Here is a 56906-nt window from a genome sequence, read left to right as displayed (position 1 = left end):
GCTTATCATCTTTACACAAATAAACTTTAGCTTCACCTTTTTGCAAAGCTTTATCTACTTTTTCCACCTGCATCTTTTGCGGCTCTGGCTTCTTTGGTAAACCACTTTGAGCACAACCTACTAGGCAAAGTGCGGTTAAAATTAGAAACGTTTTTTTAAACATAAAATCCTACTTGCAAAAGAAAAATGGGCGATTGCTCGCCCTAAAAATTATTTTTTATATTCATAAGAACCGTCAGACTGACGAACAAATCGCGTACCATTAGATAAACGCATTTCATTTACTCGCCCTTGGCTATTTACGGATACTGCAACTTTATCACCTGGTTTAAAGCTACTTAAAACATTTCCAGCGCCCGCTGCTTTACTCATTGCATTAACATCCGAAATATTAAGTTGATTGTCACGGAATACTTGCATAAGAGAAACGCCTTTAGGCACAGTTAATGTTTTCGCCGATGCAGTTGGTGCTGCTTTCGTTGCAGGTTTTGCATCAACAATTTGAACTTTAGTTTCTTTTTTAACTTGAATCGGTTTTGCTTCAACAATAGGTGCTTTTCCTACTGTTTTAGCGACGCTTTGTTCAGTTGCTTTTGCTGGTACATGTGTTTTTTCAGCAACTTTCACTTCTTTTTTCTCGATATCTTTATGTGTAACTTGTTGTTCTACTACTTTTTTCACTGGTTGAACTGGAGCTACAACAGTTGGCGCTTTTGGCTGTTCCGCTTGAGCTTGTTGAGCTTGAGTTTGTGATTGCTCAGGTTGAGCTGCTTGCATAGGTTTAGCTGAAGCTGAATCCATTGTATTGGAGGTTTGAGCTGGAGCTTGAGCCATGTTTTGTGGAGCAGCCATGTTTTCTGCAGGTTGATTTTGAGCAGTCGCACTATTAGCCGATTCATCTGCTTTTGGCGCATTTTCAGGTTGGTTAGCTTGCTCTGCAGCCATCTGATTTTGTGCAGGAGGATTATCTAAAATCGTGGTTTCAACTGGTTGATTTTGATCTAAAGATTGGAACTGCACTGGGATTTCATTGCTGTTAGATTGAGTGAAAGACTCAACGGTGTCAGAACTTGGTTTTAATGCAAAGAAAATAATTAATAAAATGACCAACGCCAAAATAGCCATAAATAAACGGCGATGTTTTGCCGGTAATACTTGCAACACTTTCCATTTTTCCGGTTGGCTTAAAGTTCGTTTTTCCGCTTGCTCAACAGTTTCTGTAGCAATCGTTTCAGTTTTAATTTCTTCTTCAACAGCAGATATTGTCTCTTCTGAAGATACAGTCTGAATAACAGGCTCTTGTTCCGTTCTCAATGTTTCGCTAGAAATAAAAGGCGCGCTTTCTTGAGCTGGAGTATGCCCAAAAGTGGGTTCTTTACGCTCATGAAAATTTGTTTCTACATGATCTTTTTTAGCAAATAAACCTTTTGCTTTATCAAAAATTGACTCGCTAGGTTGCACCACTTTCTTTGGCGTAATTGGTTCAACTTGATTAAGACCTAAATCTAATTCATCTTGAGATGATTGTTCATTTTGATTTTTATTCATAGAATCCACTGGATTACTCCTGATACTTGTTGTTATTCATGTTAATTAGCCGCGGGAGTGCGGCGAAAAAACTACGCGATATTTTATCGGATCTTATTCCGCGTATAAAGTCTTATTTGGTTCGCCAGCAATTTCTCGTGCGAGTTTGGGAACAAGATAGCCAGATGTAAGAGATTGCAAGGTTTTATAAATTTGCATAGCCTCAATATCGCTAATCAGAAAATGACTCGCTCCTTGCACTTTATCTAGCAAATGCAAGTAATAAGGCAAAATTCCTGTTTGAAAAAGTTTATCGCTCAATATTTTTAGAATTTGCGCGTCATCATTCACGCCTTTTAGCAAAACGGATTGATTCAAAAGCGTGACATTCACGGCTTTTAATTTTTGCATCGCATTAGCAAAAATTTGATCAATTTCATTTGGGTGATTAATGTGTGTCACCATAACTGTTTGCAATCGACTTTCTGCTAATAAGGTACAAAATTCATTAGTAATCCGTTGCGGAATCACAACGGGCAAACGAGTGTGAATACGCAAACGCTGTAAGTGCGGTATATTTTCCAAATGTTTTATTAACCACGCTAACTCATGATCTTTCGCCATTAAAGGATCGCCACCTGAAAAAATCACTTCTTCAATTTCAGGATGCACCGCAATGTAATCTAATGCCAGTTGCCAGCTTTTTTTATTTCCTGGGTTTTCATCGTAAGGAAAATGTCGGCGGAAGCAATAACGACAATTCACCGCACAACCGCCCTTCGCCATAAAGAGCAAGCGGTTTTGATATTTATGAAGAATATTCGGCACCGCATTGGCATTTTTTTCTTCTAATGGATCAGTACTAAATCCTTCGGCTTGCACAAACTCTAGATCAGAACACATAACTTGCAAGAAAAGAGGATCTTGCGGATTACCTTTTTCTATTTTATCAATGAAAGGTTGTGGTACGCGAAGCGAAAAAAGTTTCCGCGCAGCAATGGATTGCTCAAAATCATCTTCTGGTAAATTTAAGGCTTTTAGCAATAATTTAGGATCTGAAATCGCATTTTTTAGAATTGTGAGCCAATTTTGTTCTTCTCTAATGACGGGTTCTTGGGTTAAAATACGCACTTTTCAAACCATCTCTAATTTTTAGGATATTAAAAATATGGCTACATATACTACCAGTGATTTCAAACCAGGTCTAAAATTTATGCAAGACGGTGAACCTTGCGTAATCGTTGAAAATGAATTCGTAAAACCAGGTAAAGGTCAAGCTTTCACCCGTACTCGTATTCGTAAATTAATTTCAGGCAAAGTATTAGACGTAAACTTCAAATCTGGTACTTCAGTTGAAGCTGCTGATGTTATGGATCTTAACTTAACTTATTCATACAAAGACGATGCATTCTGGTACTTCATGCACCCAGAAACATTTGAACAATACTCTGCTGATGCAAAAGCAGTAGGCGATGCTGAAAAATGGTTATTAGACCAAGCAGATTGTATCGTGACTTTATGGAATGGCGCGCCAATTACTGTTACTCCACCAAACTTTGTTGAATTAGAAATCGTCGACACAGATCCAGGTCTTAAAGGCGATACAGCAGGTACTGGCGGTAAACCAGCAACATTAAGCACTGGTGCAGTAGTAAAAGTACCTCTTTTCGTTCAAATCGGTGAAGTAATCAAAGTCGATACTCGTTCTGGCGAATACGTATCTCGCGTAAAATAATATTTTACTGTTAAACGAAGGTAAGTTATTTTCGCTGCTATTCAAAGCAAAGAATCTAAATAAAAAATAGCCCCAGACAATTATAGTCTGGGGCTTACTTTTAGTTGATTATCAAGAAATCACGGTAATTCATCAATTTCCTTATCTACTTTAGGCGGGATCATATGTTCACGGCGTAATCCAACATCGTATGCGATTGCAATTGCAATAAAGATTGAAGAATATGTACCAAATCCAATACCCACAAGTAACGCTAAAGAGAAATTATGAATTGATGGCCCGCCAAAAAAGAACAATGCAACAACAACAATTAATGTTGTAGCTGAGGTCATGATGGTTCTTGATAAAGTTTGCGTTAAAGAAACATCAATAATATCAATCGTATCTAGACGTCTTATTTTTCTGAAGTTTTCACGCACACGGTCAAAGACCACGATACTATCGTTAATAGAATAACCCACAACAGACAAAATCGCTGCAACAAATGTTAAATCAATTTCGATTTGTAACGCTGAAAACACACCAAGAGTAATAATTACGTCATGCGCAAGGGATGCGATACCGCCGAAACCTAAACGCCATTCAAAGCGAGAACCTACATAAACTAGCATCATCGCTAATGTTGCTAATGTCGCATAGACCGCGCCTTGAGCCAATTCTTCCCCTACGTTTGGTCCAACGAATTCGACACTACGAATCTTAATGCCAGAATCTATTTCTTGGAGCATTCCTTTTACGCGATCGCCAATTCCTGAATCATTGTCCGTAGCTGGTAAACGAATCATGACATCTTGAACAGAACCCGTTGTCTGGACAATTGGGCTTTCAATACCATTTTCATGGAGCTTACCACGGATTTTTTCTAAGTCTGCAGATTGTGAAAAATGGGTATCAAAAACAACCCCACCAGTAAAATCCAATCCCCAGTTAAAGCCTTTTGATACAATAAAAAATAGTGAAACAGCCATTAAAAGTGCGGAAAAAATATAGCCCAATTTGCGCAGTTTCATAAATTCAGTCAATGGGAACGGGAGTTTAATCCCATTGATTTCACGGATAAAATGTCCGTCTTTATCTTTTGCAAAAATTTTCATCGTTCCCTACCTAAATTGATAATTTCTTAAGTTGTTTGCCGCCATAAAGCGCATTAACTAATGCACGTGTTCCTGTAATTGCGGTAAACATTGAAATTGCCACACCAAGTGAAAGTGTAATTGCAAATCCTTGGATTGGGCCTGTCCCTACAGCATACAAGATAATTGCGGTTAAAATTGTCGTTAAATTAGCATCAAAAATAGAGGTAAAAGCCCCGTTGTAACCTTCGTTGATTGCTTGTTGAATTGGACGACTATTACGAATTTCTTCTTTAATACGTTCAAAAATCAATACGTTTGCATCCACCGACATACCTAATGTTAATACGATACCGGCAATCCCTGGCATAGAAAGTGTCGCACCAGGTAAAATAGACATCAAACCGACTAACAACACAATATTAATGACCAAAGCAAAACTTGCGATAATACCGAACATTTTGTAGTAGAACAGCATAAAGACAATCACAGCGATGAGTCCCCAAAAGCTCGCATTAATCCCTTGCTCCACATTTTGTGCCCCTAAAGATGGGCCAATTGTACGCTCTTCAACAATTTGAATTGGTGCAATTAATGCCCCAGATTTCAATAAGGTAGAAAGATTGCGCGCTTCCGCGATACTATCAACACCAGTAATTTGGAAGTTAGAACTGAAACGACCTTGGATCGTCGCCACATTAATCACTTCCTCATGTTTTTCTAAAATAGTTTTACCATTTTCGTCTTTTTTACCGTTATCTTTATACTCAACATAAAGCGTTGCCATTGGTTTCTTGTAATATTTTTTGGTGGTTTGAGACATAATCTCACCACCTTCACCATCCAAGGTTACACTCACTTGTGGGGTGCTTGAATGCTGATCTAAACCAGAACTTGAATTAATGATATGCTCACCACCTAATACCGCGCGTTTAAATAATGCAACAGGATGACCTTGGCGATCATATTTAACTTCCGAATCAGCTGGCAACATATTACGAGAAATTGCATCGGCCGTAACATTTTGATTTACAATACGAAACTCAAGCGTTGCAGTTGCCCCTAAAATTTCTTTTGCGCGAGCAGTATCTTGAACACCTGGTAATTCAATTACAATACGTTCAGCGCCTTGACGTTGAATAACTGCCTCAGATACCCCTAATTCAGCAACACGTTTACGTAAAATCGTTAAGTTTTGCTCAATTGCTAAGTCACGTGCTTCATTTAATGCTGAAGTTGAAAGACCTAAATTGATACTATCGTTATCCAACTCTGTAATATCTAAGGTTGGATGCAACTGATGAATAATACGTTCCGCTTTAGAGCGTTGGCTTGCATCGGCCAATGTGACAGAAGTGCCAAAATGCTCAGTATTTTTAATTGCCGTATATTGAATTTTTTCTTTACGAAGTTCGTTACGTAAACTGTCTTGTAATTGCTCTTGGCGTTTTACAAGTGCAGCATTCATATCGACTTCCATCAAAAAACGAACCCCACCACGTAAGTCTAATCCCCATTTCATTGGGTTAGCACCAAACATGCTTAACCAAGCTGGAGTGGCCGGAGCAAGGTTTAATGCAGTGGTGTAATTATTGCCAAGACGTTCAGCAATTTTATCTTTAGCGAGGAGTTGATCATCGGTATTAGTGAAACGAGCTAGAATTGAGCCGTTCTCAAGCACGATAGATTTGGTTGGAAGATTGTTGGTTTTAAGCACATCTTGAACTTGTCCAAGCACGCTCGTATTCGTTTCTTGACCGCGCGTACCAGAAATTTGAACCGCAGGATCTTCACCATAAATATTTGGAAGAGAATATAAAATCCCGATGGCCACAATAAAAATAACCATCAAATTCTTCCATAATGGATAACGGTTTAACATAGTTTTCCTTTTCTAACGCACAGAGCCACAATTCGTGGCTCTGGAAAATAATTTAACATTACTCTTAAAGTGATTTTAATGAACCTTTAGGAAGAACGCTCACAATGTAGTTACGATTAATCGTAATTTCTGTCGTGTCGTTTAACGCAATCACGATGCTATCGCTACCTTCAGTTACTTTAGTAATTTTGCCGATTAAACCACCAGCAGTTAAAACTTCAGTACCCTTTGCAAGCTCAGACATCAATTTTTTATGTTCTTTATTGCGTTTAGCTTGCGGGCGATAAATCATAAAGTAAAAAATTAAACCAAAAATCACGAAAATAAATAACGTGGACATCGGGTTTTGTGCTTCCATTGTATGTTTTCCTTGTTAATTTAAGTTAAAAATTGCGCTTAAAATACCATAAATTGGCTCATTGGGAAAGGTGAACCACACCAATATCCTACGTTATGGCGATTAATTTTATTTTTTCAAGATAACGATAAATTCTTTTTCCGAAGCGTAATATTGCTCGACCAAAGCAACAGAATTTTCTTCTGCAAAAATAGAAAAATTTTCCACCGCACTTTCAAGGTTTAAGATCAGCATTAGCTCATCATGTTTATCCAAATTTTTTAAGGCTTTTTTGGCACTTAAAAGAGGAATTGGACATCGAAGTGCGGTTAAATTAAGCTGATATTTCATTCTTTAACTTGACGACGATCACTCATGTTCTTGCCCATTTCAGCCAAAATATCCGCACTTAAGCATTCACGTCCCATTTCAAATAGCGGTTCTTCTAACGTAATATGACGATCATAACCTTGAATAAAGCGTTCAATTAAATGTTCATCAATATTTTGACGTTGTTCAGAAATAAGCTCTTCTAACTGCGCAGATAGTGCATTCCAATTTTCATGCAAATATTCGTGCTGTTTTTCTAATTCATCAATGGAAGTTTGTGCTTGTGGAGCCACTTTGACTAATTGAGGGAAAAAATCTAATTCTTCATCCTCATGATGTAACGGTGCGGCACGATTGAAATAAGTTAAAATTTGCTCAACATCATTTAATACAGCCTGAGTATAGCCGTGTTTTTCTAGATAATCAGGTAAAATGCTTAACTGGCGACAAAAACGTTTTACCTTACTATGACAGGCATAAAGCATTTCAATAGGTTCATTCCAGGTGGCGAATTGTTGAGGTTCAAGAATTTGCATAAGGTTTCCTTTGTTAAAAAGTGCGGTCAAAAAACATTTCATTTTTCTACCGCACTTTCATCAATTATGATTTATCTGCTAATTGTAATGGTGGAACAGGTTTGCCCATGCGAGCATAGAATTCCACCACAAAATCATCAAAACGATCATCTTCAATCGCTTGACGAATTTCCGCCATTAAACGTTGATAATAGCGTAAATTGTGAATAGTATTTAAGCGTGCACCTAAAATTTCACCGCATTTATCTAAATGATATAAATACGCTTTGGTGTAGTTTTTACAGGTATAGCAATCACATTCAGGATCTAATGGGCTCGTATCATCGCGATATTTTGCATTACGGATTTTAACAATACCATCAGTCACGAATAAATGCCCATTACGTGCGTTACGAGTTGGCATTACGCAGTCAAACATATCAATACCACGACGTACTCCTTCTACTAAGTCCTCCGGTTTACCTACACCCATTAAATAACGAGGTTTGTCAGCCGGGATTTGTGGGCAGATGTATTCTAAAATGCGGTGCATGTCTTCTTTTGGTTCGCCTACTGCTAAACCGCCCACCGCATAACCGTCAAAGCCAATATTCACTAAGCCTTCTAGTGATACTTTGCGTAATTCTTCAAACACGCCGCCTTGAATAATACCAAATAGCGCATTTTTATTGCCTAATTCATCAAAGCGATCACGGCTGCGTTTTGCCCAACGAAGAGACATTTCCATGGATTTTTTCGCATAATCGAAAGTCGCTGGATAAGGCGTACATTCATCGAAAATCATCACGATGTCAGAACCTAAATCATATTGAATTTCCATAGATTTTTCAGGTGAAAGGAAAATGCGCTCACCGTTAATTGGGTTTTGGAATTTCACGCCTTCTTCGGTGATTTTACGTAATTTACCTAAACTAAATACTTGGAAGCCACCACTGTCAGTTAAAATCGGACGATGCCATTGCATAAAATCGTGCAAATCACCATGTTTACGCATGACTTCTTGTCCTGGTCGAAGCCATAAATGGAAGGTGTTACCCAGTAAAATTTCTGCACCTGTCGCACGCACTTCTTCTGGCGTCATGCCTTTTACTGTACCATAAGTACCCACTGGCATAAATGCAGGGGTTTCTACACTGAACGTGCCTTGTGGACGTTCAAATACCAAGCGACCACGACGAGCATTGCCGCTTGTTTTATCTAATTCATACTTCATTTTTGCTCCAACGAATAAACAGTTCGAAGATTTTTTTAAACAAAAAAGCCTGTTAAAAAATACAGGCTTCGTGATATCATATTTCCAATGCTCTTTGAGTAGAGGCGGATCTACTAAGATAGTCCGCCAGTTGCCGCTGTCGGGCTATTTCGTAGATCCTGAGTTTGTTAATCATACTAAGGATAAAAATATGACTAAATTTATGATTAAGTTGGTCATCATTATTCTACTTTGCCTGTTATTGAAAAGTAGCACTGGCTATTAGTAGTTGATGCCGACAAGGGATGGTTACCGCCATCTCTTGTTCTTTATTGTAGGTGCTGACTAATTACAAGTCAAACAACTTATTCCAATCCTCTCACATTAGAATTTTTATTAATAAACATCGCATCTCCATAACTAAAGAAACGATATTTTTCTTGCACTGCATGCTTATATGCATTCATGGTATTTTTATAACCAGCAAAAGCTGAAACTAACATTATCAATGTGCTTTCAGGTAAGTGGAAATTAGTAATTAAACAATCTATCACTCGGAATTTTTTGCCAGGATAAATAAAAATAGAGGTATCAGAAAAATAAGGCTCAATTAAATCTGGATTGCCAAATTCTTCCGCAGAAAGCGCCGCACTTTCAATAGAACGAACAGAAGTGGTTCCTACTGCAATAACACGTTTACCCGCTTGCTTTGTTGCGATAATCGCATTGCAAACTTCTTGAGAAACTTCTACGTATTCTGCATGCATCACATGCTCTTCAATATTCTCGACACGAACAGGCTGGAATGTTCCTGCGCCTACATGCAATGTGACAAATTCAAAATTCACACCTTTCTTTTTAAGTTTTTCAAGCAAGGGGTCATCAAAATGTAAGCCTGCTGTCGGTGCAGCTACAGCACCCGGTACTTTACTATAAACAGTTTGATAACATTCTTGATCGGCTTCTTCATCTGGACGGTCGATATAAGGCGGCAATGGAATATGTCCAATGGCTTGCAACACATCTAAAAGAGCGGTTGATTTATCACTTAATTCCACTTCAAATAATGCACCATGACGCGCTGTCATTACCGCTTTAATTCCATGATTTTCGCCTAATTTATCTTCACCTAAAAATAATTCAGCCCCTTCTTTGGGTGATTTTGATGAACGAATATGCGCTAAGAAACGATGCTCATCTAACATGCGTTCAACTAAAACTTCAATTTTTCCACCGCTGGCTTTACGCCCAAACATTCTTGCAGGAATGACGCGAGTATTATTGAAAATCAATAAATCGCCTTCATCAATTAAATCCAATACATCTGAAAAAGTGCGGTCAATTACCTCGCCATTTTCCCCATTCAAATGTAATAAACGGCAAGATGCTCTATCCTCCTTTGGATAGCGAGCAATAAGTTCATCAGGTAAATCGAAATTAAAATCTGAAACACGCATAATCAATGTAGATAAAATAAAATGATGGTTAAGTCTAGTTTGAATTCAATATGAACTCAAGAAAAAATCAAATTAAGAGAATTTTATCCCCCTCATTGTATAGCTGTTAATTTAAGATTTTTTTCTTTCGAGAGAGAATAGCTAAATATCTTATGATCGCCTTACATTAGCCATCAATGACTATTCAAAATGTTAATAAACTATACCGACACGATCTTTTTGCTATCAAAAAAGATATCCTATAGAATGCCCAAATCAAGATAAGGTGAAAGACAATGACAAAGAAAAAAATAAAACCCGGATCAAATAATATTGCGCTGAATAAACGAGCACGACACGATTATTTTATTGAAGATGAGATTGAAGCAGGCCTTGAACTACAAGGCTGGGAAGTAAAATCAATGCGTGCAGGCAAGGCAAATATTAGTGATAGCTATGTAATTTTCAAAAATGGAGAAGCTTTTTTATTTGGTGCCAGCATCCAGCCTCTAAATGTTGCCTCAACTCACATTGTTTGCGATCCTACACGAACACGTAAATTATTACTCAATAAGCGAGAACTTGCCTCACTATTTGGTAAAGCTAATCGTGACGGATTCACTATTGTGGCGCTATCTCTTTATTGGAAAAGTGCTTGGGCAAAAGTTAAAATTGGATTAGCAAAAGGGAAAAAACAACACGACAAACGCGATGACATTAAAGAGCGTGAGTGGAAAGTTACAAAAGATCGCATTATGAAAAATGCGCATCGTGGATGATATAAAAAAGCATAAAGCCCGAAATGATTCGGGCTTTATTGCATTGTTTATTTTACTTTAGGCAAGGTTAATTCAGGTTCTTTCGGCTTTTCTACCGCTTCAAAAGATTTACCTTTATTCGCATCAATAATTTGTTGAGTTTGATTTTCTAATGTAGTTAGCCCCATTTTATTGTAGGCTTCTTTCATTAAGAATAAACCTTCATAGGTTGCTTGCGCATCAGGATATTGTTTTAACATACCAACAACACGATTTGACACAGCTACCCAAGCGTCTCGTTTAGCATAAAACTTTGCAATATCTAGCTCATGGCGAGCAAGGGCCGCTTTAATATAAGCCATACGAGCAAGCGCATCTTGTGTATAAGGACTATTTGGGAAATGTGTAACTAAACCTTGGAAATAATTAAATGCATTACGCATAGAAACCGTTTCACGTGTTGCGCGATCGATTCCAAAAAAATCTTGAATAAAATTATCGCTCATAGCCGAATATGCAAGACCTGTCATATAAATCACATAAGGTTGGTTTTGGCTTTGAGGGAACATACGAATAAAATCATTTCCCAACGTCTCAATATCCGTATAGTTTTGTGACTTATAATTTGCGTAAATCAAATCAATCATTGCTTGTTCTTGATAGATGCTGCCGGGGAAGCGCTCATTTGCAGCTTTTAAGTAGCGAATAGCTTCTGAATATCCACCTTCTTGCAACGCATTTGAACCTTTCGTATAAAGTTCACTCACCGATGCTTGTTCAACATCTTTTGAGCCTGAACACCCAACTACCAATGCTGCCATTGCCAATAAAGCTAAAGATTTCATTTTACGCATTGTTTTTTCCTTAATTTTTACGAAAACCGATAAATAAGATACAATTGCTAGCTATTGTATAGAACATTAATCAATAAGCCAACTTTTAAAAAAAACTTTGAGAGCCTTTTATGCCATTAATAACCCTTTCAGCTGAAATACAGTCAGAACAAATAGGACAACGCTTAGACCAAACGCTTGCAGAATTGTTCCCTGAGTACTCTCGCTCCAGATTAAAAACTTGGATTGAAGCCGATCTCGTTAAACTTAACAATCAAATTGTCAATATTCCTCGAGAAAAAGTGCTGGGGGGAGAACACGTAGCAATTACCGTTGATATAGAAGATGAAACACGTTTTGAACCTGAAAATATCCCCTTGAATATTGTTTATGAAGATGATGATATTATAGTTATAAATAAACCCAAAGATCTTGTTGTTCATCCAGGTGCGGGGAATTCGAATGGAACTGTGCTCAATGCGCTACTCTATCATTATCCACCAATCGCAGAAGTGCCTCGTGCAGGGATTGTCCACCGCCTAGATAAAGACACAACAGGATTAATGGTCGTAGCTAAAACGATCCCCGCACAAACCAAACTTGTACGAGATCTACAAAAACGAAAAATCACACGCGAATATGAGGCGGTCGCATCAGGCATAATGACTAAAGGCGGTACTGTAGATCAACCAATGGCTCGTCATGCAACCAAACGTACATTAATGGCTGTTCACCCAATGGGAAAACCTGCTATTACCCATTATCGTATTATGGAAAATTTCCGCAATTACACTCGCTTACGCTTGCGGCTAGAAACAGGTCGAACCCACCAAATTCGTGTACACATGGCACATATAGCTCACCCATTATTAGGTGATCAAACTTATGGTGGGCGCCCTCGCCCACCTAAAAATTCTAGTGAAGCATTTATGTCTGTTTTACGTGATTTCAAACGTCAGGCTCTACATGCCGTAATGTTACGCCTCGCACATCCAATTACAGGGGAAATAATGGAATGGTATGCGCCTTTACCAGATGATTTTGTGAAACTGCTCAACGCATTAAAAACAGATTATCTAGAACACCAAAATGAATTGGACTATTAATTAATGCGGATCATACAACCTAACTGGCCTGTTACCAACAATATTCACGCCTTTACTACGACACGTGAAGGCGGTGTTAGTACTACACCTTTTAATAATTTTAATCTTGGCGATCATGTCGGCGATGATAAGAGTGCGGTCAAAATTAACCGTGCTTTACTCGTAGAAAAATTTAACTTACCTCAAGAGCCTTTATTTCTCACTCAAACTCATAGTACACGCGTTATTCAACTCCCTTATTTAGACGATAATTTAGAAGCTGATGCCGTTTATACCAATGAACCCCATCAAGTCTGCACTATCATGACAGCAGATTGCTTGCCCGTATTATTTACAACAAAACTCGGAAATGAAGTAGCTGCAACTCATGCAGGATGGCGAGGCTTATGCGATGGCATATTAGAAGAAACAGTAAAATATTTTCAAGCCAAACCTGAAGAGATCATGGCATGGTTTGGACCAGCTATCGGTCCAACAGCATTCCAAGTAGAGAACGATGTTGTAGAACAATTTATCGCCATAGATCAAAAAGCGAAACTGGCATTTCAACCAGATAGGAGAGAAAAAGAAAAATTCCTTGGTAATCTTTACCAAATCGCTACACAACGGTTAAACAACCTAGGTATTACTCAAATTTACGGTGGAGAACATTGTACCTTTAACGAAAAAGAATATTTCTTTTCTTATCGCCGAGATCATCAAACAGGACGAATGGCAAGTGTTATTTGGTTTGAATAAAAAAAGAAAAGCATCTATTCATGCTTTTCTTCTTTTAAAATTCCAAGCTTAGTTATTAATTCAACCAGAATAAATATCCCATTGTTGAAATTACAAGAATACATACTAGATTTAGAACAAAACCAGCTTTTACCATTTCACTTTGTTTCACTTGACCAGAACCGAATACAATAGCATTTGGTGGCGTTGCAACTGGTAGCATGAAGGCACAAGATGCACCAAGACCAATAATTAATGCTAAACCAATTTCTGGCATACCCAATGATTGAGCGATAGAAATAAAGATCGGAACGAGCAGTGCCGCACTTGCTGTGTTAGAGGTAAATTCAGTTAAGAAAATAATAAATGCTGCAACTAACAAGCCAATAAGATAGAAATGTTGTCCTTCAATCATAAAGACAATGCTATCAGCTAAAATTTTACTTGCTCCGGAATCCTTCAACACTGCACTTAATGTTAATCCACCACCGAAAAGCATTAATACACCCCAGTCGGTACTTTCTTGAATTTGTTTCCAGCTTGCAATGCCCGTAGAACAAATCACAATAGCGGCTAATAAAGCGACAACACTATCAAAGCTCGCAATATTTTTCTGCAAACCAAGTAAGCCTGAAATTAGAGGATTAATTTGCCCACTAAATACCCAAGTTAAAGCAATCACAACAAAAATAACAAGTGTTAATACACGCACTGAATTCATTTCAATGCTTTCAAAAGATTGCTCAAAATTAATATGAAGTTTTGGCTTAAAAATAATGTAAAGCGTACCAATCATCAGTGGTAGCAAAATGATCATTATTGGTAAACCGTACCATAACCAATCTGCAAAAGTTAAATGCAAGTTACTTGCTACAATCGCATTCGGTGGGCTACCCACAAGGGTTCCCATACCACCAATTGATGCACTATAAGCAATCCCTAACAACACAAACACATAAGTATTATGTTCTTTCTCACGATCAAGTTGGCTTAAAATTCCCATTGCGAGAGGTAACATCATGGCTGCAGTTGCCGTGTTACTCATCCACATAGAAAGGAAGGATGTAATCAAAAAGAGATAGATAATGGCAATAAATAAATTACCGCGCGCTAACGCCATAATTTTATTAGCAATCATTTTATCAAGTTTTTGAATGTGCAAGGCTGTAGCTAAAGAAAAGCCACCAAAAAATAAAAAAATTGTAGGATCAGCAAAAGCCACTAAAGCTTGCTTAGTACTCACTAAATCTAGTGCAATCGCCAATAATGGCACCAATAATGCGGTAACCGTAACATGCAATGCCTCAGTTAACCAAAGCACTGCGACAAAAGCCAATAAGGCTAAACCAGCACTAGCCTTTGACTCATAAGGCAACACTTTTAATAACACAAAAAACAGCACTATATCTAAAATAAAAATAATGCCATTTTTGTGATTTTTGAAAGATTTTATCTCACTCATAAAGGTTCTCCATGAAGGTTACTACTCAAAAGTAGTTATAATGTTAAAGGAATGTTATTAACATGCAACAAGTAATATTCAAAAATGTGATCAAGTGCAATAAATTTTGATAAAAAAAGTGCGGTTATTTTTCACCGCACTTTTGCTCTTTCGTATTATTCGTCCGAATCATCTAAATCTAAGGGCTCTTGCGAGAGTATAATTCCTGTCAGATCTGCGTAAATATAATCTTCTGGGAAAAAGGTTACGCCACCAAAATTCACAGGGATATCGCTTTCGCCAGCACTACTTTCATCTGCACTGACTGGAATTGGCGCAAGGGCATGAATACCAATATCGAGGTTTTCTAATTGCTGAATTTGGCGTACTGCACCATATACAATAATTCCTTCCCATCCATTATCAACGGCAAGTTGAGCCAATTCTGCATCAATCAAACCACGGCGTACCGCACCACCGCCATCAACGACAAGCACTCGACCTTCGCCGTTTTCTTCTAATACTTCAGCAATTAATCCATTACTTTCAAAGCATTTTACCGTAGTGACTTTACCGTAAAAATTACTTACGCCACCAAAGCTTGAAAAAATTGGCTCCACTACATCCACTTGTTCTGCATAAAGATCGCAAAGTTCTGAAGTATCAATAAACATAACTTTCCCCTATCGATTGTCGAAATTTTGTTTGCTTTAGTATATGCCGATTTAGCCGATAAGCAAGCCTAAACTAAACAAGATATTGATTAATAACGAAATCATAGACATTTGAGCCAACATTGGACGCAATTCACTTGGCTGCTGACTGCGATAAACAAAGATCGCATGTTTAGCTAACAACGGCATCGCCAATACAAATAAATAATTAGTCCAAGAAATGGCTGTTGCCACCGCAAATGCTAAATAACATAGGGCCGCCACACTTAATAAAATACAGTGGTAAACTCGCCCCTTATATGCACCTAAACGAACGGCTAGGGTATTTTTGCCAGCTTTCGCATCCTGTTCAATATCGCGTAAATTATTAATATTTAATACCGCACTTGCCAATAACCCAGAACCAATAGCAGGTAAAATTATGTGACTATCAATACTGTGAGTTTGCAAATAATAAGTGCCGCCAACACCAAGCAAACCAAAAAATACTAATACAGAAATATCGCCCAATCCCATATAGCCATAAGGTTTCGCCCCAACCGTATAAGTAATGGCAGCAACAATAGCTAAAATGCCAAGCCCAGCGAAAGCGAATAAATCCGAGAGGTTTTCATAAGCGATACCAATCAAGAAACTTCCTGAAAGAAAACTGGCCACCACCATTAGAATTAATCCCCATTTCAGTTCTTTTGCTGAAATGGCGCCTTTTTGAATGCCACGTAATGGCCCAATACGTTCTTCAGTATCTGAACCTTTTTGATGATCCCCATAATCATTAGCAAAATTAGAAAGCACCTGCAATAAAATTGTCGTGAGTAAACAAAGCGCCATTACAAGCCCATTAAAATCTTGTGGATTCGCCCAATAACCTAATGCCGAACCAGTGAAAATCGATGCCAACGCTAAGGGCAAAGTTTTTGGTCGAGCCGTTTCCCACCACATTTTCAATTTTTCATTTGTCATTTTTTTTGACCGCACTTTTGATTACAATAGGCCTCGTATTCTACACTAAGACACCCAATTTATGAATGATTTAACCTTATCGCCTATCGCTATTATTCACACGCCTTATAAAGAAAAATTCTCCGTACCACGCCAACCTAATTTAGTTGAAGACGGAGTAGGCATTGTAGAGATCTTACCTCCGTATAATTCGCCTGAAGCCGTACGAGGATTGGAACAATTCAATCACCTTTGGTTAATTTTTCAGTTCGACCAAATCCAACAAGGAAAATGGCAACCCACCGTACGTCCACCGCGGTTAGGCGGTAATCAACGAGTTGGCGTGTTTGCTTCACGCGCAACGCACCGCCCGAATCCCCTTGGTTTATCCAAAGTCGAATTACGTCAAGTAGAATGTATCAACGGTAACGTTTTTCTCCATTTAGGTGCGGTGGATTTAGTGGATGGCACGCCGATTTTCGATATCAAACCCTATATTGCCTATGCGGATAGTGAGCCAAATGCGCAATCAAGCTTTGCCCAAGAAAAACCACCAGCAAAATTGACTGTTGAATTTACCGAGCAAGCCCAAAGTGCGGTAAAAAAACGAGAAGAAAAACGACCGCACTTAAGTCGTTTCATTCGCCAAGTGCTAGAGCAAGATCCTCGCCCTGCCTATCAACAAGGTAAACCGAGTGATCGTATTTATGGTATGAGTTTGTACGAATTTAATGTCAAATGGAGACTCAAAGTCGGAACAACAGATTGCGTAGAAGTGATTAACATTGAATTTTGTGGATAGATTTCAACCATCGAATATGATGATATTTTATCCATATTCTCTTAAAAAGAAGATCAAAACCAATCTAGCAGTCTCTCGTTTAAAAACTTGTACCTGTCAGATTAGTTTTCATCTTCTATACATAAGTGCGGTCAAATTTCTAGTTATTTTAATATAAACATCGGCGTATCACTGATTGGATCACGATGAATAATGACATCTAAATCAAACACATCCTTCAGCAACTCTTCGGTCATGACTTCATCAGGTGTGCCTTGTGCCATTACTGCACCTTTTTTCATGACGATTAAGTGATCGCAATAGCGGCAGGCTTGGTTGAGGTCATGTAACACCGTAATCACGGTTTTTCCGTTTTGTTGCATTTGTCGCATCATGCCCATGAGTTCAGCTTGGCGGTTTAAATCCAGATAAGTGGTAGGCTCATCGAGTAGCACTAATTCAGCATCTTGCGCAAGAGTCATGGCTAAGAAGACGCGTTGTTGCTGACCACCAGATAAATCAGAAACCAACTGTTCGGCAAGTTCAGCAGTTTGTGTTTGATCCATCGCCCAAGTGACCAATTCTTCATCTTTTTGGCTGAGTTTGCCCCAGAGATTTAAGTAAGGCGAACGCCCGTAGGCGATCAATTCCCGCACTTTAATCCCTTCTGGTACCAGGTGTTGCTGCGGGAGAAAAGCCAATTCTTGGGCATATTCTTTAGGGCTTTTTTGCCAAATATCCTGACCTTTATGGGTGATTGAACCTTGCTTCGGTTTGAGCAAGCGAGCCACCGCTTTTAATGTGGTGGACTTACAGCAACCATTTGGGCCGATTAATGCAATCACTTTATTTTTCGGGAATTTTAGCGACAGATTTTTAACCACGAGTTTATCTTGATAACCTAAAGATAAATTATTGATTTCAATGCTCATTATTTAGTTCTCATCAATAAGTAGAAGAAATATGGCGCACCGATAATTGCAGTCAGAATACCCGCTGGGAGTTCAGTTGGTGGGTCCATTACCCGCGCCAAAATATCCGAAAGTTGTAATAAGAGGGCGCCAATAATCAAGGCTGCCGGTAATAGGGTGCGATGCCGGCCACCGACTAAACGGCGAGCAAGATGCGGAGCAACTAAGCCTAAAAAGGCAATCGGACCACAAATTGCCACGGCTGTAGTAGAAAGGGCTACCGCTAGCACTAAAACGCTAATTTGCACTTTATTTACGGTCACCCCCAAGGTGGAAGCTTTGTTTTCACCTAAACCAAGGGTATCGAGATCGCGACAGAAAATAAATGGCAAGGGTAGCAACACTACTAACCATGGTAATACCACATTTAAATAAGACCAGCTGCGCCCCCACAGGCTTCCTGTGAGCCATAACATTGCCGTATTGATCTCGACTGGATTGGTAAGTATCAGATAATGACTAATGGCTGCCCACAATGCGGAAAGTGCTACCCCAATGATTGCCATTTTGATAGGGCGGAAGTTAAAACCGCACACGATCCATAAAATGACAAAAGAGAGCACACCACCTAAAAAGGCAAAAATCGGCATCCAGTAAAATGCTAAGTTTGGCAAGAACATCAATACCGAAACAGCAATTAACCCCGCTGCATTGTTAATCCCTAAAATATCGGGAGAGGCAAGTGGATTACGCACCACGCTTTGTACGAGCACACCAGAAATCGCTAAGGCGCCGCCTAATAAAATCGCTAATACCGCACGGGGTAGGCGATATTCCATCAAGGTAAAATAGTTTTTATCATCAGGCTTAAAGGCCGCCCAAATTTCCTCAAAGGAAAGCGTATAAGTGCCGAGACGAATACTCAACCCAAAGAGCAGTACCATTAGACCAAGCGTGAGGACATAAAAGCTGATAGCACGAAAAGATACATGAGAGGTTCGCATTAGTGTCTTCCTCTGGCAAATAATACAAAGACTGGTGCACCGATTAAGGCAAGCACCGCACCAGCAGGTACTTCACTAGGGAAGTTGACCGCGCGGGCAATGGTATCTGCAGCGAGCATTAAAATTGCACCGAGTAACATCGCCATAGGGAGCGATTTTCGCAAGTCATAACCAATCCAATAGCGAGCAAGATGAGGCACGAGTAAGCCGATAAAGGCAACTGGGCCGGCAACACTCACGCTTGAACCCACAATCAATAATGCAATGATATTAGCGTACCAGCGTAAACGAAAGAGATTGATGCCTAGTGAACGCGCGGATTCATCACTTAAATTGAGTAAATTTAAACGGCTAGCAAAAAGCAGACAGAAAAGTGCGGTCAAAATAAAGAATGGAAATAACGTCAATAATTCATTCCAACGGGCATGTGCAATGCCACCCGCTAGCCAACTCATAATACCGAAGGCATGATCTTCCGCGATAATGAGCAGTAATTTTGTGAGCGCTGCACACAGTAGTGATACGGCAATCCCCGCTAAAATCACTCGGCTACGATCTCCACTGTTGTCTTTCCAACCATTGCTGATCAGCATTACCACAAACCAACTCAGACCGCCGCCGATGCTAGCCACTAAAGCAATACTATAACCAGAAAGAATCAAAGGGCTAAAAGCACTGGCGGTGACCATGGCAAGACTGGCTCCCGAGTTCACGCTGAGTAGCGTAGGCGAGGCCAATGGATTGCGCGTAATGGTTTGTAACAACGCACCCGCCACCGCAAGATTGGCGCCTAAAATCATGCTAACTAATGCACGTGGTAGGCGTAAATCGGTAACCGTAATTTTGACAATTTCATCTCCATCGGGAAGGAACGCTTGTAACGCTGCAAGCGGTCGGATTTCGATGGGATAATACAAAAACAGGCTTCCCCATAATAGTAAAGGCAGAATGATAAGGGGAAGTCCCCAACGGAAAGTGGACTTCATCATTATTTTTGTTTCACGAAACCTTCAATTTGTTTTGCCATAATTTTGCTCGCTTCTAAGCCACGACCGCGAGCCCACATGTCGGCATCAACGCTGTAAACATGGTTTGCTTTTACGGCAGGAATGGCTTTCCAAAGTGGCTCAGCTTCCCATTTGCGCGCGATACTTTCATCACGATAATGGGCGATGAACAAGTATTCCGGTTTTTCCATTACTAATTGTTCAAGGTTGATTTCTACGAAAGCTTGATCACTATTGAGTTTAGTTGGGGCAAAACCTAATGTCGTTAAGAAACTACCCACATAGCCATTGTCATTTTGGATATTAAATTTATCTTCTCGGGAAGTACCAAATGAGGCTTTTTTGCCTTGCACACCTAAATTTTTTGCGATATTGGCAATGTAATCATTATGTTCATTGATTTTTGCTTTCATTTCGCTACTTTTACCGACTAAATCACCAATTTTCTGTGCTGTTTCAAGATTTACTTGATAGCTCTCATGACGGGAATCGAACATCACCGTTGGCGCAATTTTTTTCAATTCTTCAAACACCGCTGTGTGACGGGAAGGATCAGCAATAATTAAATCGGGTTTGAGAGAAGCAATCACTTCAAGACTCGGTTGAGAACGCGTACCAACGGATTGCCATGCAGCAATTTTTTCGCGTACTTGCGGCAAAATACGCTCAACTTTATTATCGTCAGCCACTCCCACAGGACTTACCCCCACTTGTGCTAGGGCATCTACGAAAGAATACTCTAATGCCACCACTCTGGTTGGGGTTTTATCAAGGGTAAACTCACCATTAGCATCTTTTACCGTTACTGCACCGGCGAAAGTAGATGCCATTAACAATACAGAAGTGAGAGTTGTTTTTAATAATTTTTTCATGCTATGTCCTCCAGTAATAAAAACGAGGTAATTATACACAAAAAAATGAATTGATAATAATTTTCTTTTGATTGAATCCTAAAATTACTGAATTCTTGCTATATAGCATTTTGTTATTTCTAATAACATCTAAATATTAATTACTAAGAGGCTACTTTAAAACAAAAATAGCGCGTTAAATACGTGTTATTTTAGACCGCTAACATAGCTCTAGAAGTTTGATCTAATAGACATATCAAACAAGAAAATGCCTATGCTTAAAAATACTGCCCCTCCTCTATATGAACTCAAGATGATAAGTCTTTAGCAATTGGTTCAACAAGACCATCTTGTTCACAAAGTAGCGAGATCCATTGATTTTGAATTTATCCATGATGAGGGCGCTCATCTTTATTGTCAGGATAACGGTCATCCAGCTGTTGACCCTATTTGATAGTTTAAAATAATACTGTTGGGCTATCTCTTTGGTATTAAAAGTGAACGGCAATGGATAAGCCAATGTGGTTTACCACTGGTTTTAGGGATGTCCTTAACAAAAAAGTGATTGACACCAGCACACTTAGCCAAAATAATCTTCGTCGTTTTAATGGTGCGGATGTATTTGAGCATATTTTTTACTTGTATCGTATGGAAAGCAATTGAAAAAGGCTTGATGGGGGCAAGTATCCGTTTACAGACAGTACCCATTTAAAGCTAGCGCTAATAAGAACGAAAAACATAATAAAAAGTATAAGGTACAAGTCAGTCAGTATATTGATATGCTCACCCAAGATGTGGTGAAAATACGAAAAAAGGAAAGAAGCCGTTAAAAGCGAGTGAAAAAGTGGCAGAAATCAAAGACATCAAGGCAAGCATAGGATTATTTTAAATACCTTTGCCTCGGGCAGGTAATATCAATGACAACTAACCCTATATTGCTCACCTTGATTCCTCGACATAACGCTTTCAGCTCCTCCCCAAAAAAGCCGTCGGGCTTGATGCTGGCTATTTTACCGCCCCTATCACAGAAAGCTTGGCTCGCCGAGAGGTTATTAGTGTATTTGATTATCATCGCCCGAGCAAAATCAAAAAACCGAAAGGCTGATTACCTGACACACTTATCAAGCTACGATAGAAAACGTCGATACAGTTAAGTCATCGGAGCAAGGGAAAAACTCTACAAACGTCTAGCAAAAATGGTTGAGCATAACTTTACGTAAGCAGAACAACACCATAGACATAGTTATGCCCATTACAGCGGTCCGTCGAAAGTACACATGCAATGCAATCACAAAATATCAAGAAAATGCCCTTGTGCTATGGGCTTTTTTACGCTTTTTATGATTCAGCCTTTATTAATATGAGGTAATGGTAAAAACTCTACGAAACTGACTGCTTGAATGGCAATCTAAAGTGAAATGTAATAGAAAGAGACAAAACCCACCTTTATACCAGATGGTCTATAAAGTGGGTTTGCCTGAGGTATAAAATCGAGTGTTAAATACACGCTATTTTTAAATTTTATTTTTTAGGTAACGCATCAGTCGAAGCATTAAATTTTACATTTGATGAAGTATAAGCCTCAAAGTGCGGATGTTTTTTCATAAATTTAATGAAGCTTTCCGCATCAGGTAAGTAGGTATCAACGCCCTCATATTTCGGATCATTAAATAATTTACCAAAAGTTTTGTAACCATCTTTACCGCTAGCTACATAAGCATTAGTACCAACGAGATAACGTTTATTATCATCAATTGGTTCCCATTGTTGGGTTTGTTTATTCAATACTTCCACGCTGACTAAACGTTTACCTTCTGCATTTGGTGTTTCATTCGCTTCGTAACGAATGCCCGCGCCATAAGGAAATGCCCCTGTAGAACCATCAACTAAAGCAAATTGCATCGCATCTTCAAGCACTTGTTTTACTAACGAACCTTCCATTTTATAGGTATATAACGTATTCCCGAAAGGTAAGAAAGTATAAGCATCATTAAAGGTTACATTGCCCGGTAAAATATCTGCGCGTACACCACCTGCATTTTGAATGGTTAAATCCACCGTTTTGAGTTCGTTATACATAGTTTCTGCAATAAAGCGTGTCGCGATAGAACCTTCTGGATTAGAGCCTGCTTTATTTGGGATACGGTTTGCTGAACCACCCGGCATTGCAGAACCAGTGATGACACCAACGATTTCTTGTGCTAAACGATCCTTTTCACTTTTATATTTTGAAATAAGCATGTCTGTTTTTGCATCATGATCATCAAGTGAAATACTCTTCATTGATTTTAAAGTATCAAGCGCTTTTTTACGTTCATCTCCTGTTAATTCAGTCCATTTACCTTCCGCATTTTTCACTTGAAGTTTATGAGAACTCATTAACACGTGAGGAATTTTACGAGTAATAGACGCAATACCTTCAGGACTGAATTTAACACCTAAATCACCCACAACAGCAGAATAAGCCCAACCTTCCATTACAAATACCGGTTCGCCATTCGGATTTTTAAATTCAAGCGGATATTCATAGATTACTGGAAGTTTTAAACCACGTAATTCATCGTTTCCGTATAAATAATGTGAATCGCCAGTAACGATCACATCAATATCATTCACTTTTTGCGCGATTTCGATATTTTTTTCACTACCTGCGTGTGAAAGTAAAATGATTTTATTAATACCTTGTTGTTTTAGCGCATTTGCCATAATTTGTGCGGTAGCAATTTCATCATAGAACTTCACATCCTTACCTGGTGAAGAGGAATTAACCGTTTTATTCACGGTATCTAAACCGATAATAGCAATTTTTTCTCCATCCACAGTGAAAATATCGTAAGGTTTCCATTTGTTATATAAAATTGAATTTTTATCAGGAATAACATTGGCTGAAAGTACTGGAATTTTTAATGGCTCGAGTAGTTTTAATAAACCTTCATTACCCGCGTCAAACTCATGGTTACCCAAAGTAAAATAATGGAAATTACCAGCATTCATGACCGCCGCATCAGCGGAACCGCCAAAAAGGGTGAAATACAGCGTACCAGTAATCGCATCACCAGCATGTAGCACTAATGGATTTTTATACTTTTTACGTAACTCATAAAGTTTTCCATTCACAGCAGAAAAACCACCAATATCAACCTTTGTTTGTTGACCATTTAAATTAATTCTCGCTTCGTGCGGTTCCAAGTAAGAATGGTGGTCATTAATATGTAAGATACTTAACTCCACAGCTTTATGTGCTTGTGGCGCTTCTTTAGCAAAGGTTGAACCAGAGCAAAGCATTGCTAACGCACTAACTGCAAAGGTAACTGATTTTTTAGATAAAAACATAATGGCTCCTTATGAGTAAACGGATTAATTTAAGCCTTCAAGCATTGCTTGGAAAGTCTTATAACGAATAGCATAGTTATTGTGTTGAAGATTTTCACGTGCTTGATCTAAATACGAAAAATCATCAACCTCCACCCCTTTAAATTGGCGAGCAAACATCATATTAGCTAGAGCGAGACGGGGCTTAATTTCTGAAGAAGGGGTTATCAAACTCACTCGATTCTCGGTAATAGAAAAAGTTGTTTGATTAGGAAAATCTTGACGTATCTGTTCAATAATTTTTTGAAATATACCTTTAGCATCCAAAGACAATAATATGATTTGATCTGCTTTTGCTCCCCGTTCTATTAAAGCCTGAACAAATTGCTCCGAATTATCTGTTTGACGAATATAAATTTTTGCCTGCTCATTCGCTAAAAAAGACACCAATAAGTTTTTCTTCATTTCCTGAATTAAATTAGCATCGCCAGTATTTATCGGCTCAAAGTATAAGTAATCAAGAAATTTAGGAGTGAGATTTTTATCTGTTTTAAAAATGCGAGTGAGGATTTTTTCACTTATTTGGATCTGATTATCTAGGAATTGAGGAGGTAAAGAAAAAAGTGCGGTAAGTTTTTTCTGTAAAATCGAAACTTGTTGTTTTTCTTGTTTGGCTAAAGCGATTGAAAATTGTTGCTTTAAAGCCTCAGCGGACTCAGTAGATATTGATTGGTGAGAAGATGGAGGAGGACTTGCTATCACAGATTGTTGAATGCCAATACATGACGCTAATCCAAGTAACACAGAATGAAAACCGATTTTCATAATAAACCTCATTTAACTGATATTTTATCAATGTAAAATACCGCTTAACGCGTAAACTTGACCTAAAACTGTTTAAGAGTTTCTTAGATTATACGTAAAACAAAATTGCATGTGAATGATAATGTTTACTTTTTCAAGAGAATATAACGTACTTATTAGAATGCTCATCCAAAACTTGCAATTTTGCTCAAAAAGTATAAAATTCGCAGGCTTTTTGTCTATATATACAGAGAAAAAAGTAAGCTATATTCTTAAATCGCTTTCGAGTTTAGGAATATTCTTTTAGTAATTAAACATTTAGAGGAAGGTTATGGTAACCATTCGTTTATCTCGTGGCGGAGCTAAAAAACGCCCATTTTATCAAATCGTAGTAGCTGACAGCCGTTCACCACGTGACGGTCGTTTCATTGAGCGTGTAGGTTTCTTCAACCCAATCGCACAAGGTAACGCAGAACGTGTTCGTATCGACCTAGACCGTGTTAACCACTGGGTTGGTCAAGGTGCATCACTTTCTGATCGTGTTGCGAGCTTGGTAAAAGAAGCTCAAAAAGCAGCGTAATTTTGCTTTTTGATTTAGTTCTTAAACTAAGATAGGTGAGAAATATGGAACAACAACGTATTGAAGTTGTGGGCAAATTAGGCTCAACCTACGGTATCCGTGGGTGGTTACGTATTTATTCATCAACAGAACAAGCTGAAAGCATTTTTGAGTATCAGCCTTGGTTTTTAAAAATCAAAGGTGAGTGGCAGCCAACAGAATTAGAAAACTGGCGTCATCATAACCACGAAATCATCGTGAAATTAAAAGGCGTTGATGATCGTGAAGCCGCACAAATTTTAGCAAATGTTGAAATTGGTGTGGATTTATCTGTTTTCCCAAAACTAGAAGAGGGTGATTATTACTGGCACGATTTAATTGGTTGCTCAGTCGTAAACCTAGAAGGTTATACAATGGGAACGGTAACAGAAATGATGGAAACTGGATCTAATGATGTATTAGTGGTTAAAGCCAATACCAAAGATGCTTTTGGAAAACAAGAGCGGTTAATTCCGTTCTTGTATGAACAAGTAGTTAAAAGAGTCGATCTCACCACGAAAACTATTGAAGTGGATTGGGACGCTGGTTTCTAATCTCAAGTATGCACAAACGTAATGTAGTAGGCTTTTTATGTGGATAGGGGTGATTTCATTATTCCCCGAAATGTTTAAAGCGATTACGGAATTTGGGGTTACGGGCAGAGCCGTAAAACATAATCTTCTGCAAATGGAATGTTGGAATCCAAGAGATTTTACATTCGACAAGCATAAAACCGTGGATGACCGTCCTTATGGTGGTGGTCCGGGAATGCTGATGATGGTACAACCTTTACGGGGTGCGATTCATGCTGCGAAAGCAGCGGCAGGAGAAGGCGCAAAGGTGATTTACCTTTCGCCACAAGGACGTAAACTCGATCAAGGCGGTGTAACCGAGCTTGCTCAAAATCAGAAATTGATTTTGGTATGTGGACGTTACGAAGGTATTGATGAACGGTTGATTCAAACTGAAATTGATGAAGAATGGTCAATTGGCGATTACGTTCTGACCGGTGGGGAATTGCCGGCAATGACATTAATTGATGCTGTTGCGCGTTTTATTCCTGGTGTATTAGGTAAACAAGCCTCTGCAGAAGAAGATTCTTTTGCAGGTGGTTTATTAGATTGCCCGCATTACACCAGACCGGAAGTGTTAGAAGGATTAACTGTACCGCCCGTGCTGATGTCGGGACATCATGAAGAAATTCGGAAATGGCGATTAAAACAATCGTTACAAAGAACGTGGCTCCGACGCCCTGAGCTCTTAGAAGGCCTAGCTCTGACTGACGAACAACGTAAACTGTTAAAAGAGGCGCAAGCCGAGCATAACAGTTAGTTTCAGTTATATCTAGGATCAATAAAGGATCAAACAATGTCTAACATTATCAAACAACTTGAACAAGAACAATTAAAACAAAACGTACCTAGCTTCCGCCCAGGTGATACTTTAGAAGTTAAAGTATGGGTAGTTGAAGGTAGCAAACGTCGTTTGCAAGCATTCGAAGGCGTGGTTATTGCAATTCGTAACCGTGGCTTGCACTCAGCATTTACTTTACGTAAAGTATCTAACGGCGTAGGCGTTGAGCGTGTATTCCAAACTCACTCTCCAGCTGTAGATTCTATCGCTGTTAAACGTAAAGGTGCAGTACGTAAAGCTAAACTTTACTACTTACGTGAACGTTCAGGTAAATCTGCTCGTATTAAAGAGCGTTTGGGCGAATAATTTCGCAAAGAAAAAGGCTTGGGATTCCAAGCCTTTTTTGTTAGGTTATTTAATCCGTTCTTCGATAATCCCACCGCCCAAACAAATTTCACCAAGGTAAAATACGGCAGATTGTCCTGGTGTGACGGCTGATTGAGGTTCATCGAAAATCACTCGAATAGTTTCATCATCAATCGGTTCAATCACACAAGGAATATCTTGTTGGCGATAACGTGTTTTAACCGTGCAACGTAATAATTCACGAATTGGCTCGCGATCAACCCAATGTAATTGGCTAGCAATCAAACCTTTTGAAAATAAACGAGGATGGTCATGCCCCTGAGCGACAATAAGCTCATTATTTTCAACATCCTTATCTACCACATACCAAGCCTCATCACCCGCATTTTTTAAACCACCAATGCCTAATCCTTTACGCTGCCCCAACGTGTGATACATCAAACCATCATGGCGACCAATAATTTCACCATCAACAGTACGAATATCACCAGGTTGAGCCGATAAGTAACGAGCTAAGAAATCCTTAAATTTACGCTCACCAATAAAACAAATACCGGTAGAATCTTTTTTCTTCGCCGTAATTAAGCCAAGATCTTCAGCAATAGCGCGAACAATGGGCTTCTCGATTTCACCAACGGGGAATAAACTTTGCCCTACTTGTTTATGGCTTAAGGTATAAAGAAAATAACTTTGATCTTTATTAGTATCTAAACCACGTAATAATTTTGCATTTTCATCATCACCGGCTCTACGTACATAATGTCCTGTTGCAATGTAATGGGCACCAAGATCTTCAGCAGCATATTCTAAAAATGCTTTAAATTTAATTTCTTTATTACACAGAATATCTGGGTTCGGCGTGCGCCCTGCTTTATATTCAGTTAAAAAATGCTCAAAAACATTATCCCAGTATTCTGCCGCAAAATTAATTTTATGTAGTTTAATCCCCAACTTATCACATACAGCCTGAGCGTCTGCAAGATCAGCTGCGGCAGTACAGTAATCCGTATCATCATCTTCTTCCCAGTTTTTCATAAACAGGCCTTCCACCTGATAGCCTTGCTGTTGAAGAATAAAAGCTGACACAGAAGAATCCACGCCGCCAGACATACCACAAATCACTTTTTTGGTAGCATTTCTCGCAAGCTGTTCTTGTGTAAGCTGAGGAAAGTGTTGATTATAAGTATTTGAAATTAACATAGTTCTCCCGTAACTTCGGTTAAGGCGAAGCACATTGGTCATTGAATTAGAAAACGGCAAAATAATTTTGCCGTTAAGTTTATTTTGCACATAAAGTGCGGTCATTTTTGAGCAAGTTATTTCACTTCATAAAATTGCGAATCATCATCTTTTTTCGCAAATTTTTGCTCATATTCAGCTTTCGCTTGTTCATCACCCGCATCTAATTTTGATTGAAGCGTGTCACACGGTTTATCACAATCGCAAGCTTTGGCAATACCAAGGGTAGATAAACCACCGCAGCTGCCTTTTAAACTTTGTTTTTTGATAATAAATCCGATTGACATCAACAATATAATTGCGACGAAAGCGATTAAAGTAAAAAATAAAGTTTGCATAACTATTCTTTTGTTTCTGTTAATTTTTTGAAAGTAGAAGATGATTTTGTGATAAAACCATTATCTGTTTTAATGATTAAGTAAATGGCAAGATTATTTTTCTCAGCCACTTCTAACGCCTTGTCTTCACCCAGCACAAATAAACCTGTTGATAGGCCATCTGCAGTCATTGAGGTTGGTGCAAGTACCGTAATTGAGGCTAAATGATGCTGAATTGGATAACCTGTTTTCGGATCAATTTCATGAGCAAAGCGTTTACCATTTTCTTCAAAGTAAATACGATAATCGCCAGAGCTTGCCATTCCCATATTGTCTAATCCAATGACAGCCTCTACCGCTCTTTCACCTGTTGTAGTTGGTTTTTCAATTGCTATCTGCCAAGGTTTACCTTCAATATTTTTTCCTTTCGCACGAATTTCACCGCCGATTTCAACCATGTAATTCTGAGCATTTAATTGTTCTAACTTCTCAGCGACCTGATCAACGCCAAAACCTTTAGCAATCGAGGATAAATCGACATAAACTTGAGGAAGTGCTTTGCTTAATGTCGGTTTTGCACCGCTCATATCGAGGGCAATTTTATCAATACCAACCCATGCTTGGCGTTCAGCTAATTGTTCTGGCGTAGGTTGTTTTTCTGGGCGTTTTTCAGGGCCAAATCCCCATAAATTCACAACTGGGCCAACAGTTACATCCAATGCACCTTCAGTCACTTTATTTAAACGAATCGCTTCTGCCAATACTTTGGCAAAATCTTCTGAAATCTCAATCGGTGTGTTCACTTGGGTATTTTGATTGAAACGACTCAGTTCCGAATCTTTTTTGTAAGTAGACATTTTAGCGTTCACATCTTTTAAGATAGCTTCAATTTCTTCATGCGTCTTTTCTGATGTTGCTTTCATTGAGCCTTCATCAAGGTATTTAACATGATAAGTCGTTCCCATTGTTTTACCACTTAATGAGATAACTTTTGTTTCTTTTTGACAGGCAGCAAGACTTAATGCCATTGCCACCGCCATGATACCGCTTATTAATTTTTTCATCTGGATTTCCTAAATCTGTGAATTACTGGCAAACTCAACAAAACTTACCTGTAATCATAGAAAATTTTCTAAAAACACCTTAAATTTTGACCGCACTTCATCACAAAGTGCGGTCAGTTTTTATGATGAATTGACTAACTAAAATCAGCCACCAAAGTCATCTAATAAAATGTTTTCATCTTCAACACCAAGATCTTTCAACATTTTAATTACAGCTGCATTCATCACCGGAGGTCCACACATATAGTATTCACAATCTTCTGGTGCTTCATGATTTTTCAAGTAGTTTTCATAAAGTACATTATGAATAAAGCCTGTATAGCCAGTCCAATTATCTTCAGGCAATGCGTCCGATAATGCAACATGCCATACAAAGTTTGGATTTTCAGCTTGTAATTGATCAAAGTCTTCTTGATAGAAGATTTCACGTTTAGAACGTGCACCATACCAGAATGACATTTTACGTTTAGAGTGAAGACGTTTTAATTGGTCAAAAATATGAGAACGCATTGGCGCCATACCCGCACCGCCACCGATAAATACCATTTCCGCATCAGTCTCTTTAGCAAAGAATTCACCAAATGGACCAGAAATAGTAACTTTGTCACCTGCTTTTAATGACCAAATGTATGAAGACATTTGACCTGGAGGAGCATCAGGTTGACGCGGAGGAGGCGTTGCAATACGCACGTTAAGCATAATTATGCCTTTCTCTTCTGGGTATGAAGCCATAGAGTAAGCACGGATAATATGCTCGTCTACTTTAGAGACATAACGCCATAAATCATATTTATCCCAGTCTTCATGGTATTCTTCAGGAATATCGAAATCTTTATAGTTCACCACATGTGGATCAGCTTCGATTTGGATATAACCACCTGCACGGAAAGGTACTTCTTCGCCTTCAGGAATCGCTAATTTAAGCTCTTTAATAAAGGTGGCTTTGTTATCGTTAGAAATAACGGTACATTCCCATTTTTTCACGCCGAAAATTTCTTCTGGAAGTTCAACGTCCATATTGCCTTTTACATTCACTTGGCAAGCTAAACGATAGCCTTCTTTTGCTTCACGTTTGTTAATGTGAGAAAGTTCGGTTGGAAGAATCTCTCCGCCACCATTTTTCACTTTAACAATACATTGACCACAAGAGCCACCACCGCCGCAAGCAGAAGACACGAAAATACCTTTACTTGCTAGAGCACCTAATAATTTGCCACCTGCAGGTAATGTAATCGCTTTCTCCGGATCGTTATTGATACCAATAGTAATATCACCAGAATCGACTAGTTTTGACTTGGCAAACAAGATAATCGCAACGAGTACTAAAATAATAGCGGTAAATGCTGCAACACCTAATAATAAAATTGAAGATTCGCTCATTTATGCCTCCTTATAATTGAATACCAGAGAATGACATAAAGCCAAGCGCCATCAATCCAGCAGAAATAAAGGTTATTCCTAATCCTTTCAAGCCTGCCGGTACATCAGCATATTTCATTTTTTCAGTTAAACCTGCAAGTGCAACAATTGCTAACATCCACCCCAAGCCTGCACCAATACCGTACACGGCAGATTCTGCGAAGGTATATTCACGTTGAATCGCAAAGGATACGCCACCAAAGATCGCACAGTTTACGGCAATAAGCGGAAGGAAAATCCCCAATGCGTTATACAGTGCAGGGAAGAATTTATCGAGCGTCATTTCAAGAATCTGAACGATACCCGCGATAATACCGATAAATGTAATAAAGCTTAAAAAGGATAAATCTACCCCTTCAACTAAGGCGCCATCTTTTAACACATGTTCAAATACAAATTGGTTCGCTGGCACAGAAATGCCAAGCACAACTGTTACTGCAACCCCTAAGCCGAATGCGGTTGACACTTTTTTTGATACAGCAAGGAAAGTACACATCCCTAAGAAGAAAGAAAGCGCCATATTTTCAATGAAGATCGCCTTCACAAATAGGCTAATATAATGTTCCATTGATTATTTCTCCTGTTGCTCAGGTTTCCACGTTCTTAAGCCCCAAATGATGAAGCCGATAATAAAGAACGCACTTGGTGCAAGAAGGAACAAGCCGTTTGGTTGATACCAACCACCGTCTTGAATGGTTTGGAATACTGGAAAGCCAAGTAAACGACCAGAACCGATTAACTCACGTAACGTTGCAACAATTAATAAAATTGCACCGTAACCTAAACCGTTACCGATACCATCAACAAAGCTCTCAAGTGGACGAGATTTCATCGCAAAAGCTTCTGCACGACCCATCACGATACAGTTAGTAATAATCAAGCCTACAAATACCGAGAGCTGCTTAGATAAACCATAAGCAAAAGCTTTCAATACTTGGTCAACTAAGATTACCAAAGAAGCGATAATTGCCAGTTGTACAATGATACGAATACTATTTGGAATGTAATGACGAATCATTGAAATAAACATACTGGAAAAACCAGTTACTAAACTTACCGCAATGGCCATAACGATCGCGGTTTGTAATTGAGTTGTGACCGCTAATGCAGAACAAATACCCAAAATTTGCAGCGCAATCGGATTATTTTTTACGATCGGATCAAGCAAAAGTGCTTTTAAATTGCTTTTTGCATCAGCCATTATCTTGCCCCCGCTTTAAATTTTGCTAAGAATGGACCAAAACCGTTTTGACTAAACCAATAATCAAAGGAACCTTGCACACCATTTGAGGTTAAAGTTGCACCTGATAAAGCATCAACACCGTATTCTTTGTTAGAAGAAGCATTTTTAGCAATACGAATAGCCACACGTTGATCATCATCAAACAGTTTTTTATCTACGAAAAGTGCTTGCCAACGCGGATTGGCAATTTCACCACCAAGACCTGCTGTTTCACCTTGATCATAGTAAGTAATGCCTTTGATGGTATTGGCATCTGGGGCAACCGCAACAAAACCGTACATGGTTGACCATAAACCGCGACCGTACATCGGCAATATGACTTGATTGACTTGACCTTGTTCATCTTTTACAAGATAAACTCGCGCTTGATTGGCACGTACTTTAATTCCGGCTTTATCTTGTTCCACCGGAATGGCTTGACTAAGTGCGGTCGATTTTACTGCTGTTTTTGGATCAAATTTTTCTACATCCTCTTTTGATGCTTGAACAAAATCACCACTTTGCAAATCCACTAAACGTGGTTCAATAAACTTTTTATAAGTGTCTTTAATGACGGAAGCATTATCTTCTTTCATTAAGCCAGCAACCGTTAAAATATTACGTTGAACGTCCAGTGCTTTTTGCTCATCTTGTTTCGATTTCAATGCCACCGCGGCACCGGAAACAATGATAGAACACACTAAACTTAGCAATACAACAACGGTAACTGTACCACCAACGCTGTCTTTATTAAACTTAGCCATTTGTTCTTGCTCTCCGACGTTTGATATTTGCTTGAACAACGATGTAGTCGAAAATCGGTGCAAATAAGTTTGCAAATAAAATCGCTAACATCATTCCTTCCGGATAAGCTGGGTTTACAGTACGAATTAATACAGCCATTACACCAATTAATGCACCGTACCACCACTTACCTGCATTGGTAAAGGATGCTGAAACAGGGTCTGTTGCCATAAATACCATACCTAATGCAAATCCACCTAAAACAAGGTGCCAATGCCAAGGCATTGAGAACATTGGGTTAGTATCAGAACCAACTAAATTGAATAGAGTTGAAGTTGCAATCATACCAATCATCACACCAGCAATGATGCGCCATGCCGCAATACGAGTAAACACAATCACTGCGCCGCCGATTAAAATTGCAAGCGTAGAAACTTCACCCATTGAACCAGGTAAATTACCAACAAAAGCATCCATCCAAGTAATTGGAGCACCAGTTACAGTATGTTGTAATGCACCCTGACCGCCTTGCGACCATTGTGAGAGTGCGGTTGCGCCAGAGAAACCATCAGCAGCAGTCCAAACAGTATCACCTGAAATTTGAGCTGGATAGGCGAAGAACAAGAAAGCTCGACCAGCAAGTGCAGGGTTCATGAAGTTACGACCAACGCCACCAAAAATTTCTTTTGCAACAACGATACCAAAAGTAATACCTAATGCGGCTTGCCATAATGGCAATGTTGGTGGAACGATTAACGCAAATAAAATGGTTGAAACGAACATCCCTTCATTTACTTCATGACCACGCACCACTGAGAACAACAATTCCCAAATTGTACAAACGGTAAACACCACTAAGTAAATTGGTAAGAAGAAGATAGCTCCTAGCGCCATTTTGGAGCCCCAAGTTGCATTGGCAGTTAAATCTAAACCTAATGAACTTGCAAGGGCATAATGCCAATCGTTAGCAATTAGTTGATCTAAATTGCCTAATTGATTTAAGGCTGGAATCGCTTGGTTACCCACATTGTACATCCCGTAGAAAATCGCGGGGAACAACGCAAGGAAAACCGTAATCATCATACGTTTTGAGTCTAACGCATCACGAACGTGAGTATTTTTGTGCGTTACTGTACCCGGTGTATAAAGCAAGGTATAAATCGATTCAAAGATCGGATAAAGCTTGCTGTATTTACCACCTGGTAAAAACGCGGGTTCCATTTTTTCAAAAAGATTTTTCAAACCCATTTTTAACCTTCCTTCTCAATCTTATCTAATACTTGACGCAAGATTGAACCGTATTCATATTTGCCTGGGCAAACGAAAGAACATAATGCTAAGTCTTCTTCGTCTAATTCAAGACAACCTAACGCTTGCGCGCCATCGGTATCACCCACGATTAAATCACGTAATAATAATGTCGGTAAAATATCCAACGGCATAACACGCTCATAGCTACCAATTGGTACCATTGCACGCTCACCACCATTCTCAGCAGTAGTAAAGTTGAATAATTTCTTACCGAAGTGACCTAACACTGTACGAGTAATTGAATATTTATTTGATTGAGGTGTAATCCAGCCAAGAAATTCTTTCTCATTACCTTCAGCGATTACCGATACTTGCAATGCATAACGACTTAAATAGTCATGAGCACCTTTTGCAGTTTGGCCACAAAGCACTGAACCAGAAATTACGCGATTTTCACCCGCACTTAATTCATTTTGGGTTAATTGAGAGAGATTAGCGCCAATTACAGTGCGAATTAAACGAGGCTCTTTCACTTGCGGACCCGCAAGAGAAATAACACGTTCAACATAAAGCTCGCCTGTTGTAAATAATTTACCCACTGCGATCACATCTTGATAATTGATGTGCCATACAGTTTTATTTACACCAACAGGATCAATAAAATGAATATGAGTACCAACAAGACCTGCAGGGTGAACGCCACCAAAATCATGAATCTGTAAATTTTCAAGATCAACAGTTGGGATATTGGTATCACCTGCTTTACACAAGTGTAACGGTTTTGAAGGGAATAAACGACTTAATACTGTCAAACCATTCGTGAAATCTTGCCAAAATTCTTTTAGCACGATTGCAGGATCTGCGGCTAATGGATTGGTATCCATTGCATTCACGAAAATTGAGGCTGGTTCACTATCAATCGCAGGTACTTTGCTAAATGGACGAGTACGTAATGCAGTCCATAAACCTGATTCAACAAGGTTTTGTTTTACTTGTTCAGAAGAAAGCGAATTCAATTGTTCTGCGCTATATTTTGCGAAAGTGATTTGCTCATTTCCTTCCACATTAATTACGACAGATTGTAATACGCGTTTCTCACCACGATTGATTACAGTGATAGTACCACTTGCAGGGGCTGTAAAAATCACACCTGGATTTTTCTTGTCTTCAAAAAGCACTTGGCCTTTCTTTACAACATCACCTTCACGTACCTTCATCGAAGGACGCATCCCCACATACTCCTCACCTAGAATCGCAACTTGATTCACAACATTTCCGTTGTGGATTACTTGTGCTGGTTTTCCCGCAATTGGGAGATCCAAGCCTTTCTTAATTGTAATCATACTGTTTGCACTACTTTTCAAGGTTAAAAATACAATTGCAGATAAACAAGTTAAATGCAATCTCGTGTTTGAGCGTGACAAAACACCCTTAGTAAAGACATCAATGCCACAAAAATAAAAAACTCAAATCGGTTAACTTCACGATAAACATCATTATCGAGAAATTGAATTTGGATAAAATTAAACACCTTATTCTAGCGAAAATCTGCTTTTTTCGCTACTTAAACGCCTACTTTTTTGTAAAAACCTTTTGCGATATATCAAAAAAATGTTACATCTTCATAACATAAAAATTAATGTCCAACGCCTGCGCATTTCGTTGAAGCGGGAATTTTCTCATTTAACTCGCCCCATTCCTCTACAGTAAACAAATGCAATGCTAACGCATGAACACCGCCATTAAGCTCATCTGCAAGCAATTGATAAACACGTTGATGACGCTGTACTTTACGCATTCCTTCAAAAACATTACTCACAATCACACATTTAAAATGAGACTCTGCACCACGACCAGAACTATGTAAGTGGCTTTCATTTTCTACAGTAAAAAAGTGCGGTTGAAATTCTAGTTGAATTTTTTGTTCGATAGTTTGTTGAACAGACATCATAAATCTCCACAAAATCACAATGAAACGCTATACATTAGCAATGAAGTTTGCAAGAATAACACAGTTTTAACTGGCTCATTGGGGAAATTATGACATTATCAAACAAAATCAAAACATTATCAGCAGTAAGTATTGCAGCCGCTACGCTGTTCCTTGCTGGCTGCCAAGCACAATCAAATACATTAACGTTCACACCACCGGCACCGAATGCCACAATGAACATTAATCAAAATGCGATTGTGTATGTAACAACGAAAGATAGTCGCACAACGCAAGATATCGCGAGCTATACCAAACGTGGAGAACTCATTAAATTAAATTCATCACCGAGTGTTACACAGTTATTCCAACAAGTGATGCAACAAAATCTTATTAGTAAAGGTTTCAGAATTGGGCAATCCAATGGATCAAATGCGTGGGTAACTGTGGATGTGCGTGAATTTGCTACGCAAGTAGAACAAGGTAATCTTCGTTATAAACTTAATACCAAAATTCAAGCGACTGTTTATGTTCAAGGCGCGAGAGGTTCATATAACAAAGCATTTAATGCTACTCGTTCACAAGAAGGCGCATTAAACGCAGATAATGACGAAATTCAAAAAATTCTATCTCAAACATTTAACGATATTGTGAATAACATTTATCAAGATCAAGAAGTATCCGCTGCGATTAATCAATATACAAACTAATTATAAGGGCAATTTTGCCCTTTTTTATTAAGATTAAAACTTGACGAACACCGCTTTCAAGCGTAACATTCGCCCGATTTTTTAACGAGAAGGACACACACTTTGGACAGTCATAGTCGATACCGAATATCGCTCTAGACGCCCGCCTTTTGATTATCGGCGCGCGTTCGCCGGTAAATTTACCGTTGTTTCGGCATCTCTTAACGAAAACTTTGCGATTTTTCACCGCACTTTCGTTTCTTCTTTAATTTGTTCACTGTTAGCTGTTCATAATCCTATAAGGAGTATGAAATGATCAACGCGTTTGCTATCAATGATTCCCGCTTGGTTCGTATTGACGAAGACCAAACTGATCTCAATACTGCCATTTGGCTTGATTTACTTGAGCCGACAGGCGAAGAACGTGAAATGCTACAAGAAGGCTTAGGCCAGAGCTTAGCATCTTTTCTAGAATTGGAAGATATCGAAGCTTCCGCCCGTTTCTTTGAAGATGAAGATGGTTTACATCTTCACTCATTTTTTTATTGCGAAGATGAAGACAATTATGCTGATTTAGCGAGCGTCGCTTTTACTATTCGTGATGGTCGTTTATTTACGTTGCGCGATCGCGAGCTACCGGCATTCCGTTTATATCGTATGCGTTCTCGTAGCCAGCGTTTATTAGAATGTAATTCCTATGAAGTTTTACTAGATTTATTTGAAACGAAAATTGAGCAATTAGCGGACGTGATTGAAAACGTTTATGCAGATTTAGAAGAGTTGAGTCGCGTTATTTTAAACGGGAAACAAGATGAAGCCTTTGATGAAGCATTAAATACGCTTACGGAACAAGAAGATACGAGCTCAAAAGTTCGTTTGTGCTTGATGGATACCCAACGAGCATTAGGTTTCTTGGTTCGCAAAACTCGCTTACCAACAAACCAGTTAGAACAAGCTCGAGAAATCTTGCGAGATATCGAATCTTTGCAACCGCATAATGAATCCTTGTTCCAAAAAGTAAACTTTTTAATGCAAGCTGCAATGGGTTACATCAATATTGAACAGAACAAAATTATGAAATTCTTCTCAGTTGTTTCTGTGATGTTCCTTCCTGCAACATTGGTCGCGTCTACCTATGGTATGAATTTTGATTTTATGCCTGAATTACATTTTAAATATGGCTATCCAATGGCAATTGGATTAATGATCGCAGCCGCATTGACACCATATATTTATTTTAGAAGAAAAGGATGGTTATGATGGAATTATCCCAAACCGCATTATTTATCGGATCAATTATTAATCTTTATGCACTAGTCTTAATCTTACGAGCTTGGTTACAGTTTGCTCGAGTGGATTATTACAATCCTGTTTCAACATTTACAGTAAAAATGACTGATCCAGTATTAAAACCTCTGCGTAAAATTGCGCCTACAGTGAAAAATATCGATACTTCTGCTTTACTGCTAATATTTATTATCGGTATGTTGAAAGGTATTTTTTATTTTGGTTTATCAGTTAATTTTCTCTTAATATTGGGTGTATTAACTGTATTGAAAAGCATTGGTTTAGCAATTTTTTATGTGCTTTTTATTGGCGCTGTTCTAAGTTGGTTTAATCGTGGCAATAGCCCTGTGATTTATGCGTTTTATCAACTATCAGAACCACTTTTAAGACCTATCCGTCGATTCTTGCCAACATTAGGCATGATTGATTTTTCCCCTATGGTCGTCGTATTTATCTTATTGTTCTTAAATAACCTAATGCTTGATATGTTAGGTGGACTTTGGATGATCGCTGGTTAAAAAATTACTCAAAAATTATTTATATTAATTAGGTTAAGCATTTTTATACTTAACCTAATTTCTCTTAAAGCAACCAGATTCAAAATTTAAGGTGATAATCTTTCACGGATCCAATTGCCATTTCCTTTTCTATAATAAATCCGATCATGTAAACGACTTGGACGACCTTGCCAAAACTCAACTATTTCTGGACGAATTAAATAGCCTCCCCAATGCATCGGCCGTGGTACATGAAATGGATATCTAGCTGCAATTAATGCTGCTTTGCTTAATAAAAATTTATAGCTCGAAATAACAGTACTTTGCTCACTTGCCCAAGCCCCTATCTGACTGGTATAAGGGCGACTAGCAAAATATTCATCTGATTGTTCTGTAGAAATTTTTTCCGCTTTCCCTTCAATTCGAACTTGACGTTCTAACTCTGGCCAGAAAAAAGCAATTGCCACATTGGGATTATTGGCTATATTTTGTCCTTTATGACTATGATAATTCGTAAAAAAGACAAAACCCTCTGAATTAACTTCTTTCAACAAGACGACTCGACTACTAGGTCTCCCCTCTTTATCTACTGTCGAGATATTCATTGCTGTCGGTTCGCAAACCTGGCTATTAATAGCCTCATTCATCCACAATTCAAATTGCGAAATCGGATTATCTTGACAATTTTGTTGTGATAACACACGTTTTCTATATTCTTCACGAATATGATGTAAATCCATTTTCCCTCCGTCAAAATAAAAGCCTTAGTATAAAAACTAAGGCTTTAAAATATTACTTACTTATTATCAATACTCACACCGTAGAATGAATCATAGCCAAATGGGCTTTGTACATAGCCTTTTACGCGTGGGCTAAGTGGTGCAAAACCTACGGAATGCGCCACTGGAATCCAAGAAGCTTGATTATGAACGATAACTTGCGCTCGTTTATAAAGTGCGGTGCGTTCTTCCTTATTTGTTAATCCGATTGCTTTATCTAGTAATGCATCAAATTCTGGATTTTTAAAACGAGCCATATTGGAATTACCCGCGTTTGAACTTGCCAATAATGGAGATAAGAAGTTATCAGGATCACCATTATCACCAGACCAACCAAAGATACCAGCAGTTAACTCACCCGCTTTCGCACGTTTTTGGTAATCCGCCCATTCATAGGTAACAGGGTTGGTTTTTACACCAACTTTAGCCCAGTCTGCCATAATAAGTTCAGCCATGCGTTTTGGATTTGGATTAGAGGCACGAACAACAGGTTGAATCCAAAAATCAGTTTCAAAACCATTTGGGTAACCCGCTTCTGCTAAAAGTTGTTTTGCTTTTTCTGGATCGTACGGATAATCTTGAACTTCATCGTTGTAACTCCAAATTGTTGGAGGAAGTGGATTTTTAGCTGGTGTGCCTGCGCCTTGGTAAACCGCTTCAATAATCGCTTTTTTATCCACTGCATAGTTCAACGCCTGACGAACTTTGACATTATCAAATGGTGCTTTTTCGGTATTGAATGCGATATATGCTACGTTCAAACCTTTTTGTTCCAAAAGTTGTACTTTTGGATCTGTTTTCATTTTGGCTAAATCCGCTACATTCGGGAATAAAATTAAATCACAAGAACCAGCCTGTAATTTTGCATAACGTGTTGTCGCATCTGGCACAATATTGATAACTAAACGATCCAATGGTGTTCTACCCTTCCAATAGTTTTCGTTTGCTACATATTGAGCAGCTTGATCCGTTTTGTAATCAACAAAAACAAATGGGCCAGTCCCTACTGGGCGATTATCAATTGTTTCTGGCTTACCTGCTTTCAGCATTGCATCCGCATATTCTGCGGAATAAATAGAAATAAAATCCATGCCTAAACTTGCCAAGAAAGTTGCATCTTTCTTGTTTAAGGTAATACGAATTGTATTGTCATCTACTTTCTCCACTGATTTCAACAATTCAGGGAATTTCATTGCTTTGAAATATGGATAAGTCCCTTTAGACACATTGTGATATGGGTGATTCGGATCTAACTGACGTTGGAATGAGAATACAACATCATCCGCATTAAAATCACGTGTTGGGGTAAATTCTTTTGTTGTATGGAATTTAACACCTTTTCTTAAATGGAATGTGTAAGTTAAACCATCATCGCTAATTTCCCAGCTTTCAGCTAGGGCAGGTTCAATATCTGTTGAGCCTTTTTTAAATTCAACTAAGCGGTTATACACTTGTTGTGAACTTGCATTATAAGACGTCCCTTCCATCACAAGTGCAGGGCTAAATCCTAAAGGTGCTTTTGCTGTACAGTAAACAAAAGTATTGTTAGATGCAGATTTAGTTTCAGCTTGTGCGGTCGGTTTATTTGCTGAACCTGATTGATCGCAAGCTGCTAATACAAGCGTTGCAGCCGCAAGAGTTAGTGTTGCTTTTAGCTTCATGATAGTTCCTCACTTTGTTGGCAGAGATTTATTCGAGCATAGTGATACCAAAATGCTAGATAAATCCTATCTAAAATAAATGTTTAATAAGATATAAGCAAATATCGCTTTTTTTAAATAAAAAAATTCTATGGATTATAACAAATTAATCTAAGGATTCTTCCGTAAATGATCGCCATCATGTTTATGTAATTTCATAAGCGACCAAACTAAGGCGATTGCAAAAAGTGATGAGGTTAAGAACGTATAGCTAAATGCTTGTTGTAAGCCATCATTTGCGCTAAAGAAATGTCTATAGAAATTTAGAATTATCGATGAAATAGCAATACCAAATCCAATCCCAACTTGCTGCACAATACTTAATACTGTGGAACCTGTGCCTGCCTGTTGTTTTGAAAGATCGCCTACAGTCAACGTATTGATTGAAGTGAAAATTATCGACATGCAAGCGCCATACCACATGAGATTACAAATAATCCAAGTCAGAGAACTTTGTTTACCTAACCAAGCCATTGAAATTACAGAGCCAGCCATCAAAAGTGCGGATGAAATTAGCGTTGTTTTATAGCCCCAATGATTTAAAATTCGTCCAATTAATATTTTCAAAATCACAGAAATTAGCGCAATCGGCGCTAATAGCCAACCTGACATTTCAGCACTGTAACCGAAAGATAATTGGAACATCAAAGGCAATAAAAAGGGAACGCCAGATGCAGATAATCGGATAAAAATATTGGCAATAATGCCTAATCTGAATGTACGAGTGCGGAAAAGGGATAAAGGTAAAATGGCATCTTCATTCTTTTTGGCATAGGTACAATAAGCCACGAGTAACAGAACACCAACAACTAACACGCTATAGGTTGTAATTGCACTATACTGGCTTTCACCGAGTAAATCCAAACCAAGTGTGATGCCGACTAACCCTAATGCAAACAGTAAAAAACCTATCCAATCTAGTTTCTCTACCTCGCCTTTAATATTACTCATCACGCTACCCGATGCCAAAATCCCTAGTACACCAATTGGAATATTAATTAAAAAAATCCAGTGCCAACTGGCGTGAATGACTAACCATCCCCCTAAAATAGGCCCTAGAATTGGCCCAATCAAACCTGCAGTTGCCATTAAATTCCAAGCATTAACTAATTGTTGTTTAGGGACTGCTTGAATAATAGCTAAACGCGCCACTGGCATCATAAAGGCACCGCCTATCCCCTGAATCACTCTGGCTAAGATTAAACTTTCTAAATTAGGGGCCGTGGCACAAGCAACTGAACCTAAAATAAACGTGAAAACGGCACCGCGAAAAACAGTTAATGTCCCAAATTTTGCCGCAGCCCAAGCGGTAAGAGGAATAAATAATGCAACGGTTAAAGAATAAGCAATAATCGCCATTTGCATTTCAAAGGCGGGTTTATCTAAATCAGAGGATATCGCTGGTAAGGCAGTATTAAGAATAGTGGCATCTAGGCTTTGCATAAAAAGCGCCATTGCAGCGACCCAAGCTAAACCGCGATAGGCATTGGATTCAGTCATCGTGCTCCGTGAAAATGATGCAACCAATTTTCAATAAAATCGGCAATTTGCGGAATACGGTTAATATCCAACAAAGTGCGGTCAATTTCAAGGGGATAATTAGTAGCAACCGCCACAACATATTCATCAATTTCGGGTAAAGGTTTTGTCATTTCCTGACGATGGAGCAAAATCTTTGGAATTGGCTCTTGTTTAAAGCCTTCCACCAATACTAAATCCGTTAAAGTGCGGTCAAATTGTTGTGCTAAATAATCCAATGAAACAGGTTTTAGCGTTTCCGTCATGATCGCCCAGCGTTCATCATTCGCTAAAATGACTTGAGAAGAACCAGCCTCTTTCATACGCCAGCTATCTTTTCCTTCTTTATCAACTTGCATATTGTGATGGCTATGTTTAATCACTGAAACGCGAATGTGACGAGCGATAAGCTCTGGGATAAGTTTTTCTAATAATGTTGTTTTACCACTACCGCTATAACCGGTAATCCCTAACAAAGGTATTGCTCTATACATCATGTAATCCTTAAATTCTAATTACTCCAGTTTTAACCAAAACTCCAATATAAAAAGCCTTATTGTATCCAATAAGGCTTTTTACTATTCACTATAACTTTTCAAATTACTTAATTTTGCTAAACCAAGCTCACAGCTTTTCAATTGAGTGGCAAGTTCCATTTGTAGAATTTGTTGTTTACTCTGATTGAGTTTACTTTTAATTTTATTTACCTGGATATGTGTACCAGGCTGTCTCTCGGCCTGATTTATTAAACTTTCTGTTTCTTTAAACAACTGTTCACATTGCTGTGGAACCGAATTAGGTGCAGCTAAAACAGGGGGCGATATGACAGAGAAAAATACAGTCAAAATAAGGAATGTTTTTTTCATTTTTAGATCCTTTCTTCTCTTTATCCTAGAAAATTTCAAAACTAAAGATAGTAAGAAAATAACAAAATACAATCAATATGTCCAGACTTAAACAGATTTTAATATGCTAATTAATAATAGAATCTAAACCAGAACTATAATTTTTTTGAAAAAATCACAAATTTGACATAGATCAATTTTATAAACTTTAACAAATAATAGTTATTTCATAACTTATATCAAAAATATGAACCAGATAACGTTTTTTAGTATTTTTTATCCTTACGTTTAGTAGTAAAATAACCACCAATTTGGGTTATCTTTGTAATGATTTTCTATTTTTCATCGTTGTGTAGTGATTATGTAGATAAACCAATTTAGGCTTAACTAATTAAGTTGAGTGATTAGGGGTTATTTAAGGCTCTGCCTTTTTAATCATCGTTGGAACTAATGTTGTTTATACAGAGGAGTTGAGAATGTTGGACGTTGTTGACCTTTCTCGCTTGCAGTTTGCTTTAACTGCGTTGTATCACTTCATTTTCGTGCCGCTGACATTAGGTTTGTCATTCGTCCTTGTGATTATGGAAACCATTTATGTGGCGACAGGCAAAGAAGTTTATAAAGATATGACAAGATTCTGGGGCAAGTTATTTGGTATTAACTTTGCCCTTGGGGTGACCACCGGTATCATTATGGAATTCCAATTCGGTACTAACTGGTCTTATTATTCTCACTATGTAGGTGATATTTTTGGTGCGCCATTAGCGATTGAAGCGTTACTAGCCTTTTTCTTAGAATCAACTTTTGTAGGGTTATTCTTCTTTGGCTGGGATCGTTTAACTAAAGGTAAACACTTACTTGCTACATATTGCGTAGCTTTCGGTTCGAACTTATCTGCAATGTGGATTTTAGTTGCTAATGGTTGGATGCAGTCTCCAGCTGGCTCAGAATTTAATTTTGAGACAGTACGTATGGAAATGACGAGCTTCTTAGATCTTTGGTTAAATCCTGTTGCTCAAAGTAAATTCTTGCACACGTTAACAGCAGGTTATTCGACTGGTGCAATGTTTGTATTAGGTATTAGTGCATTCTATTTATTAAAAGGTCGTGATATTGGTTTTGCCAAACGTTCATTCTCTGTTGCTGCAACCTTTGGTTTTATTGCAGCATCAGCGGTGTTAATTATGGGGGATGAATCAGGTTACGACATTGGTAAAGCACAACCAGTGAAATTGGCTGCAATGGAAGCCGAGTTTGAAACTCATCCTGCGCCAGCGCCATTTCATCCAGTTGCAATTCCAAATACTGCAGAAATGAAAAATGATTTTGCTATTGAGATCCCATATTTGGGTGGTTTAATTGCAACGCGTTCTTTAGATACTGAAATTGTTGGTTTGAAAGATATTCAAGCGAAAAATGAAGGTCGTGTTCGTAACGGTATGGTAGCTTACGATTTATTCACGCAATTAAAAGCAGAGAAAAAATCAGCAGGCCACGTAAATCCAGAAACTAAAGCAAAATTTGATGAAGTAAAAGGTGATTTAGGTTTTGGTTTATTATTAAAACGTTACACAGATAAAGTTGTAGATGCAACAGATGAACAAATTAAACAAGCTGCTCGCGATACTATTCCAAACGTAGGTCCTAACTTCTGGGCATTCCGTGGGATGTTAGCAGCCGGTGGTTTAATTATTTTACTGACCTTCGGCGCATTTGTTCAAAATTTACGTAACAAAGTCACTTCTTCTCGCTTATTGCTTAAAGCATTGCTTTGGAGTATCCCATTGCCAATCTTAGCAATTGAATTTGGTTGGTTCTTAGCTGAGTCTGGTCGTCAACCATGGGCGATTTATGAAGTATTACCTGTGGGTGTCTCTGCATCAAAATTAACAACTGGGGATTTATGGTTCTCTATTGGTTTAATTTGTGCGCTTTATCTTGCATTCATCATTGTTGAGATGTATTTGATGTTTAAATATGCGCGTTTGGGTCCAAGTGCGTTAAAAACCGGCAAATACTACTTTGAACAATCATCTAAATAAACAGGAGATAAACAATGATTGATTATGAATTTCTACGTTTTATTTGGTGGGTGTTAGTTATTGTATTGTTGATCGGTTTTTCTGTTACCGACGGATTCGATATGGGCGTGACCGCACTTTTACCTGTAACAGGCAAAAAAGAAGTGGAACGCCGTATTATGATCAACTCTATTGCCCCACATTGGGATGGTAACCAAGTTTGGTTATTAACTGCAGGCGGTGCAATATTTGCAGCATGGCCAATTGTTTATTCTGTAGCATTTTCAGGCTTCTATATTGCCTTATTCCTTGTGTTAGCTGCGTTATTCTTCCGTCCAATTGGTTTTGAATATCGTGCAAAAATCGATAATCCGACTTGGCGTTCAGTTTGGGATTGGGGCTTATTTGCGGGTGGTTTTGTACCTGCATTGGTATTTGGTGTGGCATTTGGTAACTTATTACAAGGTGTACCATTCGAATTAAATGAGCTTTCTCAAGCTACTTACACTGGTTCTTTCTTTGCATTATTGAACCCATTTGCATTACTTTGCGGTGTGTTAAGCCTTGCGATGTTAATGACTCACGGTGCAAACTGGTTACAAATGAAAACCACAGAAGAATTGCGTGATCGTGCTCGCTCAGTAAGCCAAATCGGCGCTATTGTGACTTTAATCACATTTGTATTAGCTGGGGCATGGTTATACTTCAAAGAGGGCTATGTAGTCACAAGTGTTGTAGACCATTTTGCCCCATCTTCTCCAATGAATAAAGAAGTTGCTGTTGAAACTAGTGCTTGGTTTAGAAATTTCAATGAAATGCCAATTCTTTGGATTTTCCCTGCATTAGCAGTAGTTGCAGCACTATTAAATGCAGCATTTTCTAAAGCTAATCGTTGTGGTTTCGCATTCTTTTTCTCTGCATTGACGATGACTGGCGTAATTATTACTGCCGCAGTATCAATGTTCCCATTTGTGATGCCTTCAAGTTCACATCCTGAACAGAGTTTATTAATGTGGGATGTGACTTCAAGTGAATTAACATTAACATTGATGTTCTTCTTAGCACTTATTTTTGTCACCATATCGTTGTGTTACACAATTTGGTCCTATACAAAAATGTTTGGTCGTTTAGACGCAAACTTCATTGATGAAAATAAACACTCATTATACTAAGGAGATTAATATGTTATATATAATTTGGGTAGTGGGTGTGTTATTAGCTATATTTGCTAGTGCAAAATTAACTATTGGCAAAGAAAAAGCAGGAAAGTTTGACGAGTAATATGATTCATTCACTCTATCAATTAATTAATAAGGGTTCGTTTCGAACCCTTTCATTTATTTTAGCGCTAGGACTAACAGCCGTATTTTTCTTTAATATTGATAATTTTTCAACATTGTTACGAAATGATTCTCCTTGGTGGATTTTGATGATCTTCTGGGGATTGATTACGGTTTGGATTCATGGAATCGGATTTGAAATTAAACGCGTAATTTGGAAACTAATTTTCTTACCTTATATCGCTTATATCATTATATTGATTAGTGCTATAGAGCATTTTTATTTACGAGGATGATTTTTTTCTTCGGCATATTGCTTATCTAAAAAACAGGTTCTAAAATATCCGACCTATTGCGGTGGGCAAAGCTTAATAATGTCAGAAAAAACCTTCTATCTTCCCGTTCGAGTATATTATGAAGATACTGATGCTGGTGGCGTTGTGTATCATGCTCGTTATTTGCATTTTTTTGAGCGGGCTAGAACAGAATATTTGCGAGCGTTAAATTTTACGCAGCAAACTTTATTACAAGAACAACAACTCGCATTTGTTATCAAATCGCTCGCTATTGATTATTGCGTTGCGGCAAAATTGGATGATTTACTCACGGTAGAAACAGATGTCATAGAGATAAAAGGTGCAACAATCCTTTTTGAGCAACGACTTATGCGTGATACGGTGATGTTATCAAAGGCTACAGTCAAGGTAGCCAGTGTTCATCTTGGCAATATGAAACCTGTGGCTCTTCCTAAAGAAGTAAAAGCTGCGTTTTACAACCTAAAATAAACTTTTCGGAGTATACAATGACTGCAGAATTGAATTTTTTAGATCTTTTTCTAAAAGCAAGTATTGTTGTTCAACTTGTAATTGTGATTTTGATTTCATTCTCAATTATTTCTTGGGCAATTATTATTCAACGTAGCCGAGTTTTAACGGCTGCTTTAAAAGAAGCAAATACTTTTGAAGACCGTTTCTGGTCTGGTGAAGATTTGAATAAGCTATATGAAGGATTATCAAATCGTCGTGATATTTTAACGGGTAGTGAGCAAATTTTCTTTGTTGGTTTCAAAGAGTTTTCTCGCTTGAAACAAGTGAATCCTGATGCACCTGAGGCGATTATTAAAGGAACCACGCGAGCAATGAATCTTACAATGAATCGTGAAGTTGAAAGCCTTGAAAGTCGCGTACCATTTTTGGCTACAGTAGCTTCTGTTAGCCCTTATATTGGTTTATTCGGTACCGTTTGGGGTATCATGCACGCTTTTATGGCATTAAGTGGTGCTAAACAAGCAACTTTACAAATGGTTGCTCCGGGTATCGCCGAGGCATTGATTGCTACTGCAATCGGTTTGTTTGCTGCGATTCCAGCTGTAATGGCTTATAACCGTTTAAGTTTACGCGTGAATGCTATCGAACAGAATTACGGTAACTTTATTGATGAATTTACGACGATTTTACATCGCCAAGCTTTCGGCAAAGCACCACACTAAAATATAGAAAAAATACACCGCACTCTTTCGTTAAGTGCGGTGAAAAATAAGAGAGATTTGAATTATGGCTCGTCGTCAGCGTAAAGATATTAAATCTGAAATTAATATTGTCCCGTTTTTGGATGTATTGTTAGTGCTTGTGTTGATCTTTATGGCAACCGCACCAATTATTAGCCAAAGCGTACAAGTGGAATTGCCGGATTCAGTGCAAAGTCAAAATGTATCTAATGAAGATAAAGTGCCGGTAATTCTTGAAGTTTCAGGGATTGGACAATATGCGATTTCTATTGGCGGAGAACGTCAAGAAGGGTTAACGGAAGAAATGGTGACACAGTTATCTCGACAAGAATTTGATAAGGATAATAACACACTATTTTTAGTGGGTGGAGCTAAGGAAGTTCCCTATGAAGAAGTGATTAAAGCACTTAATCTGCTCCACCTTGCTGGAATTAAATCTGTTGGTTTAATGACAAACCCAATTTAACTAAGTAGGTAACCGTGCAAAATAATCGACAAAAAAAAGGCGCAAATGCATTTGTTATTTCTATAGTGATGCACCTTGTTTTGTTTGGATTGTTGATTGTCAGCTCTTTCTACCATACAGTTGAAATTATGGGTGGTGGTGAAGGTGATGGCGATGCAATGGGGGCAGTAATGGTCGATACTGGCTCTGCAGCGCAAGAATGGGGTAGAATTCAACAACAGAAAAAAGGGCAAGCGGATAAGCAGAAACGTCCAGAACCCGTTGTTGAAGAAAAACCGCCACAACCTAATCAAGAAGAGATTAAGCGTCAACAGGAAGTTCAACGACAAGAAGAGTTAAAGCGTCAGCAAGAACAGCAACGTCAGCAAGAAATAAAAAAACAACAAGAGCAAGCTCGTCAAGAAGCGTTGGAAAAACAGAAGCAAGCTGAAGAGGCTAAGGCTAAACAAGCGGCTGAAGCTGCAAAATTAAAAGCAGATGCAGAGGCTAAACGTTTAGCTGCAGCAGCAAAACAAGCTGAAGAAGAGGCGAAAGCTAAAGCGGCAGAACTTGCAGCACAAAAGGCAAAACAAGAAGCAGAAGCCAAAGCAAAAGCTGAGGCTAAAGCGAAAGCTGAAGCCGATGCAAAAGCTAAAGCCGCAGCTGATGCTAAAGCAAAAGCTGATGCAGAGGCGAAAGCTAAGGCTGCTGCAGATGCTAAAGCTAAAGCGGATGCAGCAAAACGAAAAGCGGACCAAGCCAGTTTAGATGATTTCTTAAATGGCGGAGATATTGGTGGCGGTAGTGCATCTAAAGGCGGAAATGCGAATAAAGGTGGAACTCAAGGTAGTGGTGCAGCGCTTGGTTCTGGCGATGGTGGCAAAGTAGGAGATCAATACGCTGGAGTGATTAAGAAAGAGATTCAACGTCGTTTCTTAAAAGATCCAAGTTTTGCAGGAAAAGTTTGTCGTATTAAAATTCAATTAAGTCGAGATGGAACAATCTTGGGATATCAAAAAATTTCAGGTCCTGATGATATTTGTACAGCAGCATTAAGTGCGGTGGCTAGAACGAAAAAAGTTCCAGCAGCTCCATCGGATGCTATCTATGAGAAATATAAATCGCCAATTATTGACTTTGATATTCGATAATTCTTTATAAAAATTTATTGTTAAATTTTAAAGGTAACAAAATGAAATTATTAAAACGTTTAGTGAGCGTATTAGCGATTGTACTTGCTGTTGCAAGCAATGCATTCGCAGATGATGAAGTTCGCATTGTAATTGATGAAGGGGTTGATGGTGCACGTCCTATAGCTGTTGTGCCATTTTCTGGATCTGCACCGGAAGATATTAGCAAAATTGTTGCTGATGATTTACGTAACAGTGGTAAATTTAATCCTATTGCAGTGTCTCAGATGCCTCAACGTCCAACTTCAGCAGCTGAAGTAAATCCTGAAGCTTGGTCTAATATTGGAATTGACGCAATTGTGGTCGGACAAGTTGTTCCATCTGGTAATGGTTATAGTATTACTTATCAATTAATTGATACCGTTGGTGCATCAGGTACGCCAGGGGCTGTATTAATGCAAAATAGCTATACAGTGACAAATAAATGGTTACGCTATGGTGCTCATACTGTTAGTGACGAAGTTTTTGAAAAATTAACTGCAATCCGTGGTGCCTTTAGAACTCGTATCGCTTATGTTGTGCAAAAAAATGGCGGTTCACAACCCTATGAAGTTCGTGTTGCAGACTACGATGGCTATAATCAATTTATCGTAAATCGTAGTTCTCAACCAATTATGTCACCAGCTTGGTCTCCTGATGGTCAACGTTTAGCGTATGTATCTTTTGAAAATAAAAAATCACAACTTGTTGTACAAGATTTAAATTCTGGTGCTCGTAAAGTGGTAGCATCTTTCCCTGGTCATAATGGTGCACCAGCATTTTCACCGGACGGTTCACGTTTAGCTTTTGCCTCTTCGCAAGATGGACTATTAAATATTTATGTGATGAATTCTCATGGTGGTACACCAACTCAATTAACTCGTGGGGCAGGTAATAATACTGAACCATCTTGGTCACCAGATGGTAGTTCAATTCTTTTTACCTCTGATAGAGGGGGTTCACCACAAGTATATCGCATGAGTGCGAATGGTGGTAGTGCAACGCCTGTTGGTGGTCGTGGTAGTGCACAAATTAGTGCTGATGGTAAAACCCTTGTAATGATTAATGGTAACAATAATGTAGTTAAACAAGATCTTACAACTGGAGCATCTGAAGTACTCAGCACATCATTCTTAGGTGAAAGCCCAAGTCTTTCACCAAATGGAATTATGATTATTTATAGCTCTACACAAGGCCTAGGAAAGGTGTTACAATTGGTTTCTGCAGATGGTCGCTTTAAGGCGAGCCTTCCAGGAAGTAATGGCCAAGTAAAATTTCCAGCTTGGTCGCCATACTTAACTAAATAAAAAAACTCATTGAGGAGAAATCTAATGAACAAATTTGTTAAATCATTATTAGTTGCAGGTTCTGTAGCTGCATTAGCAGCTTGTAGCTCATCTAACAACGATGCTGCAGGCAACGGTGCAGGCCAAACTTTTGGCGGTTACTCTGTTTCTGATCTTCAACAACGTTACAACACCGTATATTTCGGTTTTGACAAATACAACATCGAAGGTGAATACGTTCAAATCTTAGATGCACACGCAGCATATTTAAATGCAACTCCAGCTGCTAAAGTATTAGTAGAAGGTAACACTGACGAACGTGGTACTCCTGAGTACAACATCGCGTTAGGTCAACGTCGTGCAGACGCAGTTAAAGGTTATTTAGCTGGTAAAGGTGTTGATGCTGGTAAATTAGGCACAGTATCTTACGGTGAAGAAAAACCAGCAGTTCAAGGTCACGATGAAGCTGCATACTCTAAAAACCGTCGTGCAGTATTAGCATACTAATTTTTAGTATTCTTAATACTAACAAGGAACAGGGCCTATCAAATGATAGGTCCTGTTTTATTTTATGACTATAATTTACTCACTCATAGAAAAAAGATAAATTTATTCTTGCATATAAAAATAAACTAGATATGATGGACACTCTTTATTTTTATGGGTCGTTAGCTCAGTCGGTAGAGCAGCGGACTTTTAATCCGTTGGTCGAAGGTTCGAATCCTTCACGACCCACCAAATAATCACTCATATTACATCTCTAAAATCTAAATCTATACTTCTTCCATACGTCAAATTATTAGTGTCTATTTATCTTCTATAACTAAGAGTCTTATCGTTAAATCCTTTCTGAAAAAAGATTATGAATTGATTATGTTTAACTACTTCTATTTAAAATCATTTATATTATTGTTAAAACATTCTCTCCTGCTCTATTCAACTCTCTTTCTTTACTTTCCACAATAATCAATCATACTCTCAAAATTCTATCCTCTTCTCTATTAATATAAAGAATTCTAGCTCCCTATCTTACTAATTAATATCCGAGTAACTATTTTGAGACTTAAGATTGCTCTCAATTTCAATGAATTTAAGACTTATAAATAAATTTAATTAAAAAATCCCAACCTAGGTTGGGATTTAAAAATGACTAAAAATTTTACCGCACTTTATGCTTTGCTTACTTCAAAACGTTCAAATGCCAATACTTTTTTCTCTAATTTACGTAGTAATAAAGTGGCAATACCCGTAATAATTAAATAGATACCGCCTGCGATGCCGTAAATTGTCAGTGCATCATATTCTGTACCATAAAGTTGGCGAGCATAGCCCATAATATCCATAATCGTAATGGTGGATGCTAATGCCGTGCCTTTAAATACCAAAATGATTTCGTTACTGTAAGATGGTAACGCACGTTTTAAGGCATAAGGAATTAAAATCTTTAAAGTTTGTATGCGGTTTAGTCCTAATGCGGCACAACTTTCCCATTGTCCTTTTGGAATAGCTTTTACTGCACCATGAAATAATTGTGTGGAGTAGGCTGCACTGTTTAGCGCTAACGCTAAGGCCGCACAGAACCAGGCATTGGATAATACATACCATAATGGGCTGTCAATAATCCACTGGAATTGGCCCGGTCCTGCATAAATTAAAAAGAACTGTACTAACAGTGGCGTGCCAGTGAATAACATAAGATATAAATTAACCGCTCTTTTTACCCATTTGTTTTCCATTGAAAGTAAAAAAGTGAGAAATAATGCCAAACAGAAGGCAATCAGCAACGATACGACTGTAAGCAACAAACTTGTTGGAATTCCTTGTGCGATCACGCTTAAATATTCTTGAAACATTATTTCACGCCCCTTTCAAAACGAGTAAAACGCAGCTCTAATTTTCGAATACCAACTTGGCTAATTAATGTCACCGCCAAATAAATTAACGCAGCAATACCGTACCAAGTAAAGGGCTGATGTGTATTGGTATTAATCAGATCCGCTTGGCGCATCAAATCGTCCACGCCAATTAATGAAACCAATGCCGTATCTTTTAGTAATACAAGCCATTGATTGCTCAAACCTGGTAAGGCATGACGCCATACCTGTGGCATAACAATGTGAATGAACGTATAGCTTTTGCTTAAGCCTAACGCTGCACCAGACTCCCATTGACCTTTCGAGATAGCTTGAATTGCACCACGTAATGTTTGTGAAGCATAAGCTGCAAAAATAAGAGAAAGCGCAAACACACCACAGCCAAATGCCCCAAATTCAATGTATTCTCCTGTTAGCATTTCTACTAATTCAGTAGAACCAAAATACACGAGTAATACAACGAGAATTTCAGGTAAGCCACGCAATAAGGCAATGAGTACTGCAGTTGGTTTGCCAACAAAACGATTGGCTTCAAGTACGGCAAAAATTAGGCTTAAAAATAACCCTAGGATTAATGAACAGACCGCAAGCCCTAAAGTCATTAGGGCTGCGGTAAGCATTAAAGAAAGAAAATCATAACTCATAGATTATTTTGTCATCCATTTATCATAGATTTTTTGGTATTCACCATTTGCTTTAATTGCAGCTAAACCTTTGTTTAATTGCTCAGCTAATTCTTTATTTGATTTATTCATAGCAATGCCTAAACCATTACCAAAATATTTTTTATTTGCTACTTTTTCGCCAACAAATTGCATTTCTGGTTCTTTGCTAATCATATCTGCAAGTACTGCGGTATCACCAAAAATCATATCAATTCTACCGCTCTTTAAGTCTAAAATTGCGCTTTGTAAGCTCGCATAAGCCTTAGTTGTATATTGTTTGGTTTCAGCTACTGTGTATTGTTGGAATGTGGTTCCATTTTGAACACCAACATTTTTTGCACTTTCTAACGTTGCTTTTCCTTTAAGGGTTACATAGCTTGCAGTGCTATCGTAATATGCATCAGAGAATAAAACCTGTTTTGCACGAGCATCCGTAATATCAATAGCGGAAATGGATGCATCAAAGCGTTTTGCTTTTAAATTTGGAATTAGTGCATCAAAAGCTTCTCCTTTGAATTTACAGGTTGCTTGGATTTCTTTACAAATTGCATTCGCCACATCGACATCAAACCCGATAATTTCGCCTTTTTCATTTGTGGTTTCAAATGGTGGATAGCTAGGTTCCATTGCAAAAGTAAGCTCTTGTGCGCTTGCTGCTACGGATGCGCCTAATAAAATTGCAGTTAACAATGTTTTTTTCATAATAAAATCCTTATTCTCTAGTGAGAAAGATATTGTTTAAATTGTTCGGTTTTCGGGTTTTCAAAACAATCTGCCGAGCCTATTTCGACAATTTTTCCCTGTTCCATATACACCACTTTCGTTGCCACTTTTTGTGCAACATTGACTTCGTGGGTTACAACCACTTGCGTAATGCCAGTTTCTTGTAATTCTTTAATAATATCTACAACTTGCGCCGTAATTTCTGGATCTAATGCAGCCGTTGGTTCATCAAATAACAGAACTTGTGGTTTCATCATAAGCGCGCGGGCTATTGCAACACGTTGTTGCTGACCGCCTGATAAATGTAATGGAAAGCGATCGGCAAGTTGTTCTAAACGTAAACGTTTTAACAACTCCATTGCATCTGCTTTGGCTTCATTTTCGCTTACGCCACGCACTTTTATTGGCGCTTCAATTAAGTTTTCAATAACAGTTAAGTGCGGCCAAAGGTTATATTGTTGAAATACCATTCCTACATCTTGGCGTAATTGTCGGATTGCTTTGGGATTTGCTATTGCATTGGATAAATTAAAATCATTATTTGCAATACTTAATTCACCAGACTTCGGTACTTCTAATAAATTTAATGTGCGAATCAATGTGCTTTTACCTGCGCCACTTGGGCCAAGCAATACAACTGTATCACCCTCATTAGCTTCAAGATTAATATCAAATAATGCTTGAGATGAACCGTAAAAGAAATTTAGATTTTTAACACGAATAGTCATTTCAATTTTCTCGTCTTTTAAGATGAAAAAATATTACATTTTTATGCATAATTATGCAAGTGGCATAAATAAAAAATCCCAAAAAAATTTGGGATTTTAGAAATTCGATTGAAATTAACCGCACTTTAAGCTTCTTTAGCCATTTCAAACTCAATTAACATCATTAAAATATGAATGACTTTGATATGGATTTCTTGAATACGATCTGCATAACGGAAATGTGGTACACGAATTTCAACATCCGCTAATCCAGCCATTTTTCCCCCGTCTTTGCCTGTCATCGCAATGACTTTCATGCCTTTTGCTTTTGCGGCTTCAATGGCGTTTAAAATATTTTTTGAATTACCAGAGGTCGATAAACCGAATAACACATCGCCTTTTTGACCCACCGCTTCAACATAGCGTGAAAAGACATATTCATAGCCAAAATCATTACTTACACAGCTTAAATGACTTACATCTGAAATCGCAATAGCGGGGTAGCCAGGTCGATTTTCACGATAACGACCCGTTAATTCTTCTGCAAAATGCATTGCATCACAGTGCGAACCGCCATTACCACAAGAAAGCACTTTGCCTCCTTGTTTGAAGCTATTCGAAATTAATAATGCCGCTTCTTGAATTAATTTAATGTTATTTTCATCAGAAATAAATTTGTTTAACACATCTTGTGCTTCCACCAGTTCTGCTTTGATTTGATCTAAATACATTGATTGCTCCTTGTTGGGAATAAAATCGCGATGGCATTGTATAGCAGATAAACATTCTCCGCTAGCCTAAATAAAAATTCATCTTTTTCCGATGAAGTGATGATTTTTTGCGATTTAGATCGTAATAGTGAATTTGCGTGCTTTTAGATTATTTCAGATACACTTATTCTGAAAAAAATGACCAGTTCTAAGATTTACAAAAATACCATGAAATTTTACCGCACTTTGTTACTTTTCTTCGTGAGTCCTTTCTCTTTGGCTAGCCCAGATTTAATGCTTCTTCATACCTACGATAATCAACCAATAGAAGGTTGGGTCATGTCAGAAAAGTTGGATGGTGTACGCGGTTATTGGGATGGAAAGCAATTATTAACTAGGCAGGGGCAACGTTTATCACCGCCAGCCTATTTCACTAAGGATTTTCCGCCTTTTGCGATTGATGGTGAATTATTTAGTGAGCGGAATCATTTTGAGGAAATTTCATCAATCAC

At 38.3% G+C, this 56906-nt stretch carries 62 protein-coding genes, 1 tRNA gene and 1 pseudogene (2 of these 64 running past the window's edge); 24 read left to right on the top strand and 40 right to left on the bottom strand.

Going from position 1 to position 56906, the window contains the following annotated elements; all coding sequences use genetic code 11:
* The 3 genes from FE813_RS05800 to epmB all read right to left on the bottom strand — a co-directional run.
* A protein-coding gene (locus FE813_RS05800; protein ID WP_118855516.1) for an Opacity-associated protein OapB crosses the window boundary here: on the bottom strand, positions 1 to 163 show its start. It extends 242 nt beyond the left edge of the window; only the first 163 of its 405 coding nucleotides appear in the window; it begins with the start codon at positions 161 to 163; its stop codon lies beyond the left edge, outside the window.
* Between the two features lie 47 nt (positions 164 to 210).
* Complete coding sequence (gene oapA / locus FE813_RS05795; protein WP_139989833.1) at positions 211 to 1557, bottom strand: opacity-associated protein OapA; 1347 nt, start codon at positions 1555 to 1557, stop codon at positions 211 to 213.
* An 84-nt stretch (positions 1558 to 1641) separates the two neighbouring features.
* On the bottom strand, positions 1642 to 2658 hold the full coding sequence (gene epmB, locus FE813_RS05790; protein ID WP_139989832.1) for an EF-P beta-lysylation protein EpmB: 1017 nt from the start codon (positions 2656 to 2658) through the stop codon (positions 1642 to 1644).
* Positions 2659 to 2695: 37 nt separating this feature from the next.
* Here epmB and efp point away from each other — a divergent pair, with 37 nt between their 5' ends.
* Positions 2696 to 3262: an elongation factor P gene (gene efp, locus FE813_RS05785; protein ID WP_005635150.1), complete on the top strand. Its 567-nt coding sequence runs from the start codon at positions 2696 to 2698 to the stop codon at positions 3260 to 3262.
* 119 nt (positions 3263 to 3381) lie between these two features.
* Here the strand turns inward: efp and secF are convergent, their stop codons facing one another.
* The 7 genes from secF to queA all read right to left on the bottom strand — a co-directional run bounded on the left by secF (position 3382) and on the right by queA (position 10069).
* Positions 3382 to 4356, bottom strand: coding sequence for a protein translocase subunit SecF (gene secF, locus FE813_RS05780; protein WP_139989831.1), 975 nt, complete (start codon positions 4354 to 4356; stop codon positions 3382 to 3384).
* 10 nt (positions 4357 to 4366) lie between these two features.
* Complete coding sequence (gene secD, locus FE813_RS05775; protein ID WP_139989830.1) at positions 4367 to 6217, bottom strand: protein translocase subunit SecD; 1851 nt, start codon at positions 6215 to 6217, stop codon at positions 4367 to 4369.
* Positions 6218 to 6281: 64 nt separating this feature from the next.
* Positions 6282 to 6575 (bottom strand): preprotein translocase subunit YajC, encoded by a 294-nt coding sequence (gene yajC, locus FE813_RS05770; RefSeq protein WP_005631054.1) that lies wholly within the window; start codon positions 6573 to 6575, stop codon positions 6282 to 6284.
* Between the two features lie 108 nt (positions 6576 to 6683).
* Positions 6684 to 6905, bottom strand: a complete 222-nt coding sequence (locus tag FE813_RS05765) for a sulfurtransferase TusA family protein (RefSeq protein WP_118868061.1) — start codon at positions 6903 to 6905, stop codon at positions 6684 to 6686.
* On the bottom strand, positions 6902 to 7420 hold the full coding sequence (locus FE813_RS05760; RefSeq protein ID WP_118868060.1) for a hemerythrin domain-containing protein: 519 nt from the start codon (positions 7418 to 7420) through the stop codon (positions 6902 to 6904). The genes FE813_RS05765 and FE813_RS05760 overlap by 4 nt, the downstream gene beginning before the upstream one ends.
* Positions 7421 to 7484: 64 nt before the next feature.
* Positions 7485 to 8633 (bottom strand): tRNA guanosine(34) transglycosylase Tgt, encoded by a 1149-nt coding sequence (tgt, locus tag FE813_RS05755; RefSeq protein WP_005645731.1) that lies wholly within the window; start codon positions 8631 to 8633, stop codon positions 7485 to 7487.
* 344 nt (positions 8634 to 8977) lie between these two features.
* Positions 8978 to 10069: a tRNA preQ1(34) S-adenosylmethionine ribosyltransferase-isomerase QueA gene (gene queA, locus FE813_RS05750; RefSeq protein ID WP_139989829.1), complete on the bottom strand. Its 1092-nt coding sequence runs from the start codon at positions 10067 to 10069 to the stop codon at positions 8978 to 8980.
* Positions 10070 to 10344: 275 nt separating this feature from the next.
* Between queA and smpB the strand changes: the two genes are divergently transcribed.
* Positions 10345 to 10827 (top strand): SsrA-binding protein SmpB, encoded by a 483-nt coding sequence (gene smpB, locus FE813_RS05745; protein ID WP_048954216.1) that lies wholly within the window; start codon positions 10345 to 10347, stop codon positions 10825 to 10827.
* Between the two features lie 47 nt (positions 10828 to 10874).
* On the opposite strand, the gene FE813_RS05740 is transcribed toward smpB, so the two are convergent.
* Positions 10875 to 11660, bottom strand: a complete 786-nt coding sequence (locus FE813_RS05740; protein WP_065264480.1) for an outer membrane protein assembly factor BamD — start codon at positions 11658 to 11660, stop codon at positions 10875 to 10877.
* A gap of 110 nt (positions 11661 to 11770) precedes the next feature.
* Between FE813_RS05740 and rluD the strand changes: the two genes are divergently transcribed.
* Together rluD and pgeF are read left to right on the top strand one after the other, a co-directional pair.
* Complete coding sequence (rluD, locus tag FE813_RS05735) at positions 11771 to 12745, top strand: 23S rRNA pseudouridine(1911/1915/1917) synthase RluD (protein ID WP_139989828.1); 975 nt, start codon at positions 11771 to 11773, stop codon at positions 12743 to 12745.
* A gap of 3 nt (positions 12746 to 12748) precedes the next feature.
* Positions 12749 to 13483, top strand: coding sequence for a peptidoglycan editing factor PgeF (pgeF, locus tag FE813_RS05730; protein WP_139989827.1), 735 nt, complete (start codon positions 12749 to 12751; stop codon positions 13481 to 13483).
* A 55-nt stretch (positions 13484 to 13538) separates the two neighbouring features.
* On the opposite strand, the gene FE813_RS05725 is transcribed toward pgeF, so the two are convergent.
* From FE813_RS05725 to menA, 3 genes are all read right to left on the bottom strand, one after another.
* Positions 13539 to 14924, bottom strand: coding sequence for a DASS family sodium-coupled anion symporter (locus FE813_RS05725; RefSeq protein ID WP_139989826.1), 1386 nt, complete (start codon positions 14922 to 14924; stop codon positions 13539 to 13541).
* A 155-nt stretch (positions 14925 to 15079) separates the two neighbouring features.
* Complete coding sequence (gene rraA, locus FE813_RS05720) at positions 15080 to 15577, bottom strand: ribonuclease E activity regulator RraA (RefSeq protein ID WP_139989825.1); 498 nt, start codon at positions 15575 to 15577, stop codon at positions 15080 to 15082.
* Positions 15578 to 15628: 51 nt separating this feature from the next.
* Complete coding sequence (gene menA, locus FE813_RS05715) at positions 15629 to 16540, bottom strand: 1,4-dihydroxy-2-naphthoate octaprenyltransferase (RefSeq protein ID WP_139989824.1); 912 nt, start codon at positions 16538 to 16540, stop codon at positions 15629 to 15631.
* A 61-nt stretch (positions 16541 to 16601) separates the two neighbouring features.
* Here menA and tsaA point away from each other — a divergent pair, with 61 nt between their 5' ends.
* Complete coding sequence (gene tsaA / locus FE813_RS05710; protein ID WP_139989823.1) at positions 16602 to 17321, top strand: tRNA (N6-threonylcarbamoyladenosine(37)-N6)-methyltransferase TrmO; 720 nt, start codon at positions 16602 to 16604, stop codon at positions 17319 to 17321.
* Positions 17322 to 17464: 143 nt separating this feature from the next.
* Here the strand turns inward: tsaA and fecE are convergent, their stop codons facing one another.
* From fecE to FE813_RS05690, 4 genes are read right to left on the bottom strand one after another with little or no spacing between them, the layout of a single operon-like run.
* Positions 17465 to 18232, bottom strand: a complete 768-nt coding sequence (gene fecE, locus FE813_RS05705) for a Fe(3+) dicitrate ABC transporter ATP-binding protein FecE (protein WP_005633067.1) — start codon at positions 18230 to 18232, stop codon at positions 17465 to 17467.
* Positions 18232 to 19215: a Fe(3+) dicitrate ABC transporter permease subunit FecD gene (gene fecD, locus FE813_RS05700; RefSeq protein ID WP_139989822.1), complete on the bottom strand. Its 984-nt coding sequence runs from the start codon at positions 19213 to 19215 to the stop codon at positions 18232 to 18234. Before fecD ends, fecE begins: the two co-directional genes overlap by 1 nt.
* Positions 19215 to 20204 (bottom strand): iron-dicitrate ABC transporter permease FecC, encoded by a 990-nt coding sequence (gene fecC, locus FE813_RS05695; protein WP_139989821.1) that lies wholly within the window; start codon positions 20202 to 20204, stop codon positions 19215 to 19217. Before fecC ends, fecD begins: the two co-directional genes overlap by 1 nt.
* On the bottom strand, positions 20204 to 21094 hold the full coding sequence (locus FE813_RS05690) for a Fe(3+) dicitrate ABC transporter substrate-binding protein (protein WP_139989820.1): 891 nt from the start codon (positions 21092 to 21094) through the stop codon (positions 20204 to 20206). Before FE813_RS05690 ends, fecC begins: the two co-directional genes overlap by 1 nt.
* A 310-nt stretch (positions 21095 to 21404) precedes the next feature.
* Here FE813_RS05690 and FE813_RS10685 point away from each other — a divergent pair.
* A pseudogene (locus FE813_RS10685) lies at positions 21405 to 22414 on the top strand (transposase); the annotation flags it as partial.
* Positions 22415 to 22594: 180 nt separating this feature from the next.
* Here the strand turns inward: FE813_RS10685 and nadN are convergent.
* Both nadN and FE813_RS05680 read right to left on the bottom strand, forming a co-directional pair.
* The gene (nadN, locus tag FE813_RS05685; protein ID WP_139989819.1) at positions 22595 to 24406 is read right to left on the bottom strand and encodes an NAD nucleotidase; all 1812 of its coding nucleotides are present in this window, start codon (positions 24404 to 24406) and stop codon (positions 22595 to 22597) included.
* A 24-nt stretch (positions 24407 to 24430) separates the two neighbouring features.
* Positions 24431 to 25210 (bottom strand): hypothetical protein, encoded by a 780-nt coding sequence (locus FE813_RS05680; RefSeq protein ID WP_139989818.1) that lies wholly within the window; start codon positions 25208 to 25210, stop codon positions 24431 to 24433.
* A gap of 310 nt (positions 25211 to 25520) precedes the next feature.
* On the opposite strand from FE813_RS05680, the gene rpsP reads away from it, so the two are divergent.
* Genes rpsP through rplS form a run of 4 tightly spaced genes read left to right on the top strand, consistent with a single transcriptional unit; the run spans position 25521 to position 27506 of the window.
* Positions 25521 to 25769, top strand: coding sequence for a 30S ribosomal protein S16 (gene rpsP / locus FE813_RS05675; protein ID WP_005626429.1), 249 nt, complete (start codon positions 25521 to 25523; stop codon positions 25767 to 25769).
* A gap of 44 nt (positions 25770 to 25813) precedes the next feature.
* The gene (gene rimM, locus FE813_RS05670) at positions 25814 to 26341 is read left to right on the top strand and encodes a ribosome maturation factor RimM (RefSeq protein WP_139989817.1); all 528 of its coding nucleotides are present in this window, start codon (positions 25814 to 25816) and stop codon (positions 26339 to 26341) included.
* Positions 26342 to 26378: 37 nt separating this feature from the next.
* Positions 26379 to 27119, top strand: coding sequence for a tRNA (guanosine(37)-N1)-methyltransferase TrmD (gene trmD / locus FE813_RS05665; protein WP_139989816.1), 741 nt, complete (start codon positions 26379 to 26381; stop codon positions 27117 to 27119).
* Between the two features lie 36 nt (positions 27120 to 27155).
* Positions 27156 to 27506 carry a 50S ribosomal protein L19 gene (gene rplS / locus FE813_RS05660; protein ID WP_005626422.1) on the top strand — a complete coding sequence of 117 codons (351 nt, stop codon included), beginning with the start codon at positions 27156 to 27158 and terminating at the stop codon, positions 27504 to 27506.
* 45 nt (positions 27507 to 27551) lie between these two features.
* Here the strand turns inward: rplS and mnmA are convergent, their stop codons facing one another.
* The 10 genes from mnmA to FE813_RS05610 form a co-directional block, all read right to left on the bottom strand.
* Positions 27552 to 28706, bottom strand: a complete 1155-nt coding sequence (gene mnmA, locus FE813_RS05655) for a tRNA 2-thiouridine(34) synthase MnmA (RefSeq protein ID WP_139989815.1) — start codon at positions 28704 to 28706, stop codon at positions 27552 to 27554.
* 116 nt (positions 28707 to 28822) lie between these two features.
* Positions 28823 to 29083 (bottom strand): (Na+)-NQR maturation NqrM, encoded by a 261-nt coding sequence (gene nqrM, locus FE813_RS05650; protein WP_005629187.1) that lies wholly within the window; start codon positions 29081 to 29083, stop codon positions 28823 to 28825.
* A 2-nt stretch (positions 29084 to 29085) separates the two neighbouring features.
* Positions 29086 to 30126: an FAD:protein FMN transferase gene (locus FE813_RS05645; protein ID WP_139989814.1), complete on the bottom strand. Its 1041-nt coding sequence runs from the start codon at positions 30124 to 30126 to the stop codon at positions 29086 to 29088.
* Positions 30127 to 30270: 144 nt separating this feature from the next.
* The gene (gene nqrF, locus FE813_RS05640; RefSeq protein ID WP_139989813.1) at positions 30271 to 31506 is read right to left on the bottom strand and encodes an NADH:ubiquinone reductase (Na(+)-transporting) subunit F; all 1236 of its coding nucleotides are present in this window, start codon (positions 31504 to 31506) and stop codon (positions 30271 to 30273) included.
* A 10-nt stretch (positions 31507 to 31516) separates the two neighbouring features.
* Entirely contained in the window at positions 31517 to 32113 is a 597-nt protein-coding gene (nqrE, locus tag FE813_RS05635; RefSeq protein ID WP_005633378.1) for an NADH:ubiquinone reductase (Na(+)-transporting) subunit E, read from the bottom strand.
* 3 nt (positions 32114 to 32116) lie between these two features.
* Positions 32117 to 32746, bottom strand: a complete 630-nt coding sequence (locus FE813_RS05630) for an NADH:ubiquinone reductase (Na(+)-transporting) subunit D (RefSeq protein ID WP_005633380.1) — start codon at positions 32744 to 32746, stop codon at positions 32117 to 32119.
* A complete protein-coding gene (locus FE813_RS05625) occupies positions 32746 to 33531 on the bottom strand; it encodes a Na(+)-translocating NADH-quinone reductase subunit C (protein ID WP_139989812.1) in 786 nt (261 codons plus the stop codon). Before FE813_RS05625 ends, FE813_RS05630 begins: the two co-directional genes overlap by 1 nt.
* Positions 33524 to 34759, bottom strand: a complete 1236-nt coding sequence (locus FE813_RS05620; protein ID WP_005631373.1) for an NADH:ubiquinone reductase (Na(+)-transporting) subunit B — start codon at positions 34757 to 34759, stop codon at positions 33524 to 33526. Before FE813_RS05620 ends, FE813_RS05625 begins: the two co-directional genes overlap by 8 nt.
* A 2-nt stretch (positions 34760 to 34761) precedes the next feature.
* Positions 34762 to 36105 (bottom strand): Na(+)-translocating NADH-quinone reductase subunit A, encoded by a 1344-nt coding sequence (locus tag FE813_RS05615; RefSeq protein ID WP_139989811.1) that lies wholly within the window; start codon positions 36103 to 36105, stop codon positions 34762 to 34764.
* A gap of 293 nt (positions 36106 to 36398) precedes the next feature.
* Positions 36399 to 36710 carry a BolA family protein gene (locus FE813_RS05610; protein ID WP_139989906.1) on the bottom strand — a complete coding sequence of 104 codons (312 nt, stop codon included), beginning with the start codon at positions 36708 to 36710 and terminating at the stop codon, positions 36399 to 36401.
* Between the two features lie 92 nt (positions 36711 to 36802).
* Here FE813_RS05610 and FE813_RS05605 point away from each other — a divergent pair, with 92 nt between their 5' ends.
* The 3 genes from FE813_RS05605 to FE813_RS05595 all read left to right on the top strand — a co-directional run bounded on the left by FE813_RS05605 (position 36803) and on the right by FE813_RS05595 (position 39186).
* The gene (locus FE813_RS05605; protein WP_139989810.1) at positions 36803 to 37402 is read left to right on the top strand and encodes a YajG family lipoprotein; all 600 of its coding nucleotides are present in this window, start codon (positions 36803 to 36805) and stop codon (positions 37400 to 37402) included.
* A 291-nt stretch (positions 37403 to 37693) separates the two neighbouring features.
* A complete protein-coding gene (corA, locus tag FE813_RS05600; protein WP_005629627.1) occupies positions 37694 to 38641 on the top strand; it encodes a magnesium/cobalt transporter CorA in 948 nt (315 codons plus the stop codon).
* Positions 38641 to 39186 (top strand): YggT family protein, encoded by a 546-nt coding sequence (locus tag FE813_RS05595; protein WP_139989905.1) that lies wholly within the window; start codon positions 38641 to 38643, stop codon positions 39184 to 39186. The genes corA and FE813_RS05595 overlap by 1 nt, the downstream gene beginning before the upstream one ends.
* An 86-nt stretch (positions 39187 to 39272) precedes the next feature.
* Here the strand turns inward: FE813_RS05595 and pdxH are convergent, their stop codons facing one another.
* The 5 genes from pdxH to FE813_RS05570 form a co-directional block, all read right to left on the bottom strand.
* The gene (pdxH, locus tag FE813_RS05590) at positions 39273 to 39905 is read right to left on the bottom strand and encodes a pyridoxamine 5'-phosphate oxidase (protein WP_139989809.1); all 633 of its coding nucleotides are present in this window, start codon (positions 39903 to 39905) and stop codon (positions 39273 to 39275) included.
* A 56-nt stretch (positions 39906 to 39961) separates the two neighbouring features.
* Positions 39962 to 41605: an ABC transporter substrate-binding protein gene (locus FE813_RS05585; protein ID WP_139989808.1), complete on the bottom strand. Its 1644-nt coding sequence runs from the start codon at positions 41603 to 41605 to the stop codon at positions 39962 to 39964.
* Between the two features lie 150 nt (positions 41606 to 41755).
* Complete coding sequence (locus tag FE813_RS05580; RefSeq protein ID WP_139989807.1) at positions 41756 to 43144, bottom strand: MDR family MFS transporter; 1389 nt, start codon at positions 43142 to 43144, stop codon at positions 41756 to 41758.
* Positions 43141 to 43656, bottom strand: coding sequence for a molybdopterin-guanine dinucleotide biosynthesis protein MobB (mobB, locus tag FE813_RS05575; protein ID WP_139989806.1), 516 nt, complete (start codon positions 43654 to 43656; stop codon positions 43141 to 43143). Before mobB ends, FE813_RS05580 begins: the two co-directional genes overlap by 4 nt.
* Positions 43657 to 43740: 84 nt before the next feature.
* Positions 43741 to 44028, bottom strand: coding sequence for a DUF5339 domain-containing protein (locus tag FE813_RS05570; protein ID WP_139989805.1), 288 nt, complete (start codon positions 44026 to 44028; stop codon positions 43741 to 43743).
* Positions 44029 to 44483: 455 nt separating this feature from the next.
* Here FE813_RS05570 and FE813_RS05565 point away from each other — a divergent pair, with 455 nt between their 5' ends.
* From FE813_RS05565 to FE813_RS05520, 10 genes are all read left to right on the top strand, one after another.
* The gene (locus tag FE813_RS05565; RefSeq protein WP_139989804.1) at positions 44484 to 46049 is read left to right on the top strand and encodes a cytochrome ubiquinol oxidase subunit I; all 1566 of its coding nucleotides are present in this window, start codon (positions 44484 to 44486) and stop codon (positions 46047 to 46049) included.
* Positions 46050 to 46063: 14 nt separating this feature from the next.
* Positions 46064 to 47200, top strand: a complete 1137-nt coding sequence (cydB, locus tag FE813_RS05560) for a cytochrome d ubiquinol oxidase subunit II (protein ID WP_139989803.1) — start codon at positions 46064 to 46066, stop codon at positions 47198 to 47200.
* Between the two features lie 110 nt (positions 47201 to 47310).
* Positions 47311 to 47604, top strand: a complete 294-nt coding sequence (gene ybgE / locus FE813_RS05555) for a cyd operon protein YbgE (protein WP_139989802.1) — start codon at positions 47311 to 47313, stop codon at positions 47602 to 47604.
* A gap of 78 nt (positions 47605 to 47682) precedes the next feature.
* Complete coding sequence (ybgC, locus tag FE813_RS05550; RefSeq protein ID WP_139989801.1) at positions 47683 to 48093, top strand: tol-pal system-associated acyl-CoA thioesterase; 411 nt, start codon at positions 47683 to 47685, stop codon at positions 48091 to 48093.
* Positions 48094 to 48110: 17 nt separating this feature from the next.
* The gene (gene tolQ, locus FE813_RS05545) at positions 48111 to 48797 is read left to right on the top strand and encodes a protein TolQ (protein ID WP_005626973.1); all 687 of its coding nucleotides are present in this window, start codon (positions 48111 to 48113) and stop codon (positions 48795 to 48797) included.
* 64 nt (positions 48798 to 48861) lie between these two features.
* Positions 48862 to 49281, top strand: a complete 420-nt coding sequence (gene tolR / locus FE813_RS05540) for a colicin uptake protein TolR (protein WP_005634116.1) — start codon at positions 48862 to 48864, stop codon at positions 49279 to 49281.
* A gap of 14 nt (positions 49282 to 49295) precedes the next feature.
* Positions 49296 to 50411, top strand: a complete 1116-nt coding sequence (gene tolA / locus FE813_RS05535; protein ID WP_139989800.1) for a cell envelope integrity protein TolA — start codon at positions 49296 to 49298, stop codon at positions 50409 to 50411.
* 41 nt (positions 50412 to 50452) lie between these two features.
* Positions 50453 to 51736, top strand: coding sequence for a Tol-Pal system beta propeller repeat protein TolB (gene tolB, locus FE813_RS05530; protein ID WP_139989799.1), 1284 nt, complete (start codon positions 50453 to 50455; stop codon positions 51734 to 51736).
* Positions 51737 to 51760: 24 nt separating this feature from the next.
* Entirely contained in the window at positions 51761 to 52222 is a 462-nt protein-coding gene (gene pal / locus FE813_RS05525) for a peptidoglycan-associated lipoprotein Pal (protein ID WP_139989798.1), read from the top strand.
* 155 nt (positions 52223 to 52377) lie between these two features.
* Positions 52378 to 52453, top strand: a tRNA-Lys gene (locus tag FE813_RS05520).
* 431 nt (positions 52454 to 52884) lie between these two features.
* On the opposite strand, the gene artM is transcribed toward FE813_RS05520, so the two are convergent.
* From artM to lpcA, 5 genes are all read right to left on the bottom strand, one after another.
* Positions 52885 to 53568, bottom strand: coding sequence for an arginine ABC transporter permease ArtM (artM, locus tag FE813_RS05515; protein ID WP_139989797.1), 684 nt, complete (start codon positions 53566 to 53568; stop codon positions 52885 to 52887).
* Positions 53568 to 54233, bottom strand: coding sequence for an arginine ABC transporter permease ArtQ (gene artQ, locus FE813_RS05510; protein WP_139989796.1), 666 nt, complete (start codon positions 54231 to 54233; stop codon positions 53568 to 53570). The genes artM and artQ overlap by 1 nt, the downstream gene beginning before the upstream one ends.
* 3 nt (positions 54234 to 54236) lie before the next feature.
* Complete coding sequence (locus FE813_RS05505) at positions 54237 to 54956, bottom strand: lysine/arginine/ornithine ABC transporter substrate-binding protein (protein ID WP_139989795.1); 720 nt, start codon at positions 54954 to 54956, stop codon at positions 54237 to 54239.
* Positions 54957 to 54973: 17 nt separating this feature from the next.
* Positions 54974 to 55705, bottom strand: a complete 732-nt coding sequence (gene artP, locus FE813_RS05500) for an arginine ABC transporter ATP-binding protein ArtP (RefSeq protein WP_139989794.1) — start codon at positions 55703 to 55705, stop codon at positions 54974 to 54976.
* Positions 55706 to 55830: 125 nt separating this feature from the next.
* Positions 55831 to 56415, bottom strand: coding sequence for a D-sedoheptulose 7-phosphate isomerase (gene lpcA, locus FE813_RS05495; RefSeq protein ID WP_005634962.1), 585 nt, complete (start codon positions 56413 to 56415; stop codon positions 55831 to 55833).
* A gap of 207 nt (positions 56416 to 56622) precedes the next feature.
* On the opposite strand from lpcA, the gene FE813_RS05490 reads away from it, so the two are divergent.
* On the top strand, positions 56623 to 56906 hold the 5' portion of the coding sequence (locus FE813_RS05490; protein ID WP_139989904.1) for a DNA ligase. Its footprint extends 523 nt past the window's final position; 284 of the gene's 807 nt are visible here — the first part of the coding sequence; the start codon lies at positions 56623 to 56625; the stop codon falls past the right edge of the window.

The organism is Haemophilus seminalis, from assembly GCF_006384255.1.
Lineage (GTDB): Bacteria > Pseudomonadota > Gammaproteobacteria > Enterobacterales > Pasteurellaceae > Haemophilus > Haemophilus seminalis.
Note: the sequence above shows the minus strand (reverse complement) of the source record. Positions and strands in the feature narration are given on the sequence as shown.

Excerpts from the sequence above, each read along its gene's own strand:
- rimM (WP_139989817.1), top strand. The coding sequence starts at position 25,814 with ATGGAACAACAACGTATTGAAGTTGTGGGCAAATTAGGCTCAACCTAC.
- FE813_RS05580 (WP_139989807.1), bottom strand. The coding sequence starts at position 43,144 with ATGACTGAATCCAATGCCTATCGCGGTTTAGCTTGGGTCGCTGCAATG.
- tolB (WP_139989799.1), top strand. The coding sequence starts at position 50,453 with ATGAAATTATTAAAACGTTTAGTGAGCGTATTAGCGATTGTACTTGCT.
- cydB (WP_139989803.1), top strand. The coding sequence starts at position 46,064 with ATGATTGATTATGAATTTCTACGTTTTATTTGGTGGGTGTTAGTTATT.
- nqrM (WP_005629187.1), bottom strand. The coding sequence starts at position 29,083 with ATGCAAACTTTATTTTTTACTTTAATCGCTTTCGTCGCAATTATATTG.
- tolQ (WP_005626973.1), top strand. The coding sequence starts at position 48,111 with ATGACTGCAGAATTGAATTTTTTAGATCTTTTTCTAAAAGCAAGTATT.
- ybgC (WP_139989801.1), top strand. The coding sequence starts at position 47,683 with ATGTCAGAAAAAACCTTCTATCTTCCCGTTCGAGTATATTATGAAGAT.
- FE813_RS05625 (WP_139989812.1), bottom strand. The coding sequence starts at position 33,531 with ATGGCTAAGTTTAATAAAGACAGCGTTGGTGGTACAGTTACCGTTGTT.
- FE813_RS05630 (WP_005633380.1), bottom strand. The coding sequence starts at position 32,746 with ATGGCTGATGCAAAAAGCAATTTAAAAGCACTTTTGCTTGATCCGATC.
- queA (WP_139989829.1), bottom strand. The coding sequence starts at position 10,069 with ATGCGTGTTTCAGATTTTAATTTCGATTTACCTGATGAACTTATTGCT.
- FE813_RS05615 (WP_139989811.1), bottom strand. The coding sequence starts at position 36,105 with ATGATTACAATTAAGAAAGGCTTGGATCTCCCAATTGCGGGAAAACCA.
- fecD (WP_139989822.1), bottom strand. The coding sequence starts at position 19,215 with ATGCGAACCTCTCATGTATCTTTTCGTGCTATCAGCTTTTATGTCCTC.
- FE813_RS05680 (WP_139989818.1), bottom strand. The coding sequence starts at position 25,210 with ATGAAAATCGGTTTTCATTCTGTGTTACTTGGATTAGCGTCATGTATT.
- FE813_RS05740 (WP_065264480.1), bottom strand. The coding sequence starts at position 11,660 with ATGCGTAAAATGAAATCTTTAGCTTTATTGGCAATGGCAGCATTGGTA.
- FE813_RS05505 (WP_139989795.1), bottom strand. The coding sequence starts at position 54,956 with ATGAAAAAAACATTGTTAACTGCAATTTTATTAGGCGCATCCGTAGCA.
- tolR (WP_005634116.1), top strand. The coding sequence starts at position 48,862 with ATGGCTCGTCGTCAGCGTAAAGATATTAAATCTGAAATTAATATTGTC.
- yajC (WP_005631054.1), bottom strand. The coding sequence starts at position 6,575 with ATGGAAGCACAAAACCCGATGTCCACGTTATTTATTTTCGTGATTTTT.
- pgeF (WP_139989827.1), top strand. The coding sequence starts at position 12,749 with ATGCGGATCATACAACCTAACTGGCCTGTTACCAACAATATTCACGCC.
- secD (WP_139989830.1), bottom strand. The coding sequence starts at position 6,217 with ATGTTAAACCGTTATCCATTATGGAAGAATTTGATGGTTATTTTTATT.
- rluD (WP_139989828.1), top strand. The coding sequence starts at position 11,771 with ATGCCATTAATAACCCTTTCAGCTGAAATACAGTCAGAACAAATAGGA.
- nqrE (WP_005633378.1), bottom strand. The coding sequence starts at position 32,113 with ATGGAACATTATATTAGCCTATTTGTGAAGGCGATCTTCATTGAAAAT.
- mnmA (WP_139989815.1), bottom strand. The coding sequence starts at position 28,706 with ATGTTAATTTCAAATACTTATAATCAACACTTTCCTCAGCTTACACAA.
- smpB (WP_048954216.1), top strand. The coding sequence starts at position 10,345 with ATGACAAAGAAAAAAATAAAACCCGGATCAAATAATATTGCGCTGAAT.
- lpcA (WP_005634962.1), bottom strand. The coding sequence starts at position 56,415 with ATGTATTTAGATCAAATCAAAGCAGAACTGGTGGAAGCACAAGATGTG.
- artM (WP_139989797.1), bottom strand. The coding sequence starts at position 53,568 with ATGTTTCAAGAATATTTAAGCGTGATCGCACAAGGAATTCCAACAAGT.
- rpsP (WP_005626429.1), top strand. The coding sequence starts at position 25,521 with ATGGTAACCATTCGTTTATCTCGTGGCGGAGCTAAAAAACGCCCATTT.
- fecC (WP_139989821.1), bottom strand. The coding sequence starts at position 20,204 with ATGATGAAGTCCACTTTCCGTTGGGGACTTCCCCTTATCATTCTGCCT.
- FE813_RS05690 (WP_139989820.1), bottom strand. The coding sequence starts at position 21,094 with ATGAAAAAATTATTAAAAACAACTCTCACTTCTGTATTGTTAATGGCA.
- pal (WP_139989798.1), top strand. The coding sequence starts at position 51,761 with ATGAACAAATTTGTTAAATCATTATTAGTTGCAGGTTCTGTAGCTGCA.
- nqrF (WP_139989813.1), bottom strand. The coding sequence starts at position 31,506 with ATGAGCGAATCTTCAATTTTATTATTAGGTGTTGCAGCATTTACCGCT.
- FE813_RS05605 (WP_139989810.1), top strand. The coding sequence starts at position 36,803 with ATGACATTATCAAACAAAATCAAAACATTATCAGCAGTAAGTATTGCA.
- FE813_RS05725 (WP_139989826.1), bottom strand. The coding sequence starts at position 14,924 with ATGAGTGAGATAAAATCTTTCAAAAATCACAAAAATGGCATTATTTTT.
- efp (WP_005635150.1), top strand. The coding sequence starts at position 2,696 with ATGGCTACATATACTACCAGTGATTTCAAACCAGGTCTAAAATTTATG.
- secF (WP_139989831.1), bottom strand. The coding sequence starts at position 4,356 with ATGAAAATTTTTGCAAAAGATAAAGACGGACATTTTATCCGTGAAATC.
- tgt (WP_005645731.1), bottom strand. The coding sequence starts at position 8,633 with ATGAAGTATGAATTAGATAAAACAAGCGGCAATGCTCGTCGTGGTCGC.
- mobB (WP_139989806.1), bottom strand. The coding sequence starts at position 43,656 with ATGTATAGAGCAATACCTTTGTTAGGGATTACCGGTTATAGCGGTAGT.
- menA (WP_139989824.1), bottom strand. The coding sequence starts at position 16,540 with ATGACAAATGAAAAATTGAAAATGTGGTGGGAAACGGCTCGACCAAAA.
- corA (WP_005629627.1), top strand. The coding sequence starts at position 37,694 with ATGATCAACGCGTTTGCTATCAATGATTCCCGCTTGGTTCGTATTGAC.
- FE813_RS05585 (WP_139989808.1), bottom strand. The coding sequence starts at position 41,605 with ATGAAGCTAAAAGCAACACTAACTCTTGCGGCTGCAACGCTTGTATTA.
- artQ (WP_139989796.1), bottom strand. The coding sequence starts at position 54,233 with ATGAGTTATGATTTTCTTTCTTTAATGCTTACCGCAGCCCTAATGACT.
- tsaA (WP_139989823.1), top strand. The coding sequence starts at position 16,602 with ATGAATGATTTAACCTTATCGCCTATCGCTATTATTCACACGCCTTAT.
- FE813_RS05760 (WP_118868060.1), bottom strand. The coding sequence starts at position 7,420 with ATGCAAATTCTTGAACCTCAACAATTCGCCACCTGGAATGAACCTATT.
- artP (WP_139989794.1), bottom strand. The coding sequence starts at position 55,705 with ATGACTATTCGTGTTAAAAATCTAAATTTCTTTTACGGTTCATCTCAA.
- FE813_RS05595 (WP_139989905.1), top strand. The coding sequence starts at position 38,641 with ATGGAATTATCCCAAACCGCATTATTTATCGGATCAATTATTAATCTT.
- rraA (WP_139989825.1), bottom strand. The coding sequence starts at position 15,577 with ATGTTTATTGATACTTCAGAACTTTGCGATCTTTATGCAGAACAAGTG.
- ybgE (WP_139989802.1), top strand. The coding sequence starts at position 47,311 with ATGATTCATTCACTCTATCAATTAATTAATAAGGGTTCGTTTCGAACC.
- trmD (WP_139989816.1), top strand. The coding sequence starts at position 26,379 with ATGTGGATAGGGGTGATTTCATTATTCCCCGAAATGTTTAAAGCGATT.
- FE813_RS05645 (WP_139989814.1), bottom strand. The coding sequence starts at position 30,126 with ATGAAAAAATTAATAAGCGGTATCATGGCGGTGGCAATGGCATTAAGT.
- FE813_RS05765 (WP_118868061.1), bottom strand. The coding sequence starts at position 6,905 with ATGAAATATCAGCTTAATTTAACCGCACTTCGATGTCCAATTCCTCTT.
- FE813_RS05565 (WP_139989804.1), top strand. The coding sequence starts at position 44,484 with ATGTTGGACGTTGTTGACCTTTCTCGCTTGCAGTTTGCTTTAACTGCG.
- nadN (WP_139989819.1), bottom strand. The coding sequence starts at position 24,406 with ATGTTTTTATCTAAAAAATCAGTTACCTTTGCAGTTAGTGCGTTAGCA.
- fecE (WP_005633067.1), bottom strand. The coding sequence starts at position 18,232 with ATGAGCATTGAAATCAATAATTTATCTTTAGGTTATCAAGATAAACTC.
- pdxH (WP_139989809.1), bottom strand. The coding sequence starts at position 39,905 with ATGGATTTACATCATATTCGTGAAGAATATAGAAAACGTGTGTTATCA.
- FE813_RS05620 (WP_005631373.1), bottom strand. The coding sequence starts at position 34,759 with ATGGGTTTGAAAAATCTTTTTGAAAAAATGGAACCCGCGTTTTTACCA.
- FE813_RS05570 (WP_139989805.1), bottom strand. The coding sequence starts at position 44,028 with ATGAAAAAAACATTCCTTATTTTGACTGTATTTTTCTCTGTCATATCG.
- rplS (WP_005626422.1), top strand. The coding sequence starts at position 27,156 with ATGTCTAACATTATCAAACAACTTGAACAAGAACAATTAAAACAAAAC.
- FE813_RS05610 (WP_139989906.1), bottom strand. The coding sequence starts at position 36,710 with ATGTCTGTTCAACAAACTATCGAACAAAAAATTCAACTAGAATTTCAA.